The 57671-nt window shown below is 39.1% G+C and carries 50 protein-coding genes and 2 pseudogenes (1 of these 52 cut by a window edge); 43 read left to right on the top strand and 9 right to left on the bottom strand.

Annotated elements, in window-relative coordinates:
• Positions 1–32: 32 nt before the first annotated feature.
• On the bottom strand, positions 33–1007 hold the full coding sequence (locus ACUW85_RS00795; RefSeq protein WP_182022980.1) for a zinc ribbon domain-containing protein: 975 nt from the start codon (positions 1005–1007) through the stop codon (positions 33–35).
• Between the two features lie 148 nt (positions 1008–1155).
• Between ACUW85_RS00795 and ACUW85_RS00790 the strand changes: the two genes are divergently transcribed.
• From ACUW85_RS00790 to ACUW85_RS00755, 8 genes are all read left to right on the top strand, one after another.
• Entirely contained in the window at positions 1156–1593 is a 438-nt protein-coding gene (locus tag ACUW85_RS00790; protein WP_149358480.1) for a DUF1801 domain-containing protein, read from the top strand.
• Between the two features lie 113 nt (positions 1594–1706).
• Positions 1707–2081: a lactoylglutathione lyase gene (gene gloA / locus ACUW85_RS00785; RefSeq protein WP_016897050.1), complete on the top strand. Its 375-nt coding sequence runs from the start codon at positions 1707–1709 to the stop codon at positions 2079–2081.
• 344 nt (positions 2082–2425) lie between these two features.
• Positions 2426–3712, top strand: a complete 1287-nt coding sequence (locus tag ACUW85_RS00780; protein ID WP_182022981.1) for an alkaline phosphatase family protein — start codon at positions 2426–2428, stop codon at positions 3710–3712.
• A gap of 97 nt (positions 3713–3809) precedes the next feature.
• A complete protein-coding gene (glgB, locus tag ACUW85_RS00775) occupies positions 3810–5705 on the top strand; it encodes a 1,4-alpha-glucan branching protein GlgB (protein ID WP_378102305.1) in 1896 nt (631 codons plus the stop codon).
• A gap of 68 nt (positions 5706–5773) precedes the next feature.
• Positions 5774–6937: a glucose-1-phosphate adenylyltransferase gene (locus tag ACUW85_RS00770; protein WP_286163169.1), complete on the top strand. Its 1164-nt coding sequence runs from the start codon at positions 5774–5776 to the stop codon at positions 6935–6937.
• 1 nt (position 6938) lies between these two features.
• Positions 6939–8138: a glucose-1-phosphate adenylyltransferase subunit GlgD gene (gene glgD / locus ACUW85_RS00765; RefSeq protein WP_048727482.1), complete on the top strand. Its 1200-nt coding sequence runs from the start codon at positions 6939–6941 to the stop codon at positions 8136–8138.
• A gap of 34 nt (positions 8139–8172) precedes the next feature.
• Positions 8173–9609: a glycogen synthase GlgA gene (glgA, locus tag ACUW85_RS00760; protein WP_048727481.1), complete on the top strand. Its 1437-nt coding sequence runs from the start codon at positions 8173–8175 to the stop codon at positions 9607–9609.
• Positions 9610–9792: 183 nt separating this feature from the next.
• On the top strand, positions 9793–11148 hold the full coding sequence (locus ACUW85_RS00755) for an aspartate kinase (RefSeq protein ID WP_048727479.1): 1356 nt from the start codon (positions 9793–9795) through the stop codon (positions 11146–11148).
• Between the two features lie 65 nt (positions 11149–11213).
• Here ACUW85_RS00755 and ACUW85_RS00750 read toward each other — a convergent pair whose 3' ends face one another.
• A complete protein-coding gene (locus ACUW85_RS00750; protein WP_182022983.1) occupies positions 11214–12044 on the bottom strand; it encodes an undecaprenyl-diphosphate phosphatase in 831 nt (276 codons plus the stop codon).
• Between the two features lie 205 nt (positions 12045–12249).
• Here ACUW85_RS00750 and ACUW85_RS00745 point away from each other — a divergent pair, with 205 nt between their 5' ends.
• The 5 genes from ACUW85_RS00745 to ACUW85_RS00725 all read left to right on the top strand — a co-directional run bounded on the left by ACUW85_RS00745 (position 12250) and on the right by ACUW85_RS00725 (position 17855).
• Entirely contained in the window at positions 12250–12774 is a 525-nt protein-coding gene (locus ACUW85_RS00745) for a PTS sugar transporter subunit IIA (RefSeq protein ID WP_182022984.1), read from the top strand.
• A 312-nt stretch (positions 12775–13086) separates the two neighbouring features.
• The gene (locus ACUW85_RS00740; RefSeq protein ID WP_149314580.1) at positions 13087–14148 is read left to right on the top strand and encodes a BMP family lipoprotein; all 1062 of its coding nucleotides are present in this window, start codon (positions 13087–13089) and stop codon (positions 14146–14148) included.
• Between the two features lie 89 nt (positions 14149–14237).
• Positions 14238–15833 (top strand): ABC transporter ATP-binding protein, encoded by a 1596-nt coding sequence (locus tag ACUW85_RS00735; RefSeq protein WP_182022985.1) that lies wholly within the window; start codon positions 14238–14240, stop codon positions 15831–15833.
• Positions 15820–16899, top strand: a complete 1080-nt coding sequence (locus ACUW85_RS00730) for an ABC transporter permease (protein ID WP_048727468.1) — start codon at positions 15820–15822, stop codon at positions 16897–16899. Before ACUW85_RS00735 ends, ACUW85_RS00730 begins: the two co-directional genes overlap by 14 nt.
• Positions 16899–17855, top strand: coding sequence for an ABC transporter permease (locus tag ACUW85_RS00725; RefSeq protein ID WP_149255691.1), 957 nt, complete (start codon positions 16899–16901; stop codon positions 17853–17855). Before ACUW85_RS00730 ends, ACUW85_RS00725 begins: the two co-directional genes overlap by 1 nt.
• Before the next feature lie 74 nt (positions 17856–17929).
• Here the strand turns inward: ACUW85_RS00725 and ACUW85_RS00720 are convergent, their stop codons facing one another.
• Entirely contained in the window at positions 17930–18553 is a 624-nt protein-coding gene (locus ACUW85_RS00720) for a flavin reductase family protein (RefSeq protein ID WP_149255690.1), read from the bottom strand.
• Positions 18554–18569: 16 nt separating this feature from the next.
• Positions 18570–19592, bottom strand: coding sequence for a lactonase family protein (locus ACUW85_RS00715; protein WP_149255689.1), 1023 nt, complete (start codon positions 19590–19592; stop codon positions 18570–18572).
• 151 nt (positions 19593–19743) lie between these two features.
• On the opposite strand from ACUW85_RS00715, the gene ACUW85_RS00710 reads away from it, so the two are divergent.
• The 3 genes from ACUW85_RS00710 to ACUW85_RS00700 all read left to right on the top strand — a co-directional run bounded on the left by ACUW85_RS00710 (position 19744) and on the right by ACUW85_RS00700 (position 24612).
• Positions 19744–20961 (top strand): AI-2E family transporter, encoded by a 1218-nt coding sequence (locus tag ACUW85_RS00710; RefSeq protein WP_182022986.1) that lies wholly within the window; start codon positions 19744–19746, stop codon positions 20959–20961.
• 94 nt (positions 20962–21055) lie between these two features.
• Complete coding sequence (locus tag ACUW85_RS00705; RefSeq protein WP_149314582.1) at positions 21056–22771, top strand: ABC transporter ATP-binding protein; 1716 nt, start codon at positions 21056–21058, stop codon at positions 22769–22771.
• Positions 22771–24612, top strand: a complete 1842-nt coding sequence (locus ACUW85_RS00700; RefSeq protein ID WP_149314583.1) for an ABC transporter ATP-binding protein — start codon at positions 22771–22773, stop codon at positions 24610–24612. Before ACUW85_RS00705 ends, ACUW85_RS00700 begins: the two co-directional genes overlap by 1 nt.
• 73 nt (positions 24613–24685) lie before the next feature.
• Here the strand turns inward: ACUW85_RS00700 and ACUW85_RS00695 are convergent, their stop codons facing one another.
• Genes ACUW85_RS00695 through ACUW85_RS00685 form a run of 3 tightly spaced genes read right to left on the bottom strand, consistent with a single transcriptional unit; the run spans position 24686 to position 27349 of the window.
• Positions 24686–25273 (bottom strand): SOS response-associated peptidase family protein, encoded by a 588-nt coding sequence (locus ACUW85_RS00695; protein WP_048727449.1) that lies wholly within the window; start codon positions 25271–25273, stop codon positions 24686–24688.
• A gap of 40 nt (positions 25274–25313) precedes the next feature.
• Positions 25314–25997, bottom strand: a complete 684-nt coding sequence (locus ACUW85_RS00690; protein ID WP_048727447.1) for a type 1 glutamine amidotransferase — start codon at positions 25995–25997, stop codon at positions 25314–25316.
• Positions 25997–27349, bottom strand: coding sequence for a Mur ligase family protein (locus ACUW85_RS00685; protein WP_048727445.1), 1353 nt, complete (start codon positions 27347–27349; stop codon positions 25997–25999). The genes ACUW85_RS00690 and ACUW85_RS00685 overlap by 1 nt, the downstream gene beginning before the upstream one ends.
• Positions 27350–27577: 228 nt before the next feature.
• Here ACUW85_RS00685 and ACUW85_RS00680 point away from each other — a divergent pair, with 228 nt between their 5' ends.
• The 24 genes and pseudogenes from ACUW85_RS00680 (at position 27578) to ftsH (ending at position 53208) form a co-directional block, all read left to right on the top strand.
• Entirely contained in the window at positions 27578–28198 is a 621-nt protein-coding gene (locus ACUW85_RS00680; protein WP_016897071.1) for a thymidine kinase, read from the top strand.
• A 96-nt stretch (positions 28199–28294) separates the two neighbouring features.
• Positions 28295–29368, top strand: a complete 1074-nt coding sequence (prfA, locus tag ACUW85_RS00675; protein WP_048727442.1) for a peptide chain release factor 1 — start codon at positions 28295–28297, stop codon at positions 29366–29368.
• A complete protein-coding gene (gene prmC, locus ACUW85_RS00670) occupies positions 29361–30239 on the top strand; it encodes a peptide chain release factor N(5)-glutamine methyltransferase (protein ID WP_182022987.1) in 879 nt (292 codons plus the stop codon). Before prfA ends, prmC begins: the two co-directional genes overlap by 8 nt.
• A gap of 36 nt (positions 30240–30275) precedes the next feature.
• Entirely contained in the window at positions 30276–31301 is a 1026-nt protein-coding gene (locus ACUW85_RS00665; protein WP_182022988.1) for an L-threonylcarbamoyladenylate synthase, read from the top strand.
• A gap of 71 nt (positions 31302–31372) precedes the next feature.
• Complete coding sequence (gene glyA / locus ACUW85_RS00660; RefSeq protein WP_182022989.1) at positions 31373–32593, top strand: serine hydroxymethyltransferase; 1221 nt, start codon at positions 31373–31375, stop codon at positions 32591–32593.
• Positions 32594–32713: 120 nt separating this feature from the next.
• Positions 32714–33349 (top strand): uracil phosphoribosyltransferase, encoded by a 636-nt coding sequence (gene upp, locus ACUW85_RS00655; RefSeq protein WP_016897076.1) that lies wholly within the window; start codon positions 32714–32716, stop codon positions 33347–33349.
• Positions 33350–33445: 96 nt separating this feature from the next.
• Complete coding sequence (gene murA / locus ACUW85_RS00650; protein ID WP_182022990.1) at positions 33446–34750, top strand: UDP-N-acetylglucosamine 1-carboxyvinyltransferase; 1305 nt, start codon at positions 33446–33448, stop codon at positions 34748–34750.
• A gap of 15 nt (positions 34751–34765) precedes the next feature.
• A complete protein-coding gene (locus ACUW85_RS00645; RefSeq protein WP_069285919.1) occupies positions 34766–34957 on the top strand; it encodes a DNA-directed RNA polymerase subunit beta in 192 nt (63 codons plus the stop codon).
• Between the two features lie 251 nt (positions 34958–35208).
• The gene (truB, locus tag ACUW85_RS00640; protein ID WP_182022991.1) at positions 35209–36120 is read left to right on the top strand and encodes a tRNA pseudouridine(55) synthase TruB; all 912 of its coding nucleotides are present in this window, start codon (positions 35209–35211) and stop codon (positions 36118–36120) included.
• Between the two features lie 17 nt (positions 36121–36137).
• A complete protein-coding gene (ribF, locus tag ACUW85_RS00635) occupies positions 36138–37085 on the top strand; it encodes a riboflavin biosynthesis protein RibF (protein WP_182022992.1) in 948 nt (315 codons plus the stop codon).
• Positions 37086–37300: 215 nt separating this feature from the next.
• A complete protein-coding gene (locus ACUW85_RS00630) occupies positions 37301–38488 on the top strand; it encodes a M20 metallopeptidase family protein (protein WP_182022993.1) in 1188 nt (395 codons plus the stop codon).
• A gap of 249 nt (positions 38489–38737) precedes the next feature.
• The gene (hrcA, locus tag ACUW85_RS00625) at positions 38738–39790 is read left to right on the top strand and encodes a heat-inducible transcriptional repressor HrcA (protein WP_016897082.1); all 1053 of its coding nucleotides are present in this window, start codon (positions 38738–38740) and stop codon (positions 39788–39790) included.
• Between the two features lie 12 nt (positions 39791–39802).
• Positions 39803–40354: a nucleotide exchange factor GrpE gene (gene grpE, locus ACUW85_RS00620; RefSeq protein ID WP_182022994.1), complete on the top strand. Its 552-nt coding sequence runs from the start codon at positions 39803–39805 to the stop codon at positions 40352–40354.
• 78 nt (positions 40355–40432) lie between these two features.
• A complete protein-coding gene (gene dnaK, locus ACUW85_RS00615) occupies positions 40433–42259 on the top strand; it encodes a molecular chaperone DnaK (RefSeq protein WP_048727418.1) in 1827 nt (608 codons plus the stop codon).
• A gap of 90 nt (positions 42260–42349) precedes the next feature.
• Positions 42350–43528: a molecular chaperone DnaJ gene (gene dnaJ / locus ACUW85_RS00610; RefSeq protein ID WP_182022995.1), complete on the top strand. Its 1179-nt coding sequence runs from the start codon at positions 42350–42352 to the stop codon at positions 43526–43528.
• A gap of 705 nt (positions 43529–44233) precedes the next feature.
• Complete coding sequence (lepA, locus tag ACUW85_RS00605; protein WP_048727409.1) at positions 44234–46057, top strand: translation elongation factor 4; 1824 nt, start codon at positions 44234–44236, stop codon at positions 46055–46057.
• 330 nt (positions 46058–46387) lie between these two features.
• Positions 46388–46949 (top strand): annotated as a pseudogene (locus tag ACUW85_RS00600) (NAD(P)H-binding protein).
• 37 nt (positions 46950–46986) lie between these two features.
• Positions 46987–47406, top strand: a pseudogene (locus ACUW85_RS00595) (MerR family transcriptional regulator).
• Positions 47407–47482: 76 nt separating this feature from the next.
• Positions 47483–48349, top strand: coding sequence for an aldo/keto reductase (locus ACUW85_RS00590; protein WP_149314587.1), 867 nt, complete (start codon positions 47483–47485; stop codon positions 48347–48349).
• Positions 48350–48558: 209 nt separating this feature from the next.
• Positions 48559–48981 (top strand): Rossmann-fold NAD(P)-binding domain-containing protein, encoded by a 423-nt coding sequence (locus ACUW85_RS00585; RefSeq protein WP_259345321.1) that lies wholly within the window; start codon positions 48559–48561, stop codon positions 48979–48981.
• A gap of 67 nt (positions 48982–49048) precedes the next feature.
• Positions 49049–50083, top strand: a complete 1035-nt coding sequence (locus ACUW85_RS00580; RefSeq protein ID WP_048727399.1) for a zinc-binding dehydrogenase — start codon at positions 49049–49051, stop codon at positions 50081–50083.
• A gap of 108 nt (positions 50084–50191) precedes the next feature.
• Positions 50192–50401: a hypothetical protein gene (locus ACUW85_RS00575; RefSeq protein ID WP_149255660.1), complete on the top strand. Its 210-nt coding sequence runs from the start codon at positions 50192–50194 to the stop codon at positions 50399–50401.
• A gap of 200 nt (positions 50402–50601) precedes the next feature.
• Positions 50602–51123: a dCTP deaminase gene (gene dcd, locus ACUW85_RS00570; RefSeq protein ID WP_026466087.1), complete on the top strand. Its 522-nt coding sequence runs from the start codon at positions 50602–50604 to the stop codon at positions 51121–51123.
• 195 nt (positions 51124–51318) lie between these two features.
• A complete protein-coding gene (ftsH, locus tag ACUW85_RS00565; RefSeq protein WP_225968925.1) occupies positions 51319–53208 on the top strand; it encodes an ATP-dependent zinc metalloprotease FtsH in 1890 nt (629 codons plus the stop codon).
• 305 nt (positions 53209–53513) lie between these two features.
• On the opposite strand, the gene ACUW85_RS00560 is transcribed toward ftsH, so the two are convergent.
• Positions 53514–53714, bottom strand: a complete 201-nt coding sequence (locus ACUW85_RS00560; RefSeq protein ID WP_154836827.1) for a hypothetical protein — start codon at positions 53712–53714, stop codon at positions 53514–53516.
• Between the two features lie 77 nt (positions 53715–53791).
• Entirely contained in the window at positions 53792–54151 is a 360-nt protein-coding gene (locus ACUW85_RS00555) for a hypothetical protein (protein ID WP_048727392.1), read from the bottom strand.
• Between the two features lie 171 nt (positions 54152–54322).
• On the opposite strand from ACUW85_RS00555, the gene ACUW85_RS00550 reads away from it, so the two are divergent.
• From ACUW85_RS00550 to ACUW85_RS00540, 3 genes are all read left to right on the top strand, one after another.
• Positions 54323–56236 carry an ABC-F family ATP-binding cassette domain-containing protein gene (locus tag ACUW85_RS00550; RefSeq protein ID WP_182022996.1) on the top strand — a complete coding sequence of 638 codons (1914 nt, stop codon included), beginning with the start codon at positions 54323–54325 and terminating at the stop codon, positions 56234–56236.
• Between the two features lie 62 nt (positions 56237–56298).
• Positions 56299–57252, top strand: coding sequence for a thymidylate synthase (locus ACUW85_RS00545; RefSeq protein ID WP_182022997.1), 954 nt, complete (start codon positions 56299–56301; stop codon positions 57250–57252).
• A gap of 55 nt (positions 57253–57307) precedes the next feature.
• Positions 57308–57671, top strand: partial view of a dihydrofolate reductase gene (locus tag ACUW85_RS00540; RefSeq protein WP_048727384.1) — the 5' portion only. Its footprint extends 140 nt past the window's final position; the window shows 364 of its 504 coding nt (coding positions 1–364); it begins with the start codon at positions 57308–57310; its stop codon lies beyond the right edge, outside the window.

Genomic DNA, 57671 nt, shown 5'->3' with positions numbered 1-57671 from the left:
GAATCTAGACTTCTGATGAAGTCTAGTGAAAATTAATAGATTAAACCAACTAAGAAAATGACTGCTAAGAAGAATAGTAATAAAACACCCAAAATACTATAGAAGGCTTTTGATTTGTTGACATTACCTGATTGCAAGAAATGTATCGTCAAGGTAATGATCAGTAAGGTAATCTGCATTAAAGTCAATAATAGCACAATAATCATAAAAATCAATGGCGCTAGTAATGAGCTTAAGAAGCAAACGATAGCGACAATTACTGAGATACTATTCATACCGAAGAAATGAGTCAGCCATACATTGTTACTCATTTTTTGGGATTCATTATGCCGATTGAATAGGTGAATAATTGCCGGTAACAACCATAGGCTAATAATGAGAAAGACGAATGTTTTCAAACCAAAGCGCCAAGCAACAAATTCAAAATTCAAGTTTGGTAAGACAGATAAATCAGCAAACCATTCGTAATGAGAAACGAGGTAATTTGCAAGGGAAGTAATAGATACAGTATTTAAGATTGCAAGTAGCAATAAGCTTGTGATACCGTGGTTTGGATTCTTATTTAATTCGTTAGTGGTAGGTGATTGTATCGGTTTTTTGATATAAGACAAAAGATAAGCTATGTAAGAAGTGAGACGGTTGCCATCTTGTTTGTTTTGACGGCGACTAGGGCCACCATTATCAGTAGCTTTTGTCTTTTTATTGTTTTTGCCAAAAGAAAATAATGGTTTCTTAGCTTTCTTCTCGTCTTTATTATCATCTTTGCTATCATAAGAGTCGGTATTGCCACCCGCATAAGCTGCGTTTTGAATTGGAGAGGTTTGGTGCTCTTTATAAGCCTCAAAGTGGTCGTCTTTATCATATATTGTATCCGCATATGAAGCTGCGGGGATTTCAATCGTATCATGAAAGTTGTCATCCGAGTCACGATGGGTAAAAATATAGTCACAATTTGGACAAATTTTTGTATCTGTTGGAATTGTCGACTGACAGTTTGGACATATCATAGTTATCGTTGCTCCTCATCTTTTCATCACAATTTCCCTTCAATATTTACGGGTTTAAAAGTGTGATTTACTTCAATCCATGATAGCATAGTTTTATAGAGGACAGTACAATTACCAAGAATTTTAGTATTTTTTTAAGGAGTAAAATATGACCTATCAACAAAAAACTTTACCAACAAAAGTTGATCCCAAAGAACATATAGAAGCATTAGATGTGTCGAAAACAAAAGAAGAAGATGGGTTAAAGCTATTAAAGATTTTCACCGAAGAAACAGGGGAAAAACCGGTTATGTGGGGGCCATCGATCATAGGCTATGGTATTTACGAATATACGACCACTTCTGGCATCGAAGGCGTTTGGCCAATGACTGGATTTTCGATCCAAAAAGCACGATTTTCTCTGTACCTAAAATTTGATAAGGAAATTTCGCAACAATTTTTAGATAGAATTGGTAAGTATAAGGCGGGTGTTTCTTGTGTTTATGTCAATAAATTAGCTGATATTGATGAAGGGGTACTGAGAGAGTTTATTCGCGAAGGATATCAATATATGCAAAGTCACTTCAAGACAATCGATAGAATATAAAAGTATTTGCATTTTTTTATCTTAAATAGGAGATATCGTTTAACCTTTTAAACTTTCTTTGATAAAATATAACTATACATTAAAAAATTGAAATCGAAATGGAGATGGGATCAATGAAAATGGCACATACTTGTTATCGTGTGAAAGATTTAGAAGCTTCAAAAGCATTCTATAAAGAAGCATTTGGTTTTGAAATTGCAGAAGAAAAAGATTTTCCAGAACACGAATTTACATTGACTTATTTATCTTTACCAGGTGATGATTATGAGTTAGAGTTGACTTATAACTACGGTTCAGAGGCTTATGACTTAGGAAATGGCTATGGTCATGTTGCGATTGCTGTAGAAGATTTAGAAGCGCTTCATGCATCGCAAAGCGAGAAAGGTTTGGATGTTACTGACCTTAAACAATTACCAGGGGATACCAAACCAAGATACTTCTTTGTGACTGATCCAGATGGCTACAAAATTGAAGTGATTCGGTTATAATAACTAAATTCAAGGTCTTTAACGATTAAAGCTTTATCCGACAAAAAAGGATTGTTTTCTAAGTGATTTCATGATAGAATGTCAATATGCGATGAGGCGACACGCACAGCATATTGTAAGTCTGTGCATGTAGTTAAAGAAAGTACACGATGAAAATCACCACGGGAAGTGGGTACTTGGTCAAAAGCTGGTGTGAACAGCTTAGACCCTAGTCTTGGAAAGCGAGGACATTTTTTGTTCTCGCTTTTTTTATTTATCTAAAAATGAAAGCTTTTTCATTTCGCTAAAATTAATTTTTAAGTTATAATAAAGGGTGCAGCAATAATATCAGGGGGATTTAATTAATGCCGAGTAAGAAGTTAGTCATAGTAAGTTTAGATGCTTTTGGAACGGAGGATTTAGCATATGCCTTAACGTTGCCAAACTTCAAAAAGTACCGTCAAGAAGCAGCGTTAGTAGAGGCAGTTGAATCAATTTACCCATCCCTAACCTATATGTGTCATACCTCAATTGTGACTGGTCAATACCCCAAGGATCACGGCATTATAAACAACACACTCTTACAGCCAAACCGAATTTCTCCTGATTGGCACTGGTACACAAAATATATTAAAACACCAACCTTATTCGATATCGCGAGTGAAAATGGTTTGAGTGTTTCAACAATCCTTTGGCCTGTTACCGGTAAAAGTAAATCAATTGATTATAATATTGCAGAAATTTTCGCAAACCGGAAATGGCACTCTCAAGTTGCGGTATCCCTATTAGCATCATCAGTTAAATACCTCATTGAAAAGAATCATAAATTTGGTCATTTACGGTCAGGGATTAAACAACCAGAATTAGACGACTTTGTAACTGCAGTAGCAGTCGATACTATTGAAAATGAACAACCAGATGTGATGGCAATCCACCTTGTTGACCTTGATTCTACACGACATGGTTTTGGCGTGAAATCACCTGAAGCTAAGGCGGCCATTGAGCGAATGGACGCACATTTAGGCCAATTATTTCATGCGATTGAAACAACGCCTGCCTATAAAGAAGCCCATATCGTCTTATTAGGTGATCACTATCAAATTGATACCCAAGTCGTTATAAGACCGAATCATCTATTTAAAGAAGCTGGATTAATTCAAACAAAAGCACAAAATGAAATTCAAGATTATAAAGTCTATGCAAAAGCGGCGGACGGGTCTTGCTATATCTATGTGAAAGATCATGATGTATTCACAATGGTACAACTTAAAGAAATACTAGCACCTTTAAAACCATACATCGAAACCTTTTATAATCGCGATGAGGCGGTCGCTTTAGGTGCAGACCCTGAATGTTTTGCCTTAATCGAAGCAAGCGAAGGTTATTACTTTGAAAGTGATATTGAACGACCAATAATGGAAGATACCAATAAACATATTCCAGGCGTCAAGCTATTAAAAGCGAGTCACGGCTATAGTCCCAAAAAAGAAAAGTATACGACAATGTTTATGGCAAAAGGCCCTAAGATTAGAGCTGGTGAAACTTTAGCCAGTGGGCGTTTGGTAGATGAAGGCCCAACAATGCTAGCCATGTTAGATTTAGCATTTAAAACGCCAGTAGAAGGAAAAGTTTTAGGTCAAATTTTTAGATAGCAAATAATATTATTTGTTATTAAGTAAGGAGGAAGTTATTTTGTCTAAAGGAAAAGAAGCAAACTCATCAATCCAGGATAGAAGCTTGGTCGATGAAATGTATTATTTTAATATTGGCAATCATTTTGAAGCGTTTAAATTTCTGGGAGCTAAGAAACAAGTTAATAATGACCAAGATGGCTACCAGTTTACTGTATGGGCACCGAACGCCAAGTGTGTTTACTTGGAAGGAGATTTTTCCGATTGGGCAGAACTGCGAATGGATAAGGTTGCTGATACCGGTGCATGGACTATTTTTATGCAAGATGCAAAAGAATGGGACCTTTATAAATTTGTCATTGAAGATCATGATGGCGTTAAACGAGAAAAGCAAGATCCCTTTGCCTTTGCTGGTGAAGTGCCACCAAAGAACGCCTCTGTGATACAAGACATCCCAACTTACGAGTGGCACGATCAAGAATGGATCAAAGAAAGACAGCAATCCAATATGTTTGCTAGTCCGATAAATATTTATGAAGTGCATATGTCATCTTGGAATAGACACGAAGATGGTTCGGCCTATACTTTTGCTGACCTACAAGCAGAATTGATTCCTTACGTTAAAAAAATGGGCTATACCCATATTGAATTTATGCCTTTAATGGAGCACCCATTAGAAGCCTCTTGGGGTTATCAAATTTCGGGTTATTTCTCTATTGCTGGTCGTTTTGGTCATGATTTTGGGCCATTAATGTCCTTCGTAGATGCCTGTCACCAGGCAGGGATTGGGGTCATCGTTGACTGGGTACCAGGTCACTTTGTGGTAAATGATGATGCTTTAGCTAACTATGATGGCACAGCAACTTTTGAATACCAAGATCCTAAACGTGCTGAAAACGTACGTTGGGGGACTAAAAACTTCGATTTAGGGCGTAGGCAGGTCCAGTCATTCTTAATTTCCAGTGCTGTATTTTGGCTCGAAACTTTCCATTTTGATGGTATCCGAGTTGATGCAGTTTCAAATATGTTGTATTTGGATTATGACATTGGACCATGGGTGCCGAATAAATACGGACATAACGTTAATCTGGAAGGGCTTGAATTTTTACGGAAACTCAATACAGAAATTCTTTTCAGAGACCCATCTTACTTAATGATTGCTGAAGAATCTACCGCTTGGAGCGGGGTAACGAAACCGACTAGCCAAGGTGGTCTAGGATTTAACTTTAAATGGAATATGGGATGGATGAATGACACCTTGAAATTCTTCGGGATTGATGCCTTAGGTAGAAGCTCTAACTACAAGTTAATTAATTTTACTTTCATGTACATGCATGATGAGAATTTTGTTTTACCTTTCTCTCACGATGAAGTTGTACACGGTAAGCAGTCTTTACTAGGCAAGATGCCGAATCATAACCGCTATGAGATGTTTGCAAACTTGCGTGTCCTTGAAGGTTACCGACTGCTATATCCTGGTAAAAAATTATCCTTCATGGGTAATGAAATTGGTCAATTCTTGGAATGGCGTTTCTATGAAGGGTTGGAATGGTCATCTCTAGATCGTGAGTATAACACTGAATTCCAATCTTACGTTGCTGAATTGAACCAGCTTTATAAAGAGACGCCTGCACTTCACGAGCAAGATAACCAAAAAGCTGGTATTACTATTATCGAAGCTGATGATGATCAAGAAACCACCTTATCATTTATACGCCATGGTAAAGCAGCGGATGCCTTGTTGGTATGTGCCTTCAATTTTGCACCTGTTGAACGTAGTCACTATCGAATCGGTGTACCGTATGCAGGTACTTATCAAGTGGTCTTAAATAGCGAGATGAAGACATTTGGTGGTAATTGGGTGAGTCAAACCACAAACTTTGAAACATTGGCGGTCCCACATAAAGGCCAACCATATTCACTTGAAATCAATCTACCATCTCTAGCAGCAATAGCCTTTGAACCAGTAAATATCAAACTAACGCCTGAAACAACAAGAAATAAAAACCATTAAAGGGGTTGGTTTGTTACTACAGTTTTCGTTGAAATGTCATGCTCCCATCATATTTGGGTGGGTGCCTTATGAAAAAAGGGGGAAGGGAGTTTATCTCCGCTACTATGTTAAATAATGAAATGATTGCTATGATTCTTGCCGGTGGTAAAGGTACTCGTTTAGGAAAGTTAACAAAAAGTATTGCTAAGCCAGCTGTTCCTTTTGGTGGTAAATATCGAATTATTGATTTTACCTTGAGTAACTGTATGAACTCTGGGATTACAACTGTTGGTGTCGTGACACAATATGAACCGATGATTTTGAATGACCATATTGGGAATGGTGATTCTTGGGACTTAGATACACGCGATGGTGGTGCCTTCGTATTACAACCTTATTCTTCTAGTGATGGAGAAAAATGGTTTAATGGTACGGCAAATGCCATTTATCAAAATGTGTCTTTTATTGATAGTAAAAATCCTGAATATGTATTAATTCTTTCAGGAGACCATATTTATAAAATGGACTATGCACCGATGTTATCAGCGCATAAGGCAAATGGCGCCGATTGTACTGTTGCCGTTAAACCAGTACCTATGAATGAGGCTTCTCGTTTTGGTATCATGAACACCGATGACGAAGGAAAAATCGTTGAGTTTGAAGAAAAACCAGAAAATCCAAAGAGTAATTTAGCTTCAATGGGAATTTACATTTTTACATGGGACAAATTACGTGAATACTTAACGCAAGACCCTGAAGGCATGGAAGACTTTGGTCAAAATGTTATTCCTGCTTATTTAAATAATGATGAGAAACTGTTTGCTTATTCATTCGATGGTTACTGGAAAGACGTAGGTACAATCGACTCATTATGGGAAGCAAATATGGAAGTGCTTGATCAAGAACATCCATTACAAATCCGCGACAAGGCTTGGCCAATTTTCTCAAGAAATACGATAACCACACCACAATTCTTATCGACAGAATCTGTAGTTGAAAATGCCATGATTTGTGATGGTTGTATTATACGTGGCAGTATTAAAAACTCAATCCTTTCTCCAAATGTATTAGTTGGGAAAGATTCGATAATTGCTAACTCAATCATTATGAAGGGATCGAGTATTGGTAAAAATGTCAAAATTGAATACGCGATTTTAGGTGAGGATGCCGTTGTTTCTGATGGGTCTGAAGTCATTGGTACCCCTGATAATATCGCCGTTATTGGTTATGAAGAAGTAGTTGGAGGTAATTAATATGGTTAAAAATAGAGTTACAGCTATCTTAAATTTGAATGAATCGACAACTGATTTAATGCCTTTAACAGACAATAGACCAATTGCCAACTTACCATTCGCTTGTCGTTACCGTATCCTAGACTTCTATTTATCAAGTTTATCGCACGCAGGTGTGCGTTCTGCCGCTTTATTTATGGCTGAAACTGGTCGTTCTGTATATGACCATATCCGTTCAGGTAAGGCCTGGAACTTTGATAATTACACTGGTGGGATTTTTACCTTCTCACAAATGAACCATAAACGTGCTTTATATGAAGCAGCGAGTCGTAAAGGCCCCTTCTATGATGACCATCACTTATTTATTGAACGGTCAAATGCAGAGTATGTATTTGTTTCAGGTGCCAAAATAGTAGCCAATGTCCATCTAGATGAAGTGATTGAAAAATTTGATGGTTGCGATGCTGATATCGTTCGTGTTTACGCTGAAGTACCGCGTGAACTTATTGAATACCATCCAAACGAATACATCATTCATTTAGATGATGACCAAAATGTTGAGAGCCTTTCTAAAGAAGGGATTACACCGATTTCTCAAGCAACTATTAATTATGATATGAACATGGCACTGGTTCGAACAGACAAGTTGCTTGAAATGATTGACCGCGCCGAAGAAAATAACTATTACAAAGAGTTAGATGACGTTATCATTGAATACATGGACGACTATAAAACAGTTGGTTATCTTTATGAAGGATACGTCGGTAACGTAGATTCTGTAAAATCTTACTATGATGTCAGCATGCAAATGCTAAACGGTGAATACTTTACCCAACTATTCCAAGATGATCAACCTATCATAACAAAAGCACATAATGGTTCGCCAACTTATTATGGTAGCCATGCAGATGTCATTAATGCACAAATCGGTACAGGTTGCCAAATTTATGGTGAAGTGGAACATTCTCATATCTTCCGTAACGTGGAAGTGGAGCCAAATGCTAAGGTAGAAGATTCTATCATTTTCCAAAGTGCGAAGATTGGTAAGGGTGCAAGCGTAAAATATGCTATTTTAGACAAAAAAGTTGAGGTAGCACCAGGTGCAGTGATCACTGGAACACCGGAGGAACCTGTTGTGATTCCAAAAGGGACCTATGTCGCTGCATCAGACGAGACATTCCAACACCCAGCTTATAAGTTTAAAAAGGTCAAAGGATTTTAAGTAGTAGATAAAGAGACGAGAGAAGGGTGATTATATGAAAGTTTTATTTGTCGCCGCTGAGGGTGCGCCGTTCTTCAAAACGGGTGGACTTGGTGATGTTGCCTATGCCTTGCCAAAGGAATTGCGCAAACAAGGTGTTGACATCAGAGTAGTATTGCCGTATTACACGCAAATGCCTGAAAGATTCAAGGAGCAACTGATTGAAATCACCCATTTTAGAGTTGAATTAGGTTATAAATCAGCCTATGTAGGGGTAAAGACGCTAACACTTGGTGGCGTTCAGTATTACTTTATTGATAATTTAGCGTATTTTGACCGAGACCAATTGTACGGCCAAAATGACGATGGAGAACGGTTTGGATTTTTTGATATCGCAGTGATTGAAATGATGGAAAAAGTGGATTTTATACCAGACATCATTCATGTAAATGACTGGCAAACAGCCATGATTCCTGCCTTATTAGTGGATCGATACCATTGGGTAGATAGCTACCGAAATATCCGCAAAGTACTAACTATCCATAACATTCGTTTCCAAGGTTGGCAAAATGAATCTGTCTTAAAAGATATTTTTAACACCACCTATGCTTTATACCATGAAAATGGGGTTAAAAAGGAAGGCCAAGTAAACTATCTTAAGGGCGGTATTAATTTCTCTGACAAGGTAACAACGGTTAGTCCGAATTATGCCCGCGAAATTCAAACACCTGAATTTGGTGAAAAACTAGACGGTGAATTACGTTATAATGCTTGGAAGTTATCAGGCATCATTAATGGGATAGATTATGAACAAAACAATCCAGAGACGGATCCTAATTTAGTTGAAAATTATGATGCAGCAACAGTTCAAACTGGTAAAGCAGCCAATAAACGAGCCTTACAGGAACGAGTTGGCCTAAGTGTAGACCCGGATGTTGCTTTACTTGGGGTAGTTACCAGATTGACTGATCAAAAGGGTATGCAGTTGTTACAAGAAAAAGCTGAATATCTACTCACGAATTTCAATATTCAAATTGTTGTGTTGGGTACCGGTGATGAAGCGTTTGAGAACTCATTCCGTTATTTTGAATGGAAGTATCCTGGGGAATTCTGCGCGTATATCGATTTTGATGTCGAATTAGCCCAGCAAATTTATGCAGGTTCTGATATGTTCTTGATGCCTAGTGCATTTGAACCGTGTGGCTTATCACAAATGATTGCCATGCGTTACGGTACTATACCAATTGTCCATGAAACAGGTGGCTTATCAGATACCGTTCAATCATACAATCAATATACTGGTGAAGGTAACGGCTTCTCATTTAACATCTTTACTGGGGATGTTTTCGCCCATATTATCCAATATGCCTTGGATATTTACGAAAACCAACCGGATGTATGGTTCCAATTGATTCACCAAGCCATGGCGACAGACTTTAGCTGGACTGAACCGGCTAAGGAGTATATCCGTTTATATGAAGACTTGTTATAATTTCGGAAAATGATTTAAGCTTGCTAGCCAATTATTTTGGTAAATTGAATATCTTCTTTACATAAGACGATTACTGAGGTTGAGACACATAGGTTTCAACCTCTTTTCCTATTGTATAGAGCCTCATTTTTATGATAAGATAGCTCATAATACATTAAAATTGGATTGGAATGAAATGAAAAGATGAAAGTAGTAAAATTTGGAGGTTCATCAGTTGCATCAGCTGAGCAACTGGTGAAAGTGAAAGATATTGTAATTGGTGACGCTGACCGTAAAGTGGTGATTGTTTCCGCGCCTGGTAAACGGGATAAGGATGATATCAAGGTGACCGATTTGTTAATCGACTTGGCTGCTGAAACCTTACACGATAGTGATAATGCATCAGCTACTTTTAATAAAATCGTAGAACGCTTTAGAGATACAGCTGAAGGGTTAGAAATGGATCTAGCCATTATTGATGACATTTCCAACCAATTAAATGAATTAATTAGTTCGGATATCACAGACCAGCCAGCTTATTTTGTGGATGCGATTAAAGCCTTTGGTGAAGACGCAAATGCGCAATTAATCGCCGCTTATTTCTCTGGATTAGGTTATGAGGCCTCTTACTTAAATCCTCAAGATGCAGGCTTGTTCTTATCAGATAATCCTGGTCAAGCGCGGGTCTTACCAGAGTCTTACCAAAATTTATATAAATTACGCGAACGTGATGGTATCATCGTCATCCCTGGTTTCTTCGGTTACACGAAAGATGGGAAATTAGTGACATTCTCTCGCGGGGGGTCTGATATTACTGGTGCGATTGTGGCAAACGGGGTCAAAGCTTCAATGTATGAAAACTTTACCGACGTTTCGTCTATTTATGCCGCAAATCCTGGAGTAGTCCATAATCCTGTCGCGATTGAGCAGCTGACATATTCAGAAATGCGTGAATTATCTTACGCTGGATTCTCCGTTTTCCATGATGAAGCGCTGCAACCAGCATTCATCGCTGATATTCCTGTAGCGGTAAAAAATACTAATGAACCACAAGCACCGGGTACATTTATTACCCGAACACGCCCAAAAAATAACCTAGCGATTTCAGGTATTGCATCAACAAGCGGATTTGCCTCTGTGTACATTAAAAAATATATGATGAATAGGGAGGTTGGCTTCGTTCGTCGCGTCTTATCTGTCCTTGAAAAATATGGCGTTTCATTCGAACATATCGTATCTGGTATCGATGACATCGATGTTATTTTTAAAGAAGATGCCTTATCGAAAAAAGAATTTGATGAAATGGTTGCTGAAATCAAAGCTGAAACAGCTGCGGATTCTATTGAAAAACGCGACAACCTAAGCTTAGTGATGTTAGTAGGGGAAGGTATGATTGAAAATATCGGGAATACTGCCCGTGCAACAAAGGCCTTGTCAGAAGCTGGGATCAACTTGGAGATGATCAACCAAGGTTCATCTGAGATTTCTATTATGTTTGGCATTATTGAAGAAAGGGAAGATGACGCTGTTCGCGCCATCTACAATGAATTTTTCAACTAAAATTCAATACGTACGAAAAAGGAGTGGCCAGGCCACTCCTTTTCATTTGAATAAAAATCCGAATATTATGAATTAAATAGTAAGAAGTACAAGATAACCACAATACCAAGGACTATACGGTACCAACCGAATACCTTGAAGTCATTAGTTTTAATGTATTTCAAGAACAGTTTAATAGTTAAGACTGAAATGACAAATGCTACAACCATACCAACTAGTAATAGCCAGATTTCTGTACCTGTGAATACGAAACCATCTAAGAAAGCTTTGACCAATTTTAGTGCTGAAGCACCGAACATAATTGGAATACTCATAAAGAATGAGAAGTTGGCTGCTAATGGTCTGGACGTACCAACGATTGTTGCTCCCAAGATGGTTGAACCTGAACGAGATGTACCAGGAACTAGTGCCAATACTTGGAACAAACCAATTTTGAAGGCGTCCATATATGTCATTTCTGCCATAGAGTTGATTTTTACTTGTCTGTTTTTGTTACGATTTTCAATCCAGATAAACCAAATACCGTAGACAATTAACGTAACTGAAACAACAAACCAATTCATTAAGTTTGCTTCCATCCAGGAGTCTAATAGTAGGCCGGCAATAGCAGCTGGAAGACACCCAACGATTACTTTAAACCAAGTCATCCAAGTTTCCTCTTTTTCTGCTTTGGATTTGCTTGGTGCGAATGGATTTAATTGGTTGAAGTTAATCCATACAACGGCTAAAATTGCGCCTAGCTGGATAACAACCAAGAAGATATCCCAAAATTCTCGGCGTGCATTTAATGTAATGAATTCTTCAAGAAGAATCATGTGTCCAGTTGATGAAATCGGTAACCATTCGGTAATCCCCTCAACGATACCAAATAAAATGACCTTTAATGTATCTAACATTTATCAATTTCCCTTCATTCAAAATAAAATAATTTCTCATTTCATTATAAATGAAAACAAGAAAGAAAACAAAGAACCATCATAACTTTAAAAAGTCTTTATATTTGAAATCTGTGAAATCGCTTCTGGGATAGATTGTCATTATTTTTACGAATGTGATATGATTAAAGTAGTCAATAAAATGAATACTTAAGGAGCGAGCGATATGTTTGATTTTTTTAAAAAAGATAAGAAGAAGGAAACTACAAAACAACCGAGTAGTTCTCAAGTAGCAGAAACTTTATTTGCTCCTGCAACGGGCGAATTTAAATCTATCGATCAAGTAGATGATCCTGTATTTTCGCAAAAAATGATGGGTGACGGTTATGCTGTAGAACCTGAAATAGGTGACGTTTATGCACCAGTTGCAGGTACTGTAATGAGTATTTTTCCAACTAAACATGCTATCTATATTAAAACAGATGATGATGTAGAAGTTTTAGTTCATATGGGTATTGATACTGTTGAATTAGATGGTGCACCATTTAATGTCACGGTAGCTGAGGGAGACCAAGTTAGTGCCGGTACCCAAGTCGCCACAGTTGATTTAGACCAATTAGCATCTGCAGGTAAAGGAAAATCAATCGTTGTCGTATTCACTAATTTAGAAGACTTTTCTAACTTACAATTAACTGGATCTGGCCAAGTTAAACATAGTGCAGAAGTAGGTTCGGTAACAGCAAACAGCTAGTTTAAATACGAATATTTATTCAAATCAAGGTCGGGGCCTATATGCCTCGGCTTTTTTTGTTATCTGAAAAATAGCGAAAGTATTGTGATAGCAATGTTTTCACAAGTCACTCCAAGATTATTAGAAAAACGTTCGTTTTTGAAACGATTACAACGATACGTTAAAATTGCAAAGTGAGAAAAATGATTAAAAATACGAACTATTTTTATAAAATAACTTTACTTTTTCTGATTTATAACGTAATATAATTCTTGTAAGAAACGAACATTAAAAACTTTTAAAAATATAACATTCGTTTATTGGAGGAGAAACATGTCTACAAAATTCAAAAATATCGTTTTATTAGCTGGTTCTGTTTTTGCTTTAGCAGCATGTCAAGGGCAAAATGCTGGAACTGATACATCTAGTGAATCAGATTCTCAAGCAACATCTGAAGCTACTGGTGATTACGCTATTGGTATGATCACAGATGAAGGTGGGGTTGATGACCGTTCATTTAACCAATCAGCTTGGGAAGGTATGCAAGCTTGGTCAGAAGAAACTGGCAATAAAGTACAATATTACGAATCAACAGATTCATCTGATTTCGTACCAAACTTCAATACTGCGATTGCAGATGGTTATGACATCATCTTCGGTATGGGCTTCATGTTAGAAGATACTTTTAATGAAGTAGCACCTGCTAATCCAGACCAACAATTTGCCTTTATTGATGGACAAGTAGACCAACCAAACGTTGTATCAATGACTTTTAAAGACCAAGAATCTGCCTTCCTAGCAGGTATCGCAGCAGCAACAACGTCTGAAACTGGAAAAGTCGGCTTTGTAGGTGGAATGAAAACACCGGGTATTGACCGTTTTGAAACTGGTTTTAAAGCTGGTGTTGCTTCTGTAGACGAATCAATTGAAGTAGATGCACAGTATGTTGAATCATTCGGTGATGCTGCAACAGGTCAACAAATTGCCAATGCAATGTATACAAGTGGCGCAGATGTCATCTATACTGCTGCTGGTGGTTCAGGTAATGGTGTTTTCACTGAGGCACGTAACCGTCTTGAAGCAGATAGCGAAGCAAATATCTGGGTAATCGGTGTTGACCGTGACCAAACTGAAGAAGGTGAATGGTCAGGTGGTAACTTTACCTTAACTTCTACAATCAAAGATACTGGTTCTGCTATCGTTGCCATTACTGAGCAAACAATGGATACTGAATTCCCAGGTGGCGAGTTGGTAGAATATGGTTTAGCAGATCAAACAGTTGATATCACAAGAGGTAACCTTGATGATGAAACTTGGGCAACAATTGAAGAAGCGAAACAATCAATCATTGATGGTGAAATTGACGTTCCAGAATTCTCTTATTCAGCAGAGTAAGCGGGTATAGAAAAGTAAACTGCGTCAGTCAAATTGGCTGACGCTTTTAATTTGGATAGGCGTCTAAGTTAGAAAAGAGGAAGATAGACATGCAAAATGAAAATGTCATTGAAATGCGTGATATTACAAAAATATTTGGTACATACAAAGCCAACGATAATATCAATTTCAATTTAAAAAAAGGTGAAGTTCATGCCTTACTAGGGGAAAACGGGGCCGGAAAATCGACCTTGATGAATATTTTGTCCGGTTTACTAGCACCAACATCTGGCGAGATTTTGGTGAACGGTCAAGCGGCAGTCATCAGTTCACCTGACCATGCCAATAAATTAGGTATCGGTATGGTTCACCAACATTTCATGTTGATTGATAAATTTACAGTAGCCGAAAATATTATGCTTGGTAAAGAATCTACAAAATTTGGATACCTTGACGAGAATGCAGCTTATACAAAAATCAAAGAGTTATCTAGCCAATACCATTTAGCCGTTGATCCAGATGCTTACGTACAGGATATTTCTGTTGGTCAACAACAAAGAGTTGAAATCATTAAGGCGCTATACCGTGGGGCTGATATTTTAATTTTTGATGAACCGACTGCTGTATTGACCCCTCAAGAAATCGAAGAATTGATGCACATTATGAAAGCTATGACGCTTGAAGGCAAATCCATTATTTTGATTACCCATAAATTAGATGAAATCACCTCAGTTGCTGATCGTTGTACAGTAATTCGTCGCGGTCAAAGTATTGATACGGTTGATGTTGCAAACACCAACAAGCAAGAGTTGGCGGACATGATGGTTGGACGTCATGTGAATTTCAAAGTTGAGAAAAAGCCAGCTGAGACAGGCGAAATTATTTTGCAGGTCAATGATTTAGTGGTCAATGAATCTAGGGGCTTACAGGCAGTGAAATCTGTAGATTTTGGGGTGCGGGCAGGTGAAGTTTTAGGCATTGCTGGAATCGATGGTAACGGACAAACTGAATTAATCCAAGCGATTTCAGGTTTAAGAAAAGTGGTGTCAGGAAAGGTGACTTTAGCTGGTAAAGATGTGACCAACAAGCGTCCACGTAAGATTACAGAAGCTGGATTAGGACATATCCCTGAAGACCGGCAAAAACATGGTTTATTCCTTGAATTATCGATTGCAGAGAATATGGCTATGCAGTCTTATTACCAAAAACCTTTCTCAAAAAATGGGCTCTTAAACCACAATTTCATCAATGACCATGCCAAAATTCTCATCGATGAGTTTGACGTGAGAACCGAAAGTGAAGCAACGCTAGCAGGTGCCTTATCTGGTGGTAACCAACAGAAGGTAATTATCGCGCGTGAAATAGACCGAAATCCAGACTTATTAATCGCAGCTCAACCGACTCGTGGTTTGGACGTAGGGGCGATTGAGTTTGTGCACGACCGGGTAGTACAACATAGAGACGCAGGGAAGAGTGTATTGTTAATGAGTTTTGAACTAGACGAAATTATGGGTGTTGCTGACCGCATTGCAGTGATGCATGACGGTAAAATAAATGCCATCGTCGATGCTGACGATACGAATGAAACGGAATTGGGTCTATTAATGGCGGGTGTAAGCTTAGAAGAAGCACGCGTGCAAAGCGTCTTACATCCAGTCGGTCAAGATACAATAGCGGAAGGGGGTGAACCAGTTGAAAGCATTTAAGACAAATACGCTGGTTGAAAAATTGGCTATTCCAGTGATTTCTATTTTAAGCGGCTTTATTCTAGGCGCCTTAATCATGTTATTTTTCGGCTACAATCCAATTGCTGCCTACGATGCCATGATCATGACTGTTCTATCTAGCCCATACTTCATTGGTGAAGTCTTAAGACAAGCAACAGTGTTAACGTTAACTGGTTTAGCCTTTAATGTCGCTTACCAATCAGGTTTCTTTAATATTGGTTTATCGGGTCAATTATTAGCCGGGTGGTTATCATCAGTAGCTTTCGCCCTGGCCTTTCCAGATTTACCGCAAATGATTATGGTACCTGCAATCCTCCTTATTGGGACCTTATCTGGTGCCTTATACGCCTCAATTGCTGGTGTTTTGCGCGCATACTTAGGGACAAATGAAGTTGTTGTGACGATTATGTTGAACTATATCATCTTGTATACGACCAATTACCTTATTCGTGAGGTGCTAGGGTCAGGGAATATGACTGATAAAGTTGGCGAGAATGCTTCCTTAGCTTTAGGTTTTATCTCAACATTAACAGGTGGGTCTCGTTTAAATATGGGGATTTTTATTGCTATCATCATGGTTATTCTATACGGATTTGTGATGAAACATACAACTATGGGCTTTGAATTAAAGGCCGTTGGATTAAATAAAAATGCAGCGGAATATGCAGGTATTCACGTGGAGAAAAATATCGTCTTAGCCATCTTCTTATCTGGTGGTTTGGCTGGTTTAGCGGGCGTCATCCATGGTATCGGGACTTTTGGTAACTTGTATACACTAACATCTCTACCATCTGAAGGGTTTAACGGAATTGCCGTTGGCTTGCTTGGAATGGGGACGCCAGTCGGGACTTTTCTAGCTTCTATCTTATTCGGTATCTTGAATATTGGGGCTTCATTTATGCCAAACCGTGCCGGTGTACCGGATGAATTGGCGAGTGTTATTACAGCTGCTATCATCTTCTTTATCGGTTCATCTTATATCATTTCATATGCAATAGATAAATTCGGTAAGAGTAAAAAATCGACAGTGGAGGGGGAACAATAATGGACTTTTCTACTATTTTACAATTAATTGTGTCTTCAACATTAATGTACGCAGCACCCCTTATGTTTACCGCAATCGGTGGTGCCTTCTCTGAACGGTCAGGTGTGGTGAACATTGGTTTGGAAGGGATTATGGTAATGGGCGCCTTTGCTTCAGCCGTTTTCAATATCGCCATGTCAGGCACTTTCGGGGCCATGACACCTTGGGTTGGTCTTTTAGTGGGTGGACTAGTCGGCTTGATCTATTCAGGAATCCATGCCGTCTCATCTATAAACTTCCGCGCCAATCAAACCATTTCCGGTACAGTATTGAATTTAGCGGCTCCTGGGTTATCTGTTTTCTTAGTGAGAGCAATTTATGGGGCAGCGCAAACAGGTCCATTAGCGAAACCTTTTGTGACCTATAATATTTTAGGTTTGAATAACATCCCAGTTATTGGACCAATTTTCTTCCAAAATACTTCCGGTCCAGCCTATCTAGGTATCCTATTCGCTGTAATCGCTTGGTTTGTCTTATTCAAAACCCGTTTTGGTTTACGCCTACGTTCAGTCGGCGAGCACCCAGAAGCGGCTGAAACACTTGGTATTAACGTAAACGCAATGAAATACGCCGGCGTTTTGATTTCTGGACTCCTTGGCGGTATCGGTGGGGCAGTTCAAGCACAGGCCGTACAGAATGAATTTTCTGTAATTACCGTAGCAGGCCAAGGATTCATGGCCATGGCGGCAATGGTTTTTGGTAAATGGCATCCAGTCGGTGCACTACTTGCTGCAATATTCTTTGGATTCGCGCAAAGCTTATCGGTAACAGCAAACTACATCCCGATTATTCAAGATGTACCATCAGTTTACTTAGATATTGCTCCTTACATTTTTACGATCATCGTATTAGTTGTATTCATTGGTAAAGCCCAAGCGCCAAAAGCCTTAGGGAAAACCTTTGTTCAATCGAAATAGAAAAATTATCAAGCATCTATTCAAATTTTAGAATAAACAAAAAGGATTTGGCCGCTGCCAAATCCTTTTTTTATTTATTCCGGTCGTTCTAATACATAAGGTTTTGTGATATCTGTATACAAGTTGCCTGCTAATCTGGCAACAGGGTCTAAGGCTTCGTACAAGACGTAGCCTTTTTCCTCGTCATATACAGATTCATCCAAATGATAATCGGTAATTTCAAGGATGAACATATCAGTGATGATACGGTCCTCGCGGTCACGGATGGGTATATACTGGTAGACTTTCACTTCAAGGCGAATTAAAGCATCGGCCACACCTGGTGGGCTCACAGTCTTAGAATTAACCGTTTGAATGTCTGCTAGGGTCAATTCACTGACGTCTGCTGAAACTTTGGCAGCGGTAGCGTTCATTTTATCAATGAAAGACTTGCTGACAATATTCACTACACCTTCAGGATGGTCTAATAAATTGCGGGCGGTATCTTTAATTGAAAAATCTTCTTTCCGAAGAATAGCCATTGAAATCAAGGGCATCTTTTGCCCGGCACCACTAGTAAAAGAAAAGGGCGCCAAATTGATGACACCCGTTTCCGTGTTCTCACTAGTAATCCAACCAATTGGTCGGGGTACAATGGCACCAGATAGCAATTTATATTGTAGCTTTTCGTCCATTTGACTGGCTGCTAAATGATACATGAATGGTTAAACTCCTTTAAACTGGTGTTACACAAACAATTTCGTTAATGCTGGTATTATCAACGTAGGTTAATAAGCCACTTGCTTGATCACGGGTAAATAATGAAATTTGTGGTTGGAATTGGTGACCAACGATGACAAATGATTCATCTGCATTGAAATTGAAGTCACGCGGGAAATCGCCTTCAGTTGAAATGTTTTGAATTTCAGTTAAACTTTGACCATCTGCTGAAACTTCAAAAACAGTAATTGAGTTGTGACCACGGTTTGAAACGTATAAGAACTTGTTGTCACTTGATAAACGAATCGCTGCTGATGAGTTGAATTCAGTCCAATCGCTTGGAATCGTGTCATAACGGTTACCAGCAACTAAGGAACCATCTTCTTGAATGTTTAATACTTCAACTGTGTAGTCCAATTCCCCTAAAAGGTAAACGATTGGTTCTGAATGGTGGAAGGCAAGGTGACGTGGTCCAGTACCTGGAGCTGCTTTGTATACACTCACTTCAGCTAATTTGTTATCATCATTAAGTGTATAAGTGTGAACTTCATCAGTTCCTAAATCACAGGAAAGAATGTATTTGTGGTCATTTGTTGGATGGATAAAGTGGGCATGGGCAAAGTCTTGATTTTCATGTGGGCCAACTGGTGAAGTATGTCGGATAACATCCGTCACAGTCAATGTACCGTCTTCGTTGACTTTAATCACGGCTAATTCACCTTTTTTGTAGTTAGCGTTATAAAGAACATTTGCTTTTTCATCATATGTTAAGTAACAACCATTTTCGTTAAATACTTTCACACGGTCTTTAAAGGCAAATTGACCATCATTATTTTCGTAGTGGGCAACACCAGGCTCATCACCGTCACTTAAAGTAAATAGGTGTTTGCCGTCTTTAGATAAAGTAATGTAAGTAGGGTTGTTTTCTTCAATAATCAATTCACTTGCTTCAAAAGCTTTCTTATCAGCATTTAGCTTTAAGGTATGAATACCCTTATTGTCTTCACGCGTATAACCAGATACATAAATCGTTTCCATAATAAAAATCCCTTCTTTCTTAAGATAATCTCATTATACAAGAAAACGCTCTTATTAACATCAAAAATGGATATACTTTGATTGTTTAGGCACATATATATAGGAAGAAATATTTGATATAATAGACGTATGCAGTACAGGAGGGGACGTCATGAACGATAAAATCAATCCAGAAGAAACACCATCAACGAAAAACCAGACAGATTTTTCAAAATCCTGGTTTTTCAAATATATTTTAAATAATCGATATACTGGCGCCTTGATGGTCGGTATTTTAATTGTCATTTTCGTGAGCTTATTTACCCGAGTATCATACCTTTTAGACCCCGCCGTTTCCTTTATCCAATATGTTTCACTACCTATTGTCGCAGCAGCCATTTTCTACTATTTGACAGTACCTTTAGTGAATCAAATCGAAAAAGGGGGACTAAACCGAACTTGGGGGTCAGCAATCGTTTTACTACTGATTGCGGTGGTCGTTACAGGCCTTGTCGCCTTGATCCCAACAGTAGCGGATGAAGGGCGTAATTTGATCAATAACTGGGATACTATTTGGACAGACTATCAAAGTCGCTTACAAACCTTGATTCGTGGGGATTGGTACGACCAAGTGAACATGGTGGTCCAATCATCCATGAATAATGTATTAGACCTGTCATCATTTAATTGGGAGAGTATTGCCAATTCAGCAATCACAAGTGTCTCGTCTATCGTAGGGACAGTGACCAGGGTAACAGTAGCTATTTTTACCGCGCCGATTATCTTATTCTACATGTTACGCGACGGCCACAAATTGCCGACATATTTCGCACAATTTCTGCCTATTAAAATTCGTAAGTCGACTTTACACCTATTAAGCGATATGAACTTACAAATTAGCCAATATATCCGTGGGCAAATTATTGTCGCGATTGGGGTGGCGATTATGTTTGTAGTTGGTTACTCAATTGTTGGACTACCTTATGGGGTAATTATTGGGGTTGCTGCAGGTTTCCTAAATATCATCCCTTATATAGGGTCATTCATAGCCATGGTGCCAGCCATTATTGTCGCGATTGTAATGGGGCCAATGATGATTGTAAAAGTCTTGATCGTATTCGCTATTGAGCAGACGATTGAAAGTCGTGTGATTTCACCACAAGTTTTGGGGTCTAATATGGCTATTCACCCGGTCACTATCATGCTTTTATTAATCTCAGCCGGATCAATTTTTGGGGTTGCGGGGGTTATATTCGTCATTCCAATTTACGCTGTCATCAAAGTCATGTTTAGCCACTTCTTTGCTTGGTATAAAAGGGTTTCCGGCTTATATTTAGAAGAAGAAGGCATCTTAGAAGACGCCATTTTAGAGGATACACCCGGCAAGTAATTTTTATTTGTGTATTGAGATAAAAGGGCGTATAATGCCCTCTTGAAGCAATATTCGCATTGTTTACATTATAAAACATAAAAGGAGGAATTAGATGTGGCGTTTAATTAAACGAATTCCCTTTTGGGCTATGTTCGGGGCAATTGTCTTTGCCTTAACACAGGCCATTGGGGAATTATTATTGCCAACGCAGACCGCTCGCATTATCGACGAGGGTGTTGCGGCAGGAGACATGCAGGCTATCTATAGGATTGGTGGTCAGATGATCTTGATTACCATCTTAGTCATCATTTCTGCAGGGATTTCAGTATATATTTCTGCCCGTACCAGCCAAAACTTGGGTAGAAAATTGCGTAATGAAATTTATACAAAAGTTTTGCAGTTTTCAAAAGAAAATATGGGGACCTATGGTGAGGCCTCATTGATTACGCGTTCTTCAAACGATATTCAACAGGTTGAAGTGACTGTTATGATGATTATGCGTATGGTCTTACTTTCGCCAGCCATGCTACTAGCAGCTGTCGTGATGGCCGTATTAGCTAGTCCAGAATTGAGTTTAGTTTATGCAGTCTCAGGTCCAGTATTAGCCTTGTTAATTTTTATTATTTTACGCATTGTGTCACCATATTTTAAATCCATGCAAAATAAGGTTGATGATTTGAACCTTATTTTCCGAGAAGGATTGACAGGTGTACGTGTTGTAAGAGCCTTTAACAAATCAGATTTTGAAGTAGCAAGATTTGCTGAAGCCAATAAAGATTATGCGGATACAGCGATTAAAGCGATGTTCCGGATGTCTTTTTTAATGCCTATCATGACAACAATTCTATCACTAACAAACATTACTTTATCATGGCGCGGTGCCCATTTAGTGGCCGCTCAAAATCTAAGTGTTGGGGTCATCCTTTCATTCGTGAACTATTCATTCATTATCATGTTCTCATTTATGATGTTAGGGATGATTTTCGTGATTTTACCGCGTGCCCAAGTGTCCGCTCAACGGATCAATGAAATTTTGGATACTGAAATCGCTATTCATTCACCTGAAAACCCAGTATCTATTGACCGTCAAGCACCAGGTGAAGTGACATTCGAAGACGTTGCCTTTAGATTTGGTAACGCAGAGCATAATGTAGTGGACGACATCAACTTCCAAGTGAAACCAGGACAAACCTTAGCCATTATTGGGGGTACTGGTTCTGGAAAAACGACGATTGCCAACTTACTCTTACGTTTTTCAGACGTAACTAAGGGTGCTGTTAAAGTCAACGGTACTGATGTGCGCGACTTATCATTGAATAATTTGCGTGATTTGATCGGCTATGTACCGCAAAAAGCCAACTTATTCTCAGGGACCATTCGTGAAAACTTGAAGTATGGTAACGGTGACGCTAGCGATGAAGAACTTTGGTATGCATTACGCATTGCCCAATCTGAATCATTCGTTCGAGAATTGCCGGATGGTTTAGATGCCCACGTGGCTCAAGGTGGGAATAACTTCTCAGGTGGACAAAAACAAAGACTTTGTATTGCCCGTGCCATCGTCAAACAAGCAAACATTTATCTTTTCGATGACTCATTCTCAGCCTTAGACTACACCACTGACCGTAATTTACGAGGCGCTTTAAAAGAAGTGACTGAAAATGCGGCAACAATTATTATTGCACAACGTGTTTCAACTATTCGTGATGCAGATACGATTGTGGTCCTTGATAAGGGTGAAATTTCAGGTATTGGTAGCCATGATGAATTGATGGCAAATGACATCTACCGAGAAATTGTCGAATCACAAATTAAGGGGGCGAACTAATGGCGAATAAAAGAAAAAAACTAGAAGGCCGTCGTCATAAACCAAAAAACTTTTGGTCAACCCTAGGTCGCTTCATCAAATATATGGCTAGTCGGAAATGGACATTCTTATTGATTATTGTACTGATTATCCTAGCAACCACATTCCAAATTGTGTCACCACGTATTTTAGGTCAAGCAACTACTCTGATTACCGATGGGGTAAGTAATGGCTTGCAAAACGTGGATGGACAGCAAATGTACGTCATTGATTATGCTAGGTTAGTAAAAATCTTAACTAAAGTAGTTACTTTCTACTTAATTAGTGCCTTATTTAACTTCTTACAAGGAGCTTTATTAAGCCGTACTGCCCAACGCGTGATTGAAGACTTAAGAAATGATATGCGGGCGAAATTAAACCGTCTGCCGATCTCATTCTTAGATTCAACGCCAAATGGTGAAATCATGTCACGTGCCATTAATGATGTTGAAGCGATTGCTATGTCACTACAACAAACCTTGCAACAGGTCTTGATGTCTAGTACGCAATTTGTCCTAACTATCGTGATGATGACCTTAATCAGTTCAAAAATGACCTTAATTGCAGCAGGAACTATTTTATTATCTACAATTGTTATGCTGTCTATTACACCGGTATCGCAAAGACTATTCGCCACCCAACAAAGGGTGCAAGGGAATATGAATGCATATATCGAAGAAAACTATTCTGGTCAAATTGAAAATAATGCTTTCAACCAAAATGAAGGTAAAATTGCTCAGTTTGAAGAGAAATCAGCAGAATACTATGCGGTTTCTTGGAAAGCCCAATTCATTTCGGGTATCTTAATGCCGTTGATGAACTTGGCGAAAAACTTTGGTTACGTAGCGGTAGCTATCGTCGGTGGTTTCTCAGTGGCTAACGGTACTATGGTAATTGGTGACGTTCAAGCCATGCTACAATACGCAGGGATCCTATCAGAGCCCCTAAAACAAACGGCTAACATGATAAACCAATTACAACGTATGGTAGCGTCTATCGAACGTATTTTTGAATTCCTTGACGTTGAAGAAATGGAAGAAGTGACTTCTGGTCAACCAGCTATTGAAACAGACTATAAGATGATTTTCGACCACGTCCAATTTGGTTATCAACCAGGCGAAGAGAACCTACTAATGACTGACTTCAACCTAACCGTTGAACCAGGTCAAATGGTGGCAATTGTAGGACCTACAGGGGCCGGTAAATCAACCATAATTAACTTAATCGAACGGTTCTATAATATTTCTGGTGGCTCTATTAAATATGACGGTGTAGATACAAGAGATATTGACCAAGAAGAATTACGTTCACGAATGGGTATGGTATTGCAAGATACTTGGCTATTTAATGGGTCTATTGCAGACAACATTGCTTACGGGTCAAACAATCCAAATGTGACCCGTGATGAAGTGATTCGTGCCGCAAAAGCTGCCCATGTAGATGACTTTGTACGGACCTTGCCAGATGGATATGACACCATTATCAACCAAGATGGTTCTAATATTTCCCAAGGTCAACGTCAATTAGTGACGATTGCTCGGGCCTTTATGTCTGATCCAGAGATTTTAATCTTGGATGAAGCGACATCGTCAATTGATACGCGTACAGAAAAACTCATTCAAAATGCCATGAATCAATTACTTGAAGGAAGGACTTCATTTGTTGTTGCCCACCGTTTATCAACCATTCAAGATGCAGATAACATTATTGTATTGAACCATGGTGACGTCATTGAAACAGGTAACCACGAGGAATTACTAGCTCAAGAAGGATTCTACTATAATCTTTATAATTCACAATTTGTGAAAGGTGAATTTGAATAAGCACGTATGTACAACAAAAAGCGAGTCGTTTTAATCTAAACGGCTCGCTTTTTGAGTACATCTTATTGAAATGTCACGATACTTTTGTGGGTACTAATTGTTGGTGTGTAGGCTTTTGATAATTGAAGGCAAAGTCATCATCTAAAATCCATTTAGCAATATCTGCTTGTGGAATCAAAAGGGGCATCCGGTTGTGGATGGGGCTAACAACTTCATCAGGTTCCGTAGTGATGATAATAGACTCAGCTTGTTTTTGCCCAGTCTTTTTGTCAGGATAAATCCGGTAAAAACCACCCGCATAAATGACCCGACCAGAATCCGAAAAGGTATAAGCTTCCTTATCTTCAGAAAATTCAAAGAAGGCTGACATAGGGAAAACAATCCGTTGACCTTCAAATGGCCCTCTAAAAGTCTTCTTCTCGCGGAGGGTTTCAACCCGGGCGTTAATCATCAATTGACTGGGGTTGAAACCTGTAAATCCCCAACGCGTAATACCAGAAACGATTTCCCCGTCAGGATTAGCGCCAAGCGTCACCACCTGATTAGAAGGAAAGATCGTCCCATCCCTTAAGTCAGTCACATCAACACCGCGACTGGTAATTTCTTCGTAATAATCGACGAGAATTTGCTCATTTTTATCATATAAATAGCGACCACACATAACATAGCTCCTTTACTTTTAAGCAAAAGGGACTTCAAATTTAAGCTGACTGGTTTTCTTTCGCTAATCTGGCTTGCATATTTTTAATGGCTAGACCAACAATTTCATTGGTTAATTGTTCGTTACGTACTAATAAAGGGCCGTGGAAGTATGAACCAAAAGTATTTTTATACATAACACCTTCCGTTTGGTCTTCACCGTTGTTACCAAAACCAGTAACCACTTTACCTAAGGGTTGAGTATTTTCCCCTAAAAAGGTCCGGCCGTTATGGTTTTCATAGCCGTAGTAAGTCTGGCCAAAACGGTCATTTTCAATGACGATATCACCAATAAAGCGGTTATTGTCTTGATTTAATGTGTAGTGGTCTAAGGCACCAATACCTTCTAACCGGTCGCCAGCAGCATTGATGTAGTACTTTCCAAGCAATTGGAATCCACCACAGATACCGATTGTTACACCGTCGTTTTCAATATACTGGGTTAAAGCTTCTTTTTTTGATTGGATGTCACGGGCTACAATTTTTTGTTCATAATCTTGGCCACCACCAAAGAAGACAAGGTCAAATTGGCTAGGGTCAAATTCATCACCGATAGAGACTAATTGGGTTTCAACATTGACCTTTTGTGCTTTCGCTGCATGTTGTAACATCAACAAGTTACCGTTATCACCATATGTATTCATTAAGTTCCCATATAAATGGGCAATTTTTAAAGTTTGTTCCATTAACTCATGCGCTCCTTCACGTAACCTAATTCAGCCAATTCTTTTCTAATAGCAAGCATAGCTGTATAAGTCGCTAGAATATAGACTTTTTCAGTCGGTGCATTTTTCACTGTTTCAATAATGGCTTTAGGATCTTCTAACTGGATTAATTGGTCTTGGTTAAAGCCAGCGACTGCCATACGTTTAGACAAGTCAGCCACACGAATACCTGCCACATAAGAAGCTTCAATATTGTCCATTTCGGCTAGTTTTTCAAAGTTACCATCCCAAATCCAAGATACATCTTGGCCGTCAGCGGGACGGTCATTTAAAACTGAAATCAGGGTATATGGTGCTTTTTCTAAAAGACATAATTCGATGATTTGGTTTAGACCTACAGGGTTTTTGATAAGGTTAATCCGTAAGTCGTGACCTTCCACGTTGATGGCTTCTTGACGCCCGAAAATACGTTTAGCCCCTTGCAATCCTTCAGCGATATCTGCTTGGCTAACACCAAAATACCGGCCTAGTGAATAGGCTGATAAGGCGTTGTAGACATTATATAAACCAGCAACTGGAATACTGTATTGGTAGCCATCAATTGTAAAGCTAGCTGATTCCGGTGTTAGTTCATTAATTTCTTCTACTTGATAAGTTAATTCTGGACGACTCACGCCACAGTTTGGACAGAAATAGTCACCAAGGTTGCTGTAGGTAATGCTATGATAATGTAAAACATGTTCACAGTTCGGACAGATAACACCGTCAGTATTGTTGTCTGCTAGGAAGTCTTTTGACTGGTCTTCTGTGTTGAAACCGAAAAAAACTTGCTTGTTGTCTACTTTACGTGATGAGAAAATTGGCGCATCACCGTTTTGCATTAGAATAGCGTCTTTCGCTTTTGCAGCACCTTGTAGGATAAAGTCATAAGTGGTGTAGATTTCACCATAGCGGTCCATTTGGTCGCGGAAGATGTTGGTGGTTAAAATCACTTCTGGTTTAATATGTTCAGTGATATGACGTAAAGATGCTTCGTCCACTTCAAGAACAGCCACTTTATCCTTGGACTTTGTACCAGAGTCTTCAATGAAGGATGAGGTGATACCTTGCAGCATGTTTGACCCTGAATTGTTAGTCATGACATGGTCAAATTTTTGTTTCAAAATATTGACAGTTAGGGCAGTGGTCACTGTTTTACCGTTGGTACCCGTAATAATGACTACACGGTAATTCTCACCTAAGGCTTTTAGGATCTCAGGATCAATTTTCTGTGCAATTTTACCGGGTAGAGAAGTACCACCGCTTGTAAATCTCTTTAATAATTGTTGGCTTGTACGGCCAGCTACTGTTGCTAGTTGACTCTTAAATTTCATTTTTGGCACTCCCCTAATCATTTGCTATCCGCTACTTAGGCGAACTCTTAATGAACTAATTTTACCATAGGTGAGCAAAATTCTATAAAATTTCCTGTCATTTAAAATTTCTTTAAACTTTTACCGGGAATTTGACTTGCAAGCAGGAAATAAAATTGACTAGTGACGGGAATAAAAGTAAAATGAATAGCTGAGTAAATCGATATTAAAAAGTATGGGAGTGTTTAGATGGCTCAGTTATTTTTCCGTTACGGTGCAATGAATAGTGGTAAGTCTTTTGAAATCATTAAGGTAGCACATAACTATGAAGAACAAAACAAACATGTCTTGGTTTATACCAGCGCTGTTGATAACCGTGCAGGTGTCGGGAATGTGTCTAGTCGTGTGGGTGAAGAAAGATTAGCACGTGCAATTGCGACGGAGACGGATGTGTATGAGGATTTAACCACTTATATGCGAGAGAACGACCAAAAAATTTATTGTGTGTTAATTGATGAAGCCCAATTTTTATCAAAAGACCACATCTACCAATTGGCACGTATTGTTGACGAATTAGATATCCCAGTTATGGCCTTTGGCTTGAAAAATGACTTCTTAAATAACTTGTTTGAAGGATCTAAATACCTATTACTTTTAGCTGACAAGATTGAAGAAGTGAAAACCATCTGTTGGTTCTGTGCCAAGAAGGCTATTATGAACATGCGTGTAGCTGACGGGAAACCGGTGTATGAGGGTGAGCAAGTGCAAATTGGCGGAAATGAAGCCTATTACCCAGTTTGTCGTAAACATTATCACCATCCACCATTGAAAGATGGTAAAATCTATATTGAGCGCAATAATGGTGAATAGCAAGTAGGTGTAAGTGAAATAACTTTTGCCACACCTAGATTAATATCGAGAATAGACTGTAAGTTTTACATAAAGAAATAGAAAAGAGTTGAGAGCATGTTTACAGACCAATTAGATTCATTTATTGCCCGCTATGCGGAAGTAACTGAGTTAATGAGTGACCCGGACGTGATTAATGATAATCAACGGTTCCGTGCTATCTCTAAAGAAGAAGCTGATTTAAGACCGAAAGTAGAAACATTTAGTCACTACAAAGATGTGATTCAAGCTATTGAAGATACTGAGGAATTATTAGCAGAGTCATCAGATGATGAAATGACCGAATTAGCAAAAGAAGAATTGAAAGAATTAAAAGCAGAACGTGACAGTCTTGAAGAAGAGATTAAACGTTTAATGATTCCTTCAGATCCAAATGATGACAAAAATATCATCATGGAAATCCGTGGTGCAGCGGGTGGGGATGAAGCCCAATTATTTGCGGGTGACTTGTATGAAATGTACAATCGTTATGCAACTAGCCAAGGTTGGCGCGTTGAAGTTGTTGAATCATCTAGTAATGATATCGGTGGTTTCAAAGAAATCACTCTACAAATTCAAGGGGACAATGTATATTCTAAATTGAAATTTGAATCTGGCGCTCACCGTGTACAACGTGTACCAGATACAGAGTCTCAAGGTCGTGTCCATACTTCTACTGCTACAGTGGGTGTCATGCCTGAACTTGAAGATATCGACTTCGATTTAGATGATGGTGATATTCGTATTGATATTTACCGCGCCTCTGGTGCCGGTGGTCAGCACGTTAACAAGACGTCTTCTGCCGTTCGTTTAACCCACGAACCAACAGGTATTCAAGTGGCTATGCAAGACCAACGTTCACAACAACAAAATAAAGATAAAGCAATGATGATCTTACGTTCGCGCGTATACGAAAAAATTGCTTCAGAGCAACAGAATGAATATGACTCACAACGTAAGAACTTAGTAGGTACCGGGGACCGTTCAGAACGTATCCGTACATACAACTATCCTCAAAATCGTGTGACTGATCACCGAATTGGTTTAACTATTCAAAAATTAGACCGTATCATGACCGGCGAATTGGATGAAATCGTTGACGCTTTATTATTAGCCGATCAAGCCAATAAGTTAGAGGAGTTAAATGATTAATCAAACGTATCTAGAGGTCCAGGTTTGGGCCTCTTCTTTTTTAGAAGAAAATAACCAAGACGCTGAAATTGCTTATCATCTCTTGCTTGATTTAGCCGATTTTTCAGTGTCAGATTGGGCCCTTAAACGTAAGGACATCATGCCCATTTACCTGAAAGAAGCCTATCAAGCGGCTATTGAGAAGGTGGCTAAAGAAAACTATCCTTGGCAGTATATTGTCGGGAAGGCTTGGTTTTACGGTGAAACTTTCAAGGTTTCACCAGCTACCTTAATCCCAAGACAGGAAACGGAAGATTTGGTGTCATATGTGGCCGATTTAATCAAAAAAGAACATATCGCGCAAGATGCAAGGGTACTTGATATTGGTACTGGTACGGGGATTATTGCGGTTACCTTAAAACAACTGTTCCCAAACCTGCAAGTCACGGCGACAGATATTTCACCGGATGCCTTAAATATTGCCCGTGAAAATGCTGCGGATAAAAAAGCTGTTATTGATTTTCAACTTGGTGATTTATTTGAACCAGTTCTTGGCCAAGAATTTGATTTAATCATTTCAAACCCACCTTATATCGGCTCAGATGAAACGGATGTGATGTCCAAATCAACGGTCCTATATGAACCAGATTTAGCCCTTTTTGCAGAGGAAAACGGCTATCAAATTTATTGGCGCTTATTCGACCAAATCCATAATTATTTGGCTAAGCCGGGTTACTTTATTGGGGAATTTGGTTACCAACAAGGGCCATCCTTGCTTGCTGGCGCTAAAGACCGCCTGCGAATGACGGACGCCGAGGTAAACATTATCCAAGATTATGCGGGCAATGATCGAATTTTAGTCATCCAAAATCCATATAATACAACAATCTAAAAAATCCATAGAAATAAGAAAGGAGTTCAACCAATAATGACAAAAATCATTCAAGCAAGTGAAATTGATGAAGGAGCAGCCTTACTGCAAGATGGCCAATTAGTGGCTTTTCCAACTGAAACAGTCTTTGGTCTAGGGGCTATCGCCAATAATGCGGATGCTGTTAAATCAGTATATACAGTAAAAGGCCGTCCAAGCGATAATCCTTTGATTGTCCATATCGCTGATCCAGAAGATATTTTTGACTATATGATTGATAATGACCTGGAGAGACATGACTTAATTGAAAAATTAACAGCACAATTTTGGCCAGGTCCTTTGACCTTGGTTGTACCTGTTAAACCAGATACCTTCCCAAGTGTCGTAACTGGTGGCATGGATACAGTAGGGATTCGCTTACCGGACCATGGAACGACCCGCGATTTAATTCGCGCAACTGGCTTTCCAATCGTTGGCCCATCAGCTAACATTTCGGGTAAACCGAGTCCAACCCAAGTTGCTCATGTGATGCATGACTTTGATGGGGTCATTGGTGGCGTTGTGAATGCTGAACCAACTCGTATTGGGGTTGAATCTACGGTCTTAGATCTGACAGATTCAAGAGGGTTAACCATTTTGCGACCTGGATACATCACCAAGTCCATGCTAGCTGAAGTGGTGACAGACATGCCGATATATATTGGCGGGACCATTGCCAATAACGCGGAAGAGGCGCCAAAAGCACCAGGTATGAAATATATTCACTACAGTCCTAACCAACCTGTGATGGCCGTTTCGTCTGACAAAATGTCGAATGTGCTAGCTGATCTATCTAGTCAATCGATCAAGGTGGCACTAGCAACTAGTGAAAATAATTTTGAAAAGTACAAAACGTCAGTTGCCTCGATTGTATCACTGGGACCGACAATAGAAACCGCTACACAACAACTTTTTGCAGCTTTAAGAATGTTTGATGACCAAGAAAATATTCAACAAATTGTCGTAGAATTGTATCCTGATACAGAAAAAAATGGGGCATATCGGAATCGTTTGATCAAAGCGAGTTCAACCGTGGTAGAATAGACCTAGATAAATAAATTGGATAAGGTAGACCCCAAGGAATATTATCAAAAAATAAAGCTGGAGGCAGATGCATGAGTAACGACATTATTTTTGATTTATTAGATGAGGAAATGGACCGCCAACAACATGGGATTGAATTAATCGCAAGCGAGAACTGGGTATCGGAGGATGTACGCCGTGCGCAAGGATCAATTGCAACCAATAAATACGCTGAAGGGTATCCGGGTAAACGTTACTACGGAGGCTGTGAAGTCGTGGATAAGATTGAAACATTGGCGATCGACCGCGCTAAAGAATTATTTGGTGCAACATACGCAAATGTACAACCACATTCAGGCTCACAAGCCAACATGGCCGTATATGACGCTTTCTTAGAGCCAGGTGATTTAGTTTTAGGGATGAACTTAACTGATGGTGGGCATTTGACTCATGGGTCAAAAGTAAATTTCTCTGGTAAGAAATATAACTTTATTGCTTACAATGTCACAAATGATGAAGAATATATTGATTATGCTGAAATCGACCGATTAGCCAAAGAACACCAACCTAAATTAATCGTTGCCGGTGCTTCAGCTTATGCGCGCACGATTGATTTTGAAGAAATTGCTGAAACTGCTAAAGCAGTTGGTGCATACTTTATGGTTGATATGGCTCACATTGCTGGTTTAGTTGCAGCGGGTCTACATCCAAATCCAATTCCTTATGCAGACGTTGTGACTTCTACAACGCATAAAACTTTACGTGGACCTCGCGGTGGTTTAATCCTAACTGCGAACGCAGATTACGGTAAGAAATTAAACTCTGCTATTTTCCCTGGCATTCAAGGTGGCCCTTTAGAGCACGTGATTGCTGCCAAAGCTGTTGCCTTCGGTGAAGCCTTACAAGACGACTTTAAAGACTACCAAGCACAAATTATCAAAAATGCCAAAGCCTTTGAAAAAATCTTCAATGAAGAAGGCATTCCAATGGTATCTGGTGGAACAGACAACCACTTGTTATTACTAAAAGTTATCGGTTTTGACGTGACAGGTGCTGAAATCGAAACAGCCTTAGATGAAGTTGGTATTACTGTAAATAAAAATACTATTCCAAACGAAACTTTAAGTCCATTTAAGACAAGCGGTATCCGTATTGGTACGCCTGCCATCACCACTCGTGGATTTAAAGAAGCGGAGTCTGAACAAGTGGCTCGATTGATTGCTAAAATCATCAGAAATCCTCAAGATGAAGCTGTTCGTGCTGAAGTTCGTGCATCTGTTAAAGCCTTAACTGAAGCAATTCCATTAAAATAATCTCATTTATAGGACTTGAAGGCCTAGCTTACTTGCGCTAGACTTTCAAGTCCTATATAATATCTAGAGTTTGAGCAAAATTAATTGGCTGCATAAAATTTAAAAGTGAGGTAAATATTCATGAGTAAATTAGTTGTAATTGATCACCCTTTAGTACAACACAAGATGGCTATGTTACGTGATAAAGATTTAGGCACTAAAGGTTTCCGTGAATTGGTAAATGAAATTACAATGTTTCTTGGTTACGAGGTAACGCGTGATTTATCAATGGAAGAAATTGAAATTGAAACACCTTTAGTTAAAACAACCCAAAAAGTTATTGCTGGTAAAAAATTAGCGATTGCCCCAATTTTACGTGCTGGTTTAGGAATGGTTGATGGCATGCTATTATTGATGCCTGCAGCAAAAGTAGGTCACATTGGTATGTTCCGTGACGAAGAAACTTTACAACCACAAGAATACTTCTTCAAAATGCCTCAAGACATTGAAGAGCGTGAAGTAATCGTAGTAGACCCAATGTTAGCGACTGGTGGATCTGCCATCATGGCCATTGATTCTCTAGTGAAACGTAATGTCAAAGCTGAAAGCATTAAATTTGTATGTTTAGTTGCAGCGCCAGAAGGTGTTAAAGCTTTACAAGATGCTTACCCAGAAGTTGATATTTTTTCGGGTGCATTAGATGAGAAGTTAAACGAAGATGGCTACATCTTACCAGGTCTTGGTGACGCTGGTGACCGTCTATTTGGTACCTTATAATTGTCATCAATTACATGTATATGCTACTCTTGATATACAATACCAAGCATAAACATTTGAAACAAATAAATTAATATTAGATAGGTGATAATAAAAATGACGGAAAACATGATTGTTAAGGGTGGCCGTAAGTTAAATGGGCATGTAAGGGTTGATGGTGCAAAAAACGCTGTTTTACCTTTATTAGCAGCCACTTTATTAGCAGACCAAGGGAAAAGTCGCATTACCAATGCATCATTACTATCAGATGTATATGTAATGAACGATGTATTGCGTAACTTGAATGCGCAAGTTGATTTCGATGAAGAAAACAATGAAATTATCGTGGACGCTTCTAGTGATCTAACGACTGAAGCACCATTTGAACTTGTCAGCAAGATGCGTGCTTCAATCGTTGTAATGGGGCCATTATTGTCTCGTTATGGTCATGCTAAATTTGCTATGCCAGGTGGTTGCGCTATTGGTTCGCGTCCAATTGACTTACATGTCAAAGGATTTGAAGCTTTAGGTGCCAAAGTAACGACTACAGCAGGTTATGTTGAAGCAAGCGCTGATAAATTAGTGGGTGCGAACATTTATTTAGACTTCCCAAGTGTTGGGGCAACACAAAATATTATGATGGCTGCTACATTAGCTGAAGGGACAACAATCATTGAGAACGTTGCTCGCGAACCTGAGATCGTTGATTTAGCTAACTTTATCAATAAAATGGGTGGTCGCGTTCAAGGTGCCGGCACAGATACCATTAAAATCCGTGGGGTTGAAAGCCTTGAAGGAACTGAACATTCTGTCATCCCTGACCGTATTGAAGCAGGAACATTTATGGTAGCTGCAGCCATTACTGAAGGTGATGTCTACATTGAAGACGCGATTTCAGAACACAACCAACCATTGATTTCTAAATTAAAAGAATTAGGTGCGACAATTACTGAAGACGTGTCTGGTGTCCGTGTGCAAGGTTCTACCGTTTTGCATCAAACAAAAGCAAGAACTTTGCCATATCCTGGTTTCCCGACTGATATTCAATCACCATTTACTGTTGCCCAAGTTTTAGCAGAAGGTACTTCAGAAATGGAAGAAACTGTTTTTGAAAATCGCTTTATGCACTTAGAAGAATTGCGTAGAATGAACGCTAACTTTAATATTAACGGCAATACAGCTATTATGAACGGTCCTGCTAAGTTGCAAGGGGCAGCAGTAGCGGCTTCTGATTTACGTTCAGCAGCAGCCTTAATTTTGGCTGGTTTGAAGGCTGAAGGGATGACCAAAGTGTCTGAACTGAAATACTTAGACCGTGGTTACCACTCATTCGAAAAGAAATTACAAGCCTTAGGCGCAAATGTACTTCGCGTGGATGTGGATGGTAAAACAGACGCAGAGCTTGCTAGTTTACTAGATTAGAATGGTCGTGACGAAATGAAATATTATCATCAATATATCAACGAACCATGGAAGAAAATTGTATTTTGGGGACTACTGTTATTGATTGTTGGCTTCCTACTATTCATTATCGGTGGTTTGATTGGATACAGCGTATCGTCTGACCAATCAGCCTTCAATTTCTTAAACCCAGCTAGCTGGAACCATGTCTTCTCATTTATTCGTTAACATGACTATAAGCAATTTGAGGGGTGATTCTGTTATCACCTCTTTTTTTGATATGAAAATGACAAGAGGATAGTCAAGCTAACTAGCAACAGGTGTTTACTTGCGTAGCCAACTACTGGTTGACGAGGTCTTTTTTTAGTTTGCCTTATTTTTGGACTAGGATTTTTTAGGTTCAAATAATGATTCGCCACAATTTGAATCAGTTTTTTTGTGGGTCATATGTTACAATATGCTAGATATGAGGTGAGTTTATGGATGGCATTTTGCCTTTATGGAAAGAACGTGGCATGACTAGTCACGACTGTGTATTTAAAGTAAGAAAGATTTTAAAAATGAAGAAAGTCGGCCATACAGGGACCTTAGACCCGAATGTTGACGGGGTTTTACCGATTTGTTTAGGTAAGGGGACTAAATTGGTTGAATTGTTGATGGACAAAACCAAAGTCTATACTGGAGAAATCACCTTAGGATTTGCGACGACTACTGAAGACCTGGACGGTGAAGTGGTTGCTGAAGAATCTTTAGCGAATCCTTTTGAAGATGACTATATTCAAGCATTCATGCAAGAATTAACAGGTCATATCGTTCAGATTCCACCCATGTATTCGGCGATTAAAGTCAAAGGGAAACGCCTGTATGAGTATGCCCGTGAAGGCCTTGAAGTTGAACGACCTGAACACCCGGTATTTGTCCACGAATTCAAGTTAATGGGACCATCTCGTTTTGAGGACAACAAGCAAGTTTTTGCTTTTGAAGTGGTATGTGGCAAGGGGACCTATGTCCGCACTTTAGCCAGTGACTTAGGGCGAAAGCTAGGGGTGCCAGCGACGATGACTAGCCTAACTCGGGAAGGATCAACCCCTTTTTCAAGGGAAGATTGTCTGACCCTATCACAATTGGCAGAGGCTGTTGAAGCTGAGGATTATAATTGGTTGGTACCAGTTGAATCGACCTTATCAGCATATCCAGTTTGGCAGGTTCCGGCTAAGGATAGCCACTTAGTGAAATTGGTGGAAAATGGGTCGGTCCTAGAATTAGCGACGTTACCTGCTGATTTAAGAGACCAATTACCGGTGACGGCTTATATCGACGACAAGTTAAAGGCGCTTTATGATGTCCATCCAAGTAAAGATGGTAAAATAAAACCAAGTAAAATGTTTTAAAGATTGGACGATACTGAATGAAAACGATAAATTTACACCATCCCTTTGAACAATCAACGATCTATGCGGGCGATGTTGTCCTAGCTTTGGGTTTTTTTGATGGGGTCCATAGAGGCCACCAGGCGGTTATTCAAGCTGCTCGTGATGAGGCTGACCGTTTGCAATTACCACTAGCTGTGATGACTTTTAATATGGCGCCACGCATCATGTATCAACAAATACACCCTGAAGAAGTGACTTATTTAACCACTCTAGTCGAAAAAGAGCGGTTAATGACTCAGATTGGTGTGGACTATCTTTATGTTACCCAGTTAACGTCATCATTCTCCGCCTTGAAACCGCAAGAATTTGTGGACCAATATATGGTAGGCTTGCATGCCAAATCGGTTGTAGCGGGCTTTGACTATACCTACGGCAAAAAGGACATCGCCAACATGCGGACCTTAGCTAGCCATGCAGCTGGTCGGTTTAACATTATTGAAGTGAATAAATTATCGGAAGATACCAGCAAGGTGGGGTCAACTGAAATTCGCCATGACTTGAATACTGGTCAAATTGACAAAGCTAACCAACAATTGGGCTATATCTATTCAATTGACGGGATCGTTGTTCATGGAGAGAAACGCGGCCGTGAGCTAGGGTATCCAACAGCTAATTTAATGGTTGCAGCAGAATCATTGATTCCAGTTGAGGGTGTCTACGTGGTTGAGATGTTGTTGAATGGGCAAGTCTACCCAGGTGTTGCTTCAATTGGGACTAATATTACCTTCGGGGAGAACCGCAAGCGTACAGTAGAAATCCATCTTTTAGATTTTAAAGGGGAAATCTACGGTGAATACGTAACGGTTTATTGGCATAAATACTTGAGACCTGAACTTAAATTTGATGGCATTGAAGGGTTGATTAAACAAATGGATCAAGATGTGGTTGATGCTGAAAGTTATTTAGAAAGTTTGCAAAAATAGTATTTTTGTAAAATATGTGAAATATAACTTTGAAATGAGCGCTAGGGACTTGTCTTTGGCGTTTTTTTGACAAAAAGTGTGCAAGTATAATCAAGAAAATGGGGAACGTTGATATAAAAGGTTTTTAGTTGATTGTTTTTATAGATTCGATTAGGCAATTTTTAGAATAGTAGTAGAATGGAATAGGAAATAAAAAATATTGGAGGAATGTCAAAATGGCATATTTGGATCGTGCTAAAGAAATTTTTGATGATGCAGTAAAGGTTCGTCGTCATTTACACGAAAACCCTGAAGTTGGTTTTGAATTACCAAAAACAACTAAACTTGTGAAATCAAAACTTGATAAGTTTGGAATTGCATACGAAAACGTAGGTGATACATACGGAATTACAGGTACATTGGGTGATTCTGCTAAGGGTAAAACTTTATTGTTACGTGCAGACATGGATGCATTAGCAATTACCGAAAAATCTCAATCAGCATGTGCATCTAAAAATGAAAATGGACACTTATGTGGTCATGACATGCACACCACTATTTTACTAATGGTTTTAAAAATGTTGAAAGAAAACGAAAACCAATTAGAAGGTCAAATCAAATTCTTATTCCAACCAGCAGAAGAAACTTTAAACGGTGGACGTGTCATGGTTGAAGAAGGTATTTTAGAAAACCCAGCACCAGATGCTGGTATGGCTTTACATATGTGGCCAAATGGAGACAAAGTGGACGTTGAGATCCACCAAAAAGAAGCTTTAGCATCTGCTTTAAACTTCCGTATCACTATTAAAGGTGTGGGTGCTCATGGTGCAATGCCAAACAACGGTATCGACCCAGTATTTGTGGCTAGCCAAATTATTAATGGGGCGAACGGTATTTTAGCTCGTGAATTACCATCTAACAAAGGTGCTTCTTTATCTATGGGTTACATCAATGCGCCAGGTGGTGCTATCAACGTGATCCCTGATACAGTTGTCTTAGAAGGTACTTCTCGTTCATTATTCCCAGAATCAGCAGACCACGTTTCAAAACGTTTACCAGAAATTGTTGAACATATTGGTAAAGCATTCCGTGCTGAAACTGAATATGAGGTAATGGCTGACTGTCCGTCATTAACCAACTCTAAAGAAATGTCTGAACAAGTGATGGCCTCTGCTAAAGAAGCTTTAGCGGATAAATATGACGTGGTGAACGTACCACCATACTTAGCTTCAGAAGACTATGCACACATTGCTAGCAAATTGCCAGAATCAACATACTTCTTCATTGGTTGTCCATTACCAGATGACAATGGTGAAGTATACCCTGTTCACCACCCATTAGTACAATTCAACGAAGAAGCATTAATTGTTGGATCTGCTACCTTAGCAACATCAGCGACTAACTGGTTACGTGACAACAAATAAGCGTATCGATAAAATATACAAGTCGAAAGGGCAACGGACTATTACAAATAGTTTGTTGTCCTTTTCTCTATTGTAAAAGGGATTGAAATGGCTTTTCTTGCAAGCGTCAAAAGCCCAAATTTTAAAGGAAGGTTTAAATGTCAAAAAAAGTCAAAAAAAAGTTTGACTATTATTGACAAAAGAAATGATAGGTGCTATATTATAAACATGTTAGCAGTCAGAGTTGTTAAGTGCTAATGAGGTGATAAGATGTTAACAAAACGACAAAGTTTAATTTTACAGGCGGTAATTGACCATTATTCAAAATACCAATTACCAGTCGGTTCGAAAACTTTATCTCAACATCAAGAAATAAACGCAAGTTCAGCTACAATACGTAATGAATTAGCCAGACTTGAAGATTTATCATTGATTTCTAAAACCCATTCATCATCTGGACGAGTGCCAGCTGAGGCGGGTTATCGTTACTATATTAATCACATCATGCCATATTATGGTGGATTGATTGATTTAGAGCTTGAGGAAGAGGAAGATGCTTTACTTAGAGAGATATTCCACGATCCTTATAACGATTTGAGTCAAGTGATTCGAAAAACGGCTGCGACTTTAGCCTCGCTTTCAGAAAGCGTCGTTATTTCGATGGGGCCAGATATTGCAAGGCAACGATTGGCCAATTTTCAAGTATTGTCTTTAACCGCTGACCAAGCAATGGTCATATTGGTGACAGATAAAGGTGTCATTCGCAATCAAATTGTGACATTCAATGAGGTGGTTACACCGCGATTGATTGAGGGTATTGCAGAGATTATGAATCAAGAACTTGTGGGCCTTGAGCTTGCAACGGTGATTGAAAGGCTGCAAACACACTATTTAAAAGATATTGAGCAAATGAATCGGTCCGATGAAGATAGTAGTCATTTGATACACCGGTTTATGAATCAATTCAATAGTGATGGCATGAGGGTAAATGGTCAAAATTATTTATTTTCTTCATTAGCTGATTCAGCTAATGGGACTAGTATTGCACAATTAAGTCAATTACTAGAAGACCGATCAGTGATTGCTTCACTGATTAATATCACAGACCAAGGTATCCAAGTGAGAGTGGGTAAAGAACTTAAAGATCCGACACTGGAGAATATGAGTTTAATGTCTACTAGCATGGGTACTGTAAAATCAGGTAAGTTAATTACTTTTGCGGTACTTGGTCAGGAAAGTATGTCCTACATTCGTATGGCGCAGCTTTTCCAAAGTATTTCAAAAGAAATGGCTAGATACCTGGACAATTATTATAAATCTTAGGAGGTCTATCAATTGACAAAAATGGACGACAATCAACAAGATTTAAATGTTGATGAAGAAATCAATGAAACTGACGTTCAAGACGAGCAAGTTGAAATAGTAAATGAAGAAGATAGCGAATTAGCTTCTCTTCAAGCTGAATTAGCGGCTAAAGATGACCAAATTATGCGTCTATCTGCTGAAATTCAAAACATGCATCGTCGTAACCAATCTGAACGTGAATCTGCTTCAAAGTATCGGTCACAGAATTTAGCTAAGGGTATTTTACCAGCTATCGATAACTTGGAACGCGCTTTAGAATTAGCTAAAGATGATGAGTCATCTCAGCAATTAGTGAAGGGTATCGAAATGGTACATGCAAGCTTATTACAAGCTCTAGCAGAGGAAGGCGTTGAAGTGATTGACCCTAAAGGTGAACTCTTCGATCCAAACTTCCACCAATCTGTAAGTGCGGTGCCGGCTGAAGATGGCCAGCAAGCTGAAGAAGTGGTGGCTGTTTTCCAAAAAGGGTATGTATTAAAAGATCGTGTACTAAGACCTGCAATGGTTTCTATTGCACAATAATTCATTTAACATAGATTTTAACCACAGATAAATTCATTTAAATTGATAGATTAATTAAAAAAGGAGACGTGTTTTATTATGGCAAAAATTATCGGAATTGACTTAGGTACTACTAACTCTGCAGTCGCTGTATTAGAAGGTGGCGAACCTAAAATTATCGCTAACCCAGAAGGTAACCGTACAACACCTTCAGTTGTTTCATTCAAAAATGGCGAGCGCCAAGTTGGTGAAGTAGCAAAACGTTCAATGGTAACAAACCCTAACGCGATTGCTTCAATCAAACGTCACATGGGTGAAGACAACTACACTGTAGAAATTGAAGATAAAAAATATACGCCACAAGAAGTTTCAGCAATGATCTTACAATACTTAAAAGGTTACGCTGAAGACTACTTAGGAGAAAAAGTAACAAACGCAGTAATTACTGTTCCTGCTTACTTCAACGATGCACAACGTCAAGCAACTAAAGATGCTGGTAAAATCGCTGGTTTAGAAGTTGACCGTATCGTTAACGAACCAACAGCAGCCGCATTAGCTTACGGTTTAGACAAAGTTGACGCAGACGAAAAAGTCTTAGTATTTGACCTTGGTGGTGGTACTTTCGACGTTTCTATCCTTGAATTAGGTGACGGTGTCTTTGAAGTATTATCTACTTCTGGTGACAACAACTTAGGTGGGGACGACTTTGATAACGCCATCGTAAACCACTTAATCGCTGAATTTAAATCAGAAAACGGTATTGACCTTTCTTCTGACAAAATGGCTATGCAACGTCTAAAAGATGCTGCTGAAAAAGCGAAAAAAGACTTATCTGGTGTAACGTCAACACAAATTTCATTACCATTCATTACGGCGGGTGCTGAAGGTCCACTTCACTTGGAAGTTACTTTATCTCGCGCGAAATTTGACGAATTAACTTACGACTTAGTACAACGTACAAAACAACCAGTTAAAAACGCCTTATCTGATGCTGGTTTATCTAAATCAGATATTGACCAAGTTATCTTAGTTGGTGGTTCTACTCGTATCCCGGCTGTTATCGACATGGTTAAAGCTGAAACTGGTAAAGAGCCTAACCGTTCAGTTAACCCTGATGAAGTAGTAGCTATGGGTGCTGCAATCCAAGGTGGGGTTATCTCAGGTGACGTTACAGACGTCGTATTACTTGATGTAACACCATTATCATTAGGTATCGAAACAATGGGTGGCGTGTTCACTAAATTAATCGACCGTAACACAACAATCCCAACATCTAAATCACAAGTATTCTCAACAGCTGCTGATAACCAACCTGCTGTAGATGTACACGTATTACAAGGTGAACGTCCAATGGCTGCAGATAACAAGACATTAGGTCGTTTCCAATTAACAGATATTCCTGCAGCACCACGTGGTGTACCTCAAATCGAAGTAACATTTGATATCGACAAAAACGGTATCGTAAATGTTAAAGCGACTGACAAAGGTACTGGTAAAGAGCAACAAATTACCATCCAATCTAACTCAGGTTTATCAGACGACGAAATCGATCGTATGATGAAAGATGCTGAAGCGAATGCTGAAGAAGATAAAAAACGTAAAGAAGCAGCAGATCTTAAAAACGAAGTTGACCAATTAATCTTCCAAGTTGAAAAAACAACTGGTGAGTTAGAAGGTAAAGTTGATCAAGCTGAACTTGACGAAGCTAACGCGCTTAAAGATGAATTGAAAGCAGCGCAAGAAGCTGACGATGTTGAAGCAATGACAGCTAAAAAAGATGAATTAAATGAAAAAATTCAAGCTTTAACTGTTAAATTGTACGAACAAGCAGCGCAAGAAGCTGAAGGTCAAGAAGGCGCAGACGACTCTTCAGACAATGATGGCGATGTAGACGCTGACTTCGAGGAAGTTAACGACGATAAATAATCCATAAGTTTCAAACCCTGTCTTCTATGAGGGCGGGGTTTCTTATGTTATGATGGACTGCATAACGCATGATTCAAGGGGGAGTACAGTGTGGCTGAAAAAAGAGACTACTATGAAGTCCTTGGCGTGTCAAAGACCGCAAGTAAGGATGAAATAAAGAAAGCCTATCGAAAATTATCAAAAAAATATCATCCAGATATCAACAAAGAAGCGGATGCGGAAGACAAATTTAAAGAAATTTCTGATGCATACGAAGTCTTAAGTGATGAGCAAAAACGTGCAGCCTATGACCAATACGGTCACGCAGCTACTGACGGTGGCTTCGGTGGAGGCGGCGGATTTGGTGGTGGTAGTTACCAATCTTACGGCGGCTCTGGCTTTGAAGACATCTTTGAGCAATTCTTTGGTGGCGGAGGCGGTGGCTTCAGCGGTTTCGGTAGTGGCTTCGGTGGAGGCGGCCGTACGGCTAACCCTAACGCACCGCAACAAGGTGATGACTTACAATACAACATGGACCTAGAATTTGAAGAAGCTATTTTCGGAACTGAAGAAACTATTTCTTACCGTCGTGAAGTACACTGTACAGTATGTGAAGGATCTGGTGCTGAACCAGGTACAGCGGTCCATACCTGTCCAACATGTTCTGGTTCCGGTGTTGAAAAAGTTTACCAACAAACACCATTAGGTCGTGTGGTTTCTCAATCTGTATGTCATGAATGTTCAGGTAAAGGGAAAGTATTCGACCAAGCTTGCCACCACTGCCACGGTGCTGGACGTGAAACTGAAACACATAAAGTGAAAGTAAGCGTACCAGCCGGTGTTGAAGATGGCCAAAGCATGCGTCTTAACGGCCAAGGGAATGCTGGTAAAAATAATGGACCAGCAGGAAGCTTGTATGTCGTTTTCCGTGTGAAACCTTCTGAAATCTTCGAACGTGAAGGGGCAGAAATCCGCTATGTCTTACCAATTAACTTCGCCCAAGCGGCTTTAGGTGCTGAAATTGAAGTCCCAACTGTTCACGGTAAAGTATCGATGAAAGTGCCAGCTGGTACACAAACAGGTACGAAATTCCGTCTACGCGGAAAGGGTGCACCTAAATTAAATGGTAATTCAAACGGTGACCAAACAGTGGTTGTTAAGGTGGTTACACCTAAGAATCTGAATGAAGAACAAAAAGCTTCATTGAGAGCCTTCGCTAAAGCTTCAAATGACGAAGTGAGTGAAGAAGATAGAGGATTCTTTGATAAATTGAAAGACGCATTTTCTTAATAAATGAAAAATAGTAGCACTAGTCGACATGACTGGTGCTACTATTTTTGCGTTATTCGGTTAGGAGGGCTTAATTTTGAGGCTTAAAACAAGAAAGAGAACCCCATATTGCCTAGTTCATAGCAGATGTCGCCGCTAATCGCGATTGTTTTCTTGACTACTTTCAATTGGTCATCGAAATTTCATCAACATAATTTAAGAAGGTATAGTAGTGTTTCTGGGTTGTTTTATAAGAAGAAAAAGCCGCCTTAGAACTTGCGATATATTTTGTAACGATAAAATTACTCAACACTCCTCGACAATATCAAATTTATCTGTCGCATCAACAGGTGTAGTTAAGACATACTATCGCAAATATGTCTGTATGAAAGTATTTACTCTATCTTGGTGTTTGCGGACACTTTTTGGTTCCAATCCCTTCACTTTTTCTAGATATTCGCCAAAGGCATCAAGAACCATTGCATTAGTGTCTTCCAATTCCATGGATTTGAATTCAGTCACTATATTAATTGATACGGAATCTTTATTGAGGCTAGGATGCCATACTTTTGAACTGATTTTAATTTGAAAAATAGCTGACACATTCAATTTAGCATTTGCCTATTACTACAGATGGACTTGTTGATCTTAAAGTGGGCAAAATGTTGTGGTGGTAGGGTAATTTTGCTATAATGATAATTGCTGAACATAAGAGGGGGATGGAAAATGAATATCCAAGAAATGAAAGACAGACAAGAAAAAATCAGAAATTTTTCCATCATCGCGCACATTGATCATGGTAAATCTACTTTAGCGGACCGCATCCTACAAAATACAGGGACGGTTTCTGATCGCGAGATGCATGACCAAATGTTAGATTCTATGGATCTTGAACAAGAACGTGGTATCACGATTAAGTTGAATGCCATCGAGTTAGAATATAAAGCGAACGATGGGGAAACTTATATTTTCCATTTAATTGATACACCAGGACACGTAGACTTTTCATACGAAGTTTCACGTTCTTTGGCAGCCTGTGAAGGGGCCGTATTAGTTGTGGATGCAGCACAAGGGATCGAAGCCCAAACACTTGCTAACGTATACCTAGCTGTTGAAAATGATTTAGAAATTGTACCAGTAATCAATAAGATTGACTTACCAGCAGCTGATCCAGAAAAAGTGAAACAAGAAATCGAAGACGTGATTGGTTTAGACGCTTCCGATGCTGTATTGGCTTCAGCTAAAGCTAACATCGGTATCGATGAGTTATTAGAACAAATCGTTGAGAAAGTACCTGCACCAACTGGTGAAATTGAGGCACCTGTTCAAGCTTTGATTTTTGACTCTGTATACGATGCCTACCGTGGGGTTGTTTTGAGTGTCCGGGTGGAAAATGGTGTTATCCGTAATGGTGACCGAATTCAAATCATGTCAAATGGGAAAACGTTTGATGTCACTGAAGTTGGGATCTTGTCACCAAAACCAATTCCGCGTGACTACTTGATGGCCGGGGATGTAGGTTATATCACAGCATCTATTAAGACTATCCAAGATACACGAGTTGGGGATACGGTCACTTTAGCGACAAATCCTGCAACCGAACCATTAGCTGAATATAAACAAATGAACCCAATGGTCTATTGTGGTTTATATCCAGTGGATTCTTCAGACTATGTTGACTTGCGTGAAGCCTTGGAAAAATTACAATTAAATGATGCTTCATTAGAATTCGAAGCGGAATCTTCTCAAGCTTTAGGTTTTGGTTACCGCTGTGGTTTCTTAGGTATGTTACATATGGACGTTATCCAAGAGCGTATTGAACGTGAATTCAATATTGACTTGATTGCGACAACACCATCGGTAATTTACCATGTGTATAAAACAGACGGTACAATGGTTGAAGTTGCTAACCCATCTGAAATGCCAGATCCAACTTATGTTGAATCTATTGAAGAACCTATTGTAAAAGCTAATATCATGGTTCCGCAAGAATATGTTGGTGCCGTAATGGAATTAGCCCAACGTAAACGTGGAAATTTTATCACTATGGACTATTTGGATGATATTCGTGTTGATGTTAAATATGAATTGCCATTATCTGAGATTGTATTTGACTTCTTTGACCAATTGAAATCAAATACTAAAGGTTACGCTTCTTTAGATTATGAATTAGGTGGCTACCAAAAATCTAACTTAGTGAAATTAGATGTCTTATTAAACGGTGACGTTGTCGATGCCTTGTCAATTATTGTACATAGAGATTTCGCTGAAAGCCGCGGTCGTACTTTAGTTAGCAAGTTGAAAGACGTTATCCCAAGACAACAATTTGAGGTACCAATTCAAGCAGCGATTGGCCATAAAATTATTGCCCGTACAAATATTAAAGCCTTACGTAAAGACGTTACGGCTAAGTTGTATGGTGGTGACGTTACCCGTCGTCAAAAACTATTGAAGAAACAAAAAGAAGGTAAGAAACGTATGAAGGCTATAGGTTCAGTCGAAGTACCGCAAGAAGCCTTCTTAGCCATCTTAGATATGGGCGAAGAATAAAATTTAAAACGGTATACTTATGATACCAATCACTTTGGGACTAATGACGATAAATGTCATTAGTCTCTTTTTTTATAATTTTTGATTTTTCCATTATCATTAGCTTATCTGCTATAAACCGCCCAAAATTTTTCTATTGGCAAATTTGCAGATTTAATATAGACATATCACTTGCTATGGAGTCCACTCCAAGGTTTAGACTATGGTTTGTAAGGAAGTATGATCGGTGAATGACTTACTCAGATTGTTTCGAAACCTGGGTCAGATGGTATTAATGTTTGATTTACACTTGTTTAGAAATACATCGATGAAAAATTTGGAGGTAGAAAAATGACTAAGAAAGTATTAATTATTGTAGCCAATGGTCAAATTGCTCAATTCATTGAAGAACGTGTATTATCGTAGGGAATCATTTTCCGACTTTCATTTAACTTTGTTTTTACGGCATAAATCCCGATTAAGTCACTATGCCAATAATGACCATGTCACATTAATTGAGAGTAGTTTAGATAGTCCAGTTGATATCCAAGCAGCAGGCGTGAACCGTTTAGTCTATACCAACGTTTTGGGTATTTACGGCGAAGTGCCTGGTGAATATGGACGCTAGAATAAAGTAATGATTAGCAATGGTTTGCCATCGGCGTTAATTTCCGATGAAATCATGGTGAGGTCTGATATAAATTATACAACCCTTAGATTACCATGGTTAAATGACCGAGGAATCAAATACGAAATTACCCATAAAAATGAAACCTATCTTGGTGTATCTGGTTCATGCAAAAGTATGACAGGTGTAGTTTTACAAATTGTCGCTGATTCAAGTTTCCTATCATACGACAGTGCAGGTATTCCTGATCCAGATATTCACGGGGGAGACCGTCCAGTATATTAACATTAGAAATAAAAAAAATGAATAGGGGTGAATAGAAGTGAATATAAAAAAAGCTGCGGAAATGTTTGATTTAACTGTAGATACTTTAAGATACTACGAACTTGTTGGTGTTATACCACCCGTTCACCGTAATGAGAGTGGTTATCGAGATTTTACAACCAATGATTTAAATTGGATTTTTCTAGCAAAAAGTTTGCGAACTGCTGGCTTGTCGATTGAATCATTAATCGAATTTGCCCAGTTGGCCTAGTTGCGTAAAACAGAAAATGTCGAATTTGCTCAGAAACAAATTTTAGCCGATCAGTTAGAAGAATTAGATGCCAAATTGGCAGAAATGCAAGAAGTTAGAGATTTACTCGTATATAAAATCGATACTTATGATGACCACATCGCAAAATTTAAATCCGGAGAAATAACTGCTGATAAAGTTGAAAAAATTTGGGAACGTAAAAAGTAGAATGTTTTACTTGCTATGGACTTCACTTCAAGGTTTAGGATACAAGATGTAAAGAAAAATTGAGGAGGAACGTGAAATGCAAACAATCACTTTAAATAATGGTGTAGAAATACCACAACTAGGATTTGGGGTCTATCAAATTCCCTTAGAGGAAACAGCAGAAGCTGTTTATCAAGCAATAAAAGTTGGTTATCGTTTAATCGACACTGCAACTATTTATGGTAATGAAAGAGAAACAGGTCAAGGCATCAAACGAGCAATCGACGAAGGGTTGGTTAGGAGAGAGGACCTTTTTGTAACTTCCAAATTATTTATTCTTCAAGCCCCCGAAGAAAAGGCGGCTGAAACGATTGAACAATCTCTTAATGTAATGGGATTAGAGTATCTAGACCTATATTTGATTCACCAACCATATGGTGAAATATACGGTGCTTGGCGTGCATTAGTAGCTGGTCAAAAGTCTGGTAAATTACGTGCTATTGGAATTTCAAATTTTACATCTTCAAAAATGATTGAATTTGTTGGCTTAAATGAAGTGACACCTCAAATCAATCAAATCGAAGTGAATCCATGGAATCAACGAATTGAAGATCAAGAATGGCATGAAAAATATGGCGTTCAAGTTGAAGCATGGGCACCATTTGCAGAAGGTCGTCATGATCTATTTACTAATCCTATATTAGCTGAAATTGGTAGACAATATGGAAAATCAATTGGACAAGTGGTTCTTCGCTGGTTAATTCAAAGGGGGATAGTGGCCTTAGCCAAATCAGTTCGCCCTGAACGGATGGCAGAGAATATAGATATTTTTGATTTTGAACTTTCATCAGAAGATGTAGAAAAAATCACAGCTTTAGACATGAAAGAATCTGCCTTCTTTGATCATGATGACCCGCAACAAGTAGAATGGTTCATGAATAGAATGGTGGATACAGAAGAATAATGATGAAGTTACTCAATTTACACACGAATATATAGCCAAGCGGTGAATAATAGACTGTGGCATCAGACATGTGAGATTGATGCTACAGTTTTTCTATGAAAATTAGCTGGCTACTTTCTATAATTACTTCTTAATACATAGATTAAACCTAATCTCGTGACGCAATAATCACAGTTTTTGTTAGGGTTTTTAAAAAGAAAGATGTACTATTGTTAGTTGGCGCTGGTCAGTTAGGGATGGCCATTGCCGGTCGTGTCGGCTTTAACTATAAGATTCTAATTGGTGACAAAAAATTTGACAATGTCATCGCGATTGCGGATACTTTGGAGGGGGCTGGATATGATATTGTAGCCACTGAAATTGGTAAAGCTGATAAGGATTCAATCGACACTTTTATTGAAAAAGGGCAATCCTACGGTGAAATTAACCTGTTGATTAATGTGGCAAGGGTGTCACCAAGTCAAGCATCCAATGAAACCATTCTCAAGGTAGATTTGTATGGGATAGCCGTTTTGCTAGAAGAAGTGGCTAATCTAGCGTCAATCTTAATGAGTAGTGATGGCGCCTTTATTACCGGATCAGAATTCTTGATTGACGGCGTGGCAACAGAAGCTTTTCATTATGGCAGTTGATATAGCGAATAATCAAACGAAATCATTTTGATAAAGAATATTGTAAAATCAGAAAGGGCGTAATAATATGAAAGCAGCAATTTTTAATGAACCAGGAAATATGACCGTCACTAACATGGATCGACCGCAAATTCAAGCACCACACGATGCCATTATCCGCGTTGTTCGTGCATGTGTTTGTGGATCCGACTTATGGTGGTACCGAGGTATTAATGATAAGGCTTCAGGCTCGCAAACAGGCCACGAAGCGATTGGAATTGTCGAAGAAGTTGGGGAAGCAGTTAAAAATGTCCAAGTAGGTGACTTTGTTATCGTACCATTTACCAATGGCTGTGGCCACTGCGCTGCATGTAAGGCAGGATTTGACGGCGATTGCACGACTTTCACTGGTGGCGCCTTAGGTTTCCAAGCTGAATACCTACGTTATGTATCAGGAGACTGGGGGCTTGTGAAAATTCCTGGCCAACCTAGTGACTATTCTGCAGATATGTTGAAGTCATTTACCACCTTGGCAGACGTTATGGCTACCGGTTATCATGCCGCTGTCACTGCTGAAGTGAAAGCTGGCGATACAGTAGTCGTTGTGGGTGACGGGGCAGTTGGTTTGTGTGGTGTTATCGGGGCTAAATTATTAGGCGCTGAACGCATTATTATCATGAGTCGTCACAAAGACCGCCAAGATTTAGCCCTTGAATTTGGGGCAACTGACATTGTTGCTGAGCGTGGAGACGAAGGGATCAACCGAATCATGGAATTGACTGGCGAAGGTGCTGACGCTGTTTTAGAGTGTGTCGGTTCACAATTAGCCGTTGAAACTGCCGTCCAATTGGCGCGTCCAGGTGCCGTCGTTGGCCGGGTTGGTGTGCCACATATCGATGAATTAGATACCAATAAATTATTCTGGAAAAATATCGGCCTTCGTGGTGGCCGTGCAGCTGTGACAACCCATGACCGTGCAGTCTTATTAGATGCAGTTCTTGATGGGCGCATCAATCCAGGTAAGGTATTCAACATGTCCTTTGATTTAGATGACGTGCAAGAAGCTTATGCAGCAATGGACGAACGCCGTGCCATTAAATCTTTACTCGTTATTTCTGACTAACTAAATTACCATTTCCCCCTAAATGATTCACCTGTATACGGTCTGAATAGTCTTTGACAAGGATTAGATTCATATGATATATGTGATAAAAACTTAGGGAGTTTTATTTTGGAAAAAGAACAACGAATTCAACTCTTGCAAGATATTGTGAAAATTAAATTGGTCAATGTCAATGCCAATGAGAAAGAAGTGGCTAATTACCTAGCTGACCTGTTTGCAAGATATGATATTGAAACCCAACAAATGGTAGCATCCGAGTCCTTGGTACAGTTGGTTAAGAAAAATTACCCATCAATTAAACGAATATGTATGTGTTGAAGACTATTTAGGAAAAATCGTTTTATTCAAAGATGCTATCAAAGCCTATTTAAAATAATAAATGTTGTTAGCCGGAAGTGAATAGCTTCCGGTTTTTGCATGCACGGCTCATCTTCTTAGAAATCACCAGATCGAAACCGTCTTTCTTTTTGCCAAATTAAGGGTATAATGAAATAAAATAGTGAACAAAGGGTGAGTGTATGATTTTATCAGGGAAGAAAATTGCTGAGGAGCAAGGAACTGGCATTAAAATAACGCCATTTAATGAAAGTCAGGTTAATCCCAATTCTTATAACTTGAGACTCTCAAATGAATTGGCTTATTACGAAGATGATGTGTTGGATATGAAGAAAAAACCAACCTTAAAATCGATTCAAATTCCTGAAGAGGGTTATTTATTAGAACCAGGCAAATTGTATTTAGGCCGGACAGTAGAATATACTGAAACGGATAAATATGTACCCATGCTTGAAGGCCGTTCTTCAATCGGTCGATTAGGTTTATATATCCATGTAACGGCTGGTTTCGGGGATGTTGGTTTCTCTGGTTACTGGACCTTAGAAATGCACTGTTTACAGCCAATCCGCATCTATCCAAATGTTGAAATTTGTCAGATCTACTATCATACAATTAACGGTGAATATGATTTATACTCTTCTGGAAAATATGCTAATAACCAAGGGATTCAAGAATCCCGTTTATACCAAGATTTTATCAAATAAAGCGTCAGTCCAATTGTGAATATTTTGTGAAGAAAAGCCATGAATATGGCTTTTTTTGTGAAAGCAAGTATACTTTGACCAAACCTGACTTTGTATGCGTTATAATATATTTGTAGTTAAGGAGTGTAGAATCTGACAAGGATGTCAGGTCTAAATAACTTATATATTTTTGACAAAATGAGTAGGAGTGAATATATGAGCAAAAATAGAAAACAGAATAAAAATCGGAAGAAAGGGTTTAATTTTGGGAACTCACCTAATGGTGGTGGTTATTTCAACTTTATGAATGCCTTCTGGTGGATAATATTGGTAATCCTTGGTTTGAATTTATTATTCCCAGCCATTACTGGGATGCAGGTAGAAGAAGTTCCTTATTCTTCATTTGTGAGCCAAGTAGATGCTGGCCAGGTAGAAAGTGTTGAAATTAATCAATATGATTTAACTTGGACCGCTGAAACGGACGGCGAAACGCAAGTATATACCACTGGTAAGGTGGATGATCCTGATTTAGTTAACCGTTTGGAATCGAACAATGTGACTTACCAAACGGAAATCTATCAACCAACGTCACCATTTATCTCATTCTTACTGACCTTTATTTTACCGTTTGCTGTGATTTATTGGTTAATGCGTAAACTAATGCAGAAGATGACAGGTAGTTCTGATTCTAAGATTGACCTTTCAGGTGGTGGTGGCTTTGGTGGCATGAACTTTGGTAAATCAGATGCCAAAATTTATGTGAAATCAGATAATTCACGAAACTTTAAAGATGTGGCTGGTCAAGATGAAGCCAAAGAGTCTTTGGTTGAAGTGGTAGATTACTTGAAGGAACCGAAGAAATACCAAGAAATTGGTGCCCAAGCACCGCGTGGTGTCTTACTAGTAGGTCCTCCTGGGACAGGTAAAACTTTGATGGCCAAAGCCGTTGCTGGTGAAGCTGGTGTCCCATTCTTCTCTATCGCAGGTTCTGAATTTGTTGAGATGTTTGTTGGACGAGGGGCAGCTAAAGTGCGTGACCTCTTTAAACAAGCCAACGATAAAGCGCCATGTATCGTATTCATTGATGAGATTGATACTATTGGTAAATCTCGTGATAATTCTTATTCAACCAATGACGAACGTGAGCAGACTTTAAACCAGTTGCTTACTGAAATGGATGGGTTCGAAGGCGACAAGGGTGTTATCATCCTAGCTGCAACTAACCGCCCTGAATCATTAGATAAAGCCTTGTTACGTCCTGGCCGTTTTGACCGTCAAGTGTCTATGGAATTGCCCGACTTAAAAGGCCGTGAAGAAATTCTTCGTGTCCACGCTAAAGAATATAAGATGGGTCAAAATATCGATTACCGTTACATCGCCCGTGCGACTGCCGGGGCATCCGGAGCGGACCTTGCCAATATCATTAACGAAGCGGGGCTGCGTGCCGTTCGTAACAAGCACAAGGAAATTAGCCAAATTGACTTGGATGAATCGGTAGATGTTGTCTTAGCTGGTCAAATCAAGAAGAACGATATCTTATCGCCAGAAGAACGTCGCGTCGTTTCTTACCACGAAATTGGTCACGCCCTTGTTGCGGCCCAACAATCTGGTTCAGCGCCAGTTGAGAAGATTACGATTATACCGCGTACGTCAGGTGCCCTTGGGTATACCATGCAGGTTGAAACGGGAGAGAAATCACTTTACACCAAACAAGAGTTGTACAATCAATTGATGACCCTTGCAGGGGGACGTGCCGCTGAAGAAGTGGTCTTTGGTGAAATCACTACCGGGGCTTCAAATGATATTGAAAAAATGACGAAAATTGCCCGTTCTATGGTCACTCAATACGGGATGTCGGATACTTTCGGCATGATGCAATTGGAAAGTCGTACCAACCGTTACTTGTCTGACAATACACAGAGTCAGGTATCCGGTGGTACCGCTGAAAAAGCAGATCAAGAAGTCATTGAATTGATCAAACGTGCCCATCAAGAAGCCGGCGAAATCTTGATGAATAACCGCGAAAAATTGGACGAGCTGTCTGAATACTTAATTCAGGAAGAAACCATTACCGGTCAACAATTCATGCAAATTTTAAATAAATAACAAGTAATATAAAAAACGTTCGTGAGATTTTCACGAACGTTTTTTAAGGTTTATTTTGAAAGATTTCAACTACATTATAGTAGGTAGCCAATTAATCAAGACATTTCCCAAACCTGTAGCACCTGCAAAATAGATGAATGTAGGCAGTGGTTTAGAGAAGGACAGAACAGATTTTTGGTAAACTCGCTCAGGAATAAAAGCTTGGACGAATAGGTCGCCGTAATGCCTAAAGATTAAAAAGCATAGGATGGACCCGATGATAAGAAAGGTCACGGATGCGGCAAAGCCAGCAACTGGTCCGTAGGCTAGAACATGACTAAACCGGGTAAGTTACATGGAATAACAGCGACAATGTTATTTAGAAGGAATCCGGTCCAGCCCATATTGAGGGCGAAGTTTTTAAGTGATTCGGCAGAACCAAACCAGAGTAGCCAGTAGCCAGCGAATAAAACAAGGGCTAGCAAGGCAATGACCACATAAGTAATCTTTCGGATGGTTTCTTTCAATTTTACGCTTGTATTTGGGACTGGTATTCTTCAGTGTTAGTGGATATATCTTTATTTTGCATTCTAATGCCTCCATACTATAGGTATTTCATTAGTAATAGGGCTATGATGATACCGGCAATTGATGTGAAAATTCTTTGTGTATGGTAGTCTTTTGCTTGATTATCTGGCGCTTCGATGGGTTCGATGACGCCATCAACTTCGATAAAGCCGCCAGCTTGTGCATGCTTGTCCTTTTTCCGCCATTGCCATAAGTTATAAATACTGCGGACTAGTAAGATGATTGACAGAATCAATAATAATGTCGGGAAGAGTTGGATAAATAATTTCGTGAAGAATATGAATAGGAAAATGATTAGGGCTAATACCAGAATCAGACCGAGACAGCCTAAACCTGAGGACCCGTTGTATACATAGACACGACGTTTGTTATTCATGAGTGGTCACCTCCAATAGGAATTAATTGGTTTATTATACCGGATTATTGCAATTTTGGAAAATGATAGTCATTATTTATCAGCCTTAAAGATAAGAATTGCTAAAGCATTCTGAATACCCTTGTTATATGGTAAAATAAAACAGAATGAACGGAGAGGACTAGGTTATATATGAAAGATTATAAAGCGTTAAATTGGTCAAAAACATATGGCATGAAACAACTATTAAATGATGTTTCCTTTTTAATTAGAGAAGGGCAACACGTTGGTTTGGTTGGGGCCAATGGTTCAGGTAAGACCACCTTATTAAATATTATTGCGGGGAAATCTAGCCTAGATCAAGGGCAGATCGAACATCCAAAAGATTTTACAGTGGGCATTGTCACTCAAGATCCAGAGCTAGATGAAAGCCAAACGATTTTTGAGGCTATTTATCACTCTGAAAGTCCTATCGTCCAATTAGTTGGTCGGTATGAAGAAATTACCTTAGACTTGCAATTAGATCCAGAAAATAGCCAATTACAAAAGAAATTTCAGCAGATTGAGCAAGAAATGAATGCGCAAAACGCTTGGACTTTGGATACGACAATCCAAACGATCTTATCTAAATTAGGTATTCATGACCTAACCCAAGAAGTGAAAGTCTTGTCTGGGGGCCAACGGAAACGGGTCGGTTTGGCTAAAGTTTTGATTGAAGAACCGGATTTGTTACTGATGGACGAGCCTACCAACCACTTGGATTTTGAAATGGTGGAATGGTTAGAAAACTACATTGCTAATTACAAGAAATCAGTCCTAGTTGTAACCCATGACCGGTACTTCTTAGACCAAATCACGACACATATCTTTGCTTTGGACCGGGGTGACTTGAAGCAATACGAGGGTAATTACCAAATTTATTTGGAAAAATTGCAGTCTGAGCATGAAATTGAAGCAGCAACTATGGCAAAACAAAAGAAATTGTACAAGAGTGAGTTGGCTTGGATGCGTAAAGGGGCTAAAGCTAGAACCACTAAACAACAAGCCCGCATTCACCGGTTTGAAAACTTGAAAGAAAAAGTAAGCCAAACAACAGATGATAGCGAATTGACAGTGGACTTGGATACTCAACGGTTGGGTAATAAAGTCCTTGAATTCGATAACTTAACGGTAGGTTACCCAAATAAGCCCTTAATCACCAATATCAATCTATTATTACAGAATAAAGAGCGTATCGGGATAATCGGGGATAATGGGGCTGGTAAAACGACCTTCCTAAACACCATTGCTGGCATACAAGCGCCACTTTCAGGTGAAGTAAAAACGGGTGAAACGGTCCGTATCGCCTACTTCCAACAAATCCCTACTGACCTACCAGAAGACAAACGGGTGATCAACTACGTGCAGGAAATCGCTTCTGAGTACGTTTATGATGACGGGAGCCAAGCATCTGCAGCGCAAATGCTAGAGCAATTCTTGTTCCCCCGTGAATCGCATGGCATGTTAATTGGCACGCTATCAGGTGGGGAAAGAAAACGACTGTACCTATTGAAGATATTGATGACTAGACCCAATGTCTTACTTTTAGACGAACCGACAAACGATTTAGATATTGATACCTTATCTGTCTTAGAAGACTACCTAGAGACCTTCCAAGGAGCTGTGATTACCGTTTCCCATGATCGGTATTTCCTAGACAAGGTGGTTGAGAAGCTTATCATTGTGGACAGCTTGGACAATACAGTACAATTATTCTATGGTAACTACCATGACTATAGAGACGCAATGAAACAAGCAAAAAATCAACCCAGTCAATCGCAAAAAGTGTCCAGTCAAAGTAAGCCAAACAACCAAGCTACTGAGTCAGTGACAGAAGAGTCACCAAAAGCTAAGCGAATGTCTTGGCAAGAGAAGAAAGATTGGGCCGTTATTGAGAGTGAAATTGAACAATTAGAAATGGATATTGAAGACATTGACCAGGCAATGAACGAAAACGGAAATGATTACGGCAAACTATCCGAATTGCAATTAGAGAAAGATAGCAAAGAAAATGATTTGCTTGAAAAAATGAGCTACTGGGAATACCTATCTACATTAGAAAATTAGTATCAGAAAATTTATGATGAAATAAAAAAACAAGAAGTTGATTCAAATTAAATTAGGGGGCAATGAGTTTGGCAAAGCAATACTTAGATTTTCTACAACACATTTTAGATAATGGACAAGATAAGAGCGACCGCACGGGTGTAGGTACCAGATCAGTTTTTGGTTACCAAATGCGCTTTGATTTAAGCGAAGGATTTCCTTTATTAACGACTAAAAAAGTACCTTTTGGTTTAATCAAGAGTGAATTGTTATGGTTCCTAAAAGGGGATACCAATATCCGCTATTTATTAGAAAATAACAATCATATCTGGGATGAATGGGCCTTTAAGCGTTGGGTTGAATCTGATGCTTATCAAGGACCAGATATGACGGACTTTGGTTTACGAGCTGACGCTGACCCAGAATTTAAAAAGATCTATCAAGAAGTGAAACAAGAATTTTGCCAACGCGCCTTAGAAGATGATGATTTCGCTAAAGAATTTGGTGAATTAGGGAATGTTTACGGTAAACAATGGCGTCATTGGAAGACACGTGAGGGTGATGCCATTGATCAAATTGCTAATATTATCGACCAATTGAAATATAACCCAGATTCACGTCGGATTATCCTTTCAGCTTGGAACCCAGAAGATGTGCCAGATATGGCTTTACCACCTTGTCATACAATGAGTCAATTCTACGTTCAAGATGGTAAGTTATCTTGCCAACTCTACCAACGTTCTGGCGATGCCTTTCTGGGTGTACCATTTAATATCGCCTCTTATGCTTTATTGACACATTTATTGGCACGTGAGGCAGGATTAGAGGTTGGTGACTATGTTCATACCTTTGGCGATGCGCATATTTACAACAACCATTTTGACCAAGTTAATGAACAATTAAGTCGTCAACCACTTGACCTACCAACTTTAGAAATTGGTGGCGAAGGTAAATCCATCTTTGATCTAGAAAAAGATGATATTAAAGTTAAAGGTTATAAAGCACATGATGCAATTAAGGCACCAGTAGCGGTATAATAATAGATAACAATCAAGACCTATTTCTGTCACAAGTTGATAAGGAGGAATTACTATGTTAATTGCAATCTGGGCACAAGATATCAACCATTTAATTGGAAAAGGTGGCAAACTACCTTGGCACTTACCAAACGACTTGAAGTTCTTTAAAGAACAAACAGTTGGTAAGACTGTTGTGATGGGGCGTAAGACATACGCAGGTTTGGATTATAAGCCGTTACCAAACCGTCACAATATTATTATTACCCGCCAAAAATCACCTTTTGAATCAGACTATGACCAAACGGATGTTGAATTAACCGATTCTATCGATAACATCTTGGCGCTAGCTGAAAAAGAAGATGTGATTATTATGGGTGGCCAGTCTATTTACCGCCTATTTTGGCCTTATATTTCTGAATTACGCGTGACAACAATTA

The sequence above is a fragment of the Aerococcus sp. 150760013-2 genome, from assembly GCF_053627715.1.
The sequence above is the reverse complement of the archived record's forward strand: the minus strand, read 5'-3'. Positions and strand labels throughout refer to the sequence as shown.

Coding starts and splice junctions, on each gene's coding strand:
- ACUW85_RS00795 (WP_182022980.1), bottom strand. CDS start 1,007: ATGATATGTCCAAACTGTCAGTCGACAATTCCAACAGATACAAAAATT.
- ACUW85_RS00790 (WP_149358480.1), top strand. CDS start 1,156: ATGACCTATCAACAAAAAACTTTACCAACAAAAGTTGATCCCAAAGAA.
- gloA (WP_016897050.1), top strand. CDS start 1,707: ATGAAAATGGCACATACTTGTTATCGTGTGAAAGATTTAGAAGCTTCA.
- ACUW85_RS00780 (WP_182022981.1), top strand. CDS start 2,426: ATGCCGAGTAAGAAGTTAGTCATAGTAAGTTTAGATGCTTTTGGAACG.
- glgB (WP_378102305.1), top strand. CDS start 3,810: ATGTATTATTTTAATATTGGCAATCATTTTGAAGCGTTTAAATTTCTG.
- ACUW85_RS00770 (WP_286163169.1), top strand. CDS start 5,774: ATGAAAAAAGGGGGAAGGGAGTTTATCTCCGCTACTATGTTAAATAAT.
- glgD (WP_048727482.1), top strand. CDS start 6,939: ATGGTTAAAAATAGAGTTACAGCTATCTTAAATTTGAATGAATCGACA.
- glgA (WP_048727481.1), top strand. CDS start 8,173: ATGAAAGTTTTATTTGTCGCCGCTGAGGGTGCGCCGTTCTTCAAAACG.
- ACUW85_RS00755 (WP_048727479.1), top strand. CDS start 9,793: ATGAAAGTAGTAAAATTTGGAGGTTCATCAGTTGCATCAGCTGAGCAA.
- ACUW85_RS00750 (WP_182022983.1), bottom strand. CDS start 12,044: ATGTTAGATACATTAAAGGTCATTTTATTTGGTATCGTTGAGGGGATT.
- ACUW85_RS00745 (WP_182022984.1), top strand. CDS start 12,250: ATGTTTGATTTTTTTAAAAAAGATAAGAAGAAGGAAACTACAAAACAA.
- ACUW85_RS00740 (WP_149314580.1), top strand. CDS start 13,087: ATGTCTACAAAATTCAAAAATATCGTTTTATTAGCTGGTTCTGTTTTT.
- ACUW85_RS00735 (WP_182022985.1), top strand. CDS start 14,238: ATGCAAAATGAAAATGTCATTGAAATGCGTGATATTACAAAAATATTT.
- ACUW85_RS00725 (WP_149255691.1), top strand. CDS start 16,899: ATGGACTTTTCTACTATTTTACAATTAATTGTGTCTTCAACATTAATG.
- ACUW85_RS00720 (WP_149255690.1), bottom strand. CDS start 18,553: ATGTATCATTTAGCAGCCAGTCAAATGGACGAAAAGCTACAATATAAA.
- ACUW85_RS00715 (WP_149255689.1), bottom strand. CDS start 19,592: ATGGAAACGATTTATGTATCTGGTTATACGCGTGAAGACAATAAGGGT.
- ACUW85_RS00710 (WP_182022986.1), top strand. CDS start 19,744: ATGAACGATAAAATCAATCCAGAAGAAACACCATCAACGAAAAACCAG.
- ACUW85_RS00705 (WP_149314582.1), top strand. CDS start 21,056: ATGTGGCGTTTAATTAAACGAATTCCCTTTTGGGCTATGTTCGGGGCA.
- ACUW85_RS00700 (WP_149314583.1), top strand. CDS start 22,771: ATGGCGAATAAAAGAAAAAAACTAGAAGGCCGTCGTCATAAACCAAAA.
- ACUW85_RS00695 (WP_048727449.1), bottom strand. CDS start 25,273: ATGTGTGGTCGCTATTTATATGATAAAAATGAGCAAATTCTCGTCGAT.
- ACUW85_RS00690 (WP_048727447.1), bottom strand. CDS start 25,997: ATGGAACAAACTTTAAAAATTGCCCATTTATATGGGAACTTAATGAAT.
- ACUW85_RS00685 (WP_048727445.1), bottom strand. CDS start 27,349: ATGAAATTTAAGAGTCAACTAGCAACAGTAGCTGGCCGTACAAGCCAA.
- ACUW85_RS00680 (WP_016897071.1), top strand. CDS start 27,578: ATGGCTCAGTTATTTTTCCGTTACGGTGCAATGAATAGTGGTAAGTCT.
- prfA (WP_048727442.1), top strand. CDS start 28,295: ATGTTTACAGACCAATTAGATTCATTTATTGCCCGCTATGCGGAAGTA.
- prmC (WP_182022987.1), top strand. CDS start 29,361: ATGATTAATCAAACGTATCTAGAGGTCCAGGTTTGGGCCTCTTCTTTT.
- ACUW85_RS00665 (WP_182022988.1), top strand. CDS start 30,276: ATGACAAAAATCATTCAAGCAAGTGAAATTGATGAAGGAGCAGCCTTA.
- glyA (WP_182022989.1), top strand. CDS start 31,373: ATGAGTAACGACATTATTTTTGATTTATTAGATGAGGAAATGGACCGC.
- upp (WP_016897076.1), top strand. CDS start 32,714: ATGAGTAAATTAGTTGTAATTGATCACCCTTTAGTACAACACAAGATG.
- murA (WP_182022990.1), top strand. CDS start 33,446: ATGACGGAAAACATGATTGTTAAGGGTGGCCGTAAGTTAAATGGGCAT.
- ACUW85_RS00645 (WP_069285919.1), top strand. CDS start 34,766: ATGAAATATTATCATCAATATATCAACGAACCATGGAAGAAAATTGTA.
- truB (WP_182022991.1), top strand. CDS start 35,209: ATGGATGGCATTTTGCCTTTATGGAAAGAACGTGGCATGACTAGTCAC.
- ribF (WP_182022992.1), top strand. CDS start 36,138: ATGAAAACGATAAATTTACACCATCCCTTTGAACAATCAACGATCTAT.
- ACUW85_RS00630 (WP_182022993.1), top strand. CDS start 37,301: ATGGCATATTTGGATCGTGCTAAAGAAATTTTTGATGATGCAGTAAAG.
- hrcA (WP_016897082.1), top strand. CDS start 38,738: ATGTTAACAAAACGACAAAGTTTAATTTTACAGGCGGTAATTGACCAT.
- dnaK (WP_048727418.1), top strand. CDS start 40,433: ATGGCAAAAATTATCGGAATTGACTTAGGTACTACTAACTCTGCAGTC.
- lepA (WP_048727409.1), top strand. CDS start 44,234: ATGAATATCCAAGAAATGAAAGACAGACAAGAAAAAATCAGAAATTTT.
- ACUW85_RS00590 (WP_149314587.1), top strand. CDS start 47,483: ATGCAAACAATCACTTTAAATAATGGTGTAGAAATACCACAACTAGGA.
- ACUW85_RS00580 (WP_048727399.1), top strand. CDS start 49,049: ATGAAAGCAGCAATTTTTAATGAACCAGGAAATATGACCGTCACTAAC.
- dcd (WP_026466087.1), top strand. CDS start 50,602: ATGATTTTATCAGGGAAGAAAATTGCTGAGGAGCAAGGAACTGGCATT.
- ftsH (WP_225968925.1), top strand. CDS start 51,319: ATGAGCAAAAATAGAAAACAGAATAAAAATCGGAAGAAAGGGTTTAAT.
- ACUW85_RS00555 (WP_048727392.1), bottom strand. CDS start 54,151: ATGAATAACAAACGTCGTGTCTATGTATACAACGGGTCCTCAGGTTTA.
- ACUW85_RS00550 (WP_182022996.1), top strand. CDS start 54,323: ATGAAAGATTATAAAGCGTTAAATTGGTCAAAAACATATGGCATGAAA.
- ACUW85_RS00545 (WP_182022997.1), top strand. CDS start 56,299: ATGAGTTTGGCAAAGCAATACTTAGATTTTCTACAACACATTTTAGAT.